At 67.7% G+C, this 55569-nt stretch carries 58 protein-coding genes, 1 tRNA gene and 3 pseudogenes; 25 read left to right on the forward strand and 37 right to left on the reverse strand.

From position 1 onward, the window contains the following. Window positions 1-478: 478 nt before the first annotated feature. From E3O28_RS11945 to dnaK, 5 genes are read right to left on the reverse strand one after another with little or no spacing between them, the layout of a single operon-like run. Window positions 479-1615, reverse strand: coding sequence for a methyltransferase (locus E3O28_RS11945; RefSeq protein ID WP_104099723.1), 1137 nt, complete (start codon window positions 1613-1615; stop codon window positions 479-481). A 26-nt stretch (window positions 1616-1641) separates the two neighbouring features. Then, the gene (locus E3O28_RS11950; protein WP_104099724.1) at window positions 1642-2076 is read right to left on the reverse strand and encodes a MerR family transcriptional regulator; all 435 of its coding nucleotides are present in this window, start codon (window positions 2074-2076) and stop codon (window positions 1642-1644) included. Window positions 2077-2078: 2 nt separating this feature from the next. Beyond that, window positions 2079-3086: a DnaJ C-terminal domain-containing protein gene (locus E3O28_RS11955; RefSeq protein ID WP_104099725.1), complete on the reverse strand. Its 1008-nt coding sequence runs from the start codon at window positions 3084-3086 to the stop codon at window positions 2079-2081. Beyond that, window positions 3079-3699 carry a nucleotide exchange factor GrpE gene (locus tag E3O28_RS11960; RefSeq protein WP_104099726.1) on the reverse strand — a complete coding sequence of 207 codons (621 nt, stop codon included), beginning with the start codon at window positions 3697-3699 and terminating at the stop codon, window positions 3079-3081. Before E3O28_RS11960 ends, E3O28_RS11955 begins: the two co-directional genes overlap by 8 nt. After that, complete coding sequence (dnaK, locus tag E3O28_RS11965) at window positions 3699-5567, reverse strand: molecular chaperone DnaK (protein ID WP_104099727.1); 1869 nt, start codon at window positions 5565-5567, stop codon at window positions 3699-3701. Before dnaK ends, E3O28_RS11960 begins: the two co-directional genes overlap by 1 nt. Window positions 5568-5754: 187 nt before the next feature. Between dnaK and E3O28_RS11970 the strand changes: the two genes are divergently transcribed. Further along, entirely contained in the window at window positions 5755-7083 is a 1329-nt protein-coding gene (locus E3O28_RS11970) for an MFS transporter (RefSeq protein WP_134416162.1), read from the forward strand. On the opposite strand, the gene E3O28_RS11975 is transcribed toward E3O28_RS11970, so the two are convergent. Beyond that, window positions 7080-7601 carry a hypothetical protein gene (locus tag E3O28_RS11975; RefSeq protein WP_104169249.1) on the reverse strand — a complete coding sequence of 174 codons (522 nt, stop codon included), beginning with the start codon at window positions 7599-7601 and terminating at the stop codon, window positions 7080-7082. The two genes, E3O28_RS11970 and E3O28_RS11975, sit on opposite strands and share 4 nt — an antisense overlap. A 43-nt stretch (window positions 7602-7644) precedes the next feature. Continuing rightward, entirely contained in the window at window positions 7645-8256 is a 612-nt protein-coding gene (dcd, locus tag E3O28_RS11980; protein WP_104099730.1) for a dCTP deaminase, read from the reverse strand. 72 nt (window positions 8257-8328) lie between these two features. Here dcd and E3O28_RS11985 point away from each other — a divergent pair. The 5 genes and pseudogenes from E3O28_RS11985 to E3O28_RS12005 all read left to right on the forward strand — a co-directional run bounded on the left by E3O28_RS11985 (window position 8329) and on the right by E3O28_RS12005 (window position 12059). Further along, window positions 8329-8399 (forward strand) — tRNA-Gly (locus tag E3O28_RS11985). A gap of 89 nt (window positions 8400-8488) precedes the next feature. Further along, window positions 8489-9253 carry a hypothetical protein gene (locus E3O28_RS11990; RefSeq protein WP_134342701.1) on the forward strand — a complete coding sequence of 255 codons (765 nt, stop codon included), beginning with the start codon at window positions 8489-8491 and terminating at the stop codon, window positions 9251-9253. A gap of 243 nt (window positions 9254-9496) precedes the next feature. Then, on the forward strand, window positions 9497-10075 hold the full coding sequence (locus tag E3O28_RS11995; protein ID WP_134416164.1) for a hypothetical protein: 579 nt from the start codon (window positions 9497-9499) through the stop codon (window positions 10073-10075). Further along, window positions 10072-10752: pseudogene (locus E3O28_RS12000) on the forward strand (ATP-binding cassette domain-containing protein). The gene E3O28_RS11995 and the pseudogene E3O28_RS12000 overlap by 4 nt, the downstream one beginning before the upstream one ends. Window positions 10753-10760: 8 nt before the next feature. After that, window positions 10761-12059 carry an ABC transporter permease gene (locus E3O28_RS12005; RefSeq protein WP_166784812.1) on the forward strand — a complete coding sequence of 433 codons (1299 nt, stop codon included), beginning with the start codon at window positions 10761-10763 and terminating at the stop codon, window positions 12057-12059. A 25-nt stretch (window positions 12060-12084) separates the two neighbouring features. Here the strand turns inward: E3O28_RS12005 and E3O28_RS12010 are convergent, their stop codons facing one another. Further along, window positions 12085-12975 carry a LysR family transcriptional regulator gene (locus E3O28_RS12010; RefSeq protein WP_104099734.1) on the reverse strand — a complete coding sequence of 297 codons (891 nt, stop codon included), beginning with the start codon at window positions 12973-12975 and terminating at the stop codon, window positions 12085-12087. 118 nt (window positions 12976-13093) lie between these two features. Here E3O28_RS12010 and alsS point away from each other — a divergent pair, with 118 nt between their 5' ends. From alsS to E3O28_RS12025, 3 genes and pseudogenes are all read left to right on the forward strand, one after another. Further along, window positions 13094-14836 carry an acetolactate synthase AlsS gene (alsS, locus tag E3O28_RS12015; RefSeq protein WP_104099778.1) on the forward strand — a complete coding sequence of 581 codons (1743 nt, stop codon included), beginning with the start codon at window positions 13094-13096 and terminating at the stop codon, window positions 14834-14836. Continuing rightward, window positions 14833-15564, forward strand: coding sequence for an acetolactate decarboxylase (budA, locus tag E3O28_RS12020; RefSeq protein WP_104099735.1), 732 nt, complete (start codon window positions 14833-14835; stop codon window positions 15562-15564). The genes alsS and budA overlap by 4 nt, the downstream gene beginning before the upstream one ends. 404 nt (window positions 15565-15968) lie before the next feature. Further along, a pseudogene (locus tag E3O28_RS12025) lies at window positions 15969-16130 on the forward strand (PhnA domain-containing protein); the annotation flags it as partial. 8 nt (window positions 16131-16138) lie between these two features. Here the strand turns inward: E3O28_RS12025 and E3O28_RS12030 are convergent. Next, window positions 16139-16687: a hypothetical protein gene (locus E3O28_RS12030; protein ID WP_104099736.1), complete on the reverse strand. Its 549-nt coding sequence runs from the start codon at window positions 16685-16687 to the stop codon at window positions 16139-16141. Between the two features lie 46 nt (window positions 16688-16733). On the opposite strand from E3O28_RS12030, the pseudogene E3O28_RS12035 reads away from it, so the two are divergent. The 10 genes and pseudogenes from E3O28_RS12035 to E3O28_RS12075 all read left to right on the forward strand — a co-directional run bounded on the left by E3O28_RS12035 (window position 16734) and on the right by E3O28_RS12075 (window position 24325). Further along, window positions 16734-18074: pseudogene (locus tag E3O28_RS12035) on the forward strand (AMP-binding protein). A gap of 108 nt (window positions 18075-18182) precedes the next feature. Further along, entirely contained in the window at window positions 18183-18296 is a 114-nt protein-coding gene (locus E3O28_RS17350; protein ID WP_338145489.1) for a hypothetical protein, read from the forward strand. Between the two features lie 129 nt (window positions 18297-18425). Beyond that, complete coding sequence (locus E3O28_RS12040; protein ID WP_241973118.1) at window positions 18426-19109, forward strand: thiamine pyrophosphate-dependent enzyme; 684 nt, start codon at window positions 18426-18428, stop codon at window positions 19107-19109. 13 nt (window positions 19110-19122) lie between these two features. Next, complete coding sequence (locus tag E3O28_RS12045) at window positions 19123-19920, forward strand: transketolase C-terminal domain-containing protein (protein ID WP_134416168.1); 798 nt, start codon at window positions 19123-19125, stop codon at window positions 19918-19920. Further along, the gene (locus E3O28_RS12050) at window positions 19913-21046 is read left to right on the forward strand and encodes an E3 binding domain-containing protein (protein ID WP_134416170.1); all 1134 of its coding nucleotides are present in this window, start codon (window positions 19913-19915) and stop codon (window positions 21044-21046) included. Before E3O28_RS12045 ends, E3O28_RS12050 begins: the two co-directional genes overlap by 8 nt. Next, window positions 21043-21294, forward strand: a complete 252-nt coding sequence (locus E3O28_RS12055) for an acyl carrier protein (protein WP_104099739.1) — start codon at window positions 21043-21045, stop codon at window positions 21292-21294. The genes E3O28_RS12050 and E3O28_RS12055 overlap by 4 nt, the downstream gene beginning before the upstream one ends. 105 nt (window positions 21295-21399) lie before the next feature. Then, window positions 21400-22338, forward strand: a complete 939-nt coding sequence (locus tag E3O28_RS16605) for a sigma-70 family RNA polymerase sigma factor (RefSeq protein ID WP_104194766.1) — start codon at window positions 21400-21402, stop codon at window positions 22336-22338. Window positions 22339-22534: 196 nt separating this feature from the next. Next, window positions 22535-23428 (forward strand): D-hexose-6-phosphate mutarotase, encoded by an 894-nt coding sequence (locus E3O28_RS12065; protein WP_104099740.1) that lies wholly within the window; start codon window positions 22535-22537, stop codon window positions 23426-23428. A 114-nt stretch (window positions 23429-23542) separates the two neighbouring features. Next, entirely contained in the window at window positions 23543-23983 is a 441-nt protein-coding gene (locus E3O28_RS12070; RefSeq protein ID WP_104099741.1) for an Asp23/Gls24 family envelope stress response protein, read from the forward strand. Window positions 23984-24058: 75 nt separating this feature from the next. After that, window positions 24059-24325 (forward strand): GlsB/YeaQ/YmgE family stress response membrane protein, encoded by a 267-nt coding sequence (locus tag E3O28_RS12075; protein ID WP_104099742.1) that lies wholly within the window; start codon window positions 24059-24061, stop codon window positions 24323-24325. A gap of 129 nt (window positions 24326-24454) precedes the next feature. Here the strand turns inward: E3O28_RS12075 and E3O28_RS12080 are convergent, their stop codons facing one another. After that, window positions 24455-24976, reverse strand: a complete 522-nt coding sequence (locus tag E3O28_RS12080) for a DinB family protein (RefSeq protein ID WP_104099743.1) — start codon at window positions 24974-24976, stop codon at window positions 24455-24457. A 118-nt stretch (window positions 24977-25094) separates the two neighbouring features. On the opposite strand from E3O28_RS12080, the gene E3O28_RS12085 reads away from it, so the two are divergent. Both E3O28_RS12085 and E3O28_RS12090 read left to right on the forward strand, forming a co-directional pair. After that, window positions 25095-25505 carry a DUF4383 domain-containing protein gene (locus tag E3O28_RS12085; protein ID WP_104099744.1) on the forward strand — a complete coding sequence of 137 codons (411 nt, stop codon included), beginning with the start codon at window positions 25095-25097 and terminating at the stop codon, window positions 25503-25505. A 36-nt stretch (window positions 25506-25541) separates the two neighbouring features. Then, a complete protein-coding gene (locus tag E3O28_RS12090; RefSeq protein WP_104099745.1) occupies window positions 25542-26123 on the forward strand; it encodes a hypothetical protein in 582 nt (193 codons plus the stop codon). A gap of 52 nt (window positions 26124-26175) precedes the next feature. Here the strand turns inward: E3O28_RS12090 and E3O28_RS12095 are convergent, their stop codons facing one another. After that, entirely contained in the window at window positions 26176-27525 is a 1350-nt protein-coding gene (locus E3O28_RS12095) for a serine hydrolase domain-containing protein (protein ID WP_166784813.1), read from the reverse strand. Between the two features lie 286 nt (window positions 27526-27811). Beyond that, on the reverse strand, window positions 27812-29125 hold the full coding sequence (locus tag E3O28_RS12105) for an AAA family ATPase (protein ID WP_134342711.1): 1314 nt from the start codon (window positions 29123-29125) through the stop codon (window positions 27812-27814). A 111-nt stretch (window positions 29126-29236) separates the two neighbouring features. On the opposite strand from E3O28_RS12105, the gene E3O28_RS12110 reads away from it, so the two are divergent. After that, complete coding sequence (locus E3O28_RS12110) at window positions 29237-30280, forward strand: hypothetical protein (RefSeq protein ID WP_134416172.1); 1044 nt, start codon at window positions 29237-29239, stop codon at window positions 30278-30280. Window positions 30281-30313: 33 nt separating this feature from the next. On the opposite strand, the gene E3O28_RS12115 is transcribed toward E3O28_RS12110, so the two are convergent. The 14 genes from E3O28_RS12115 to E3O28_RS12180 all read right to left on the reverse strand — a co-directional run bounded on the left by E3O28_RS12115 (window position 30314) and on the right by E3O28_RS12180 (window position 42756). Further along, on the reverse strand, window positions 30314-32320 hold the full coding sequence (locus E3O28_RS12115) for a cytochrome c oxidase assembly protein (RefSeq protein ID WP_174721902.1): 2007 nt from the start codon (window positions 32318-32320) through the stop codon (window positions 30314-30316). Between the two features lie 118 nt (window positions 32321-32438). Next, window positions 32439-32726 carry an HU family DNA-binding protein gene (locus E3O28_RS12120; protein WP_104099750.1) on the reverse strand — a complete coding sequence of 96 codons (288 nt, stop codon included), beginning with the start codon at window positions 32724-32726 and terminating at the stop codon, window positions 32439-32441. A gap of 272 nt (window positions 32727-32998) precedes the next feature. Continuing rightward, window positions 32999-33304 (reverse strand): 30S ribosomal protein S14, encoded by a 306-nt coding sequence (rpsN, locus tag E3O28_RS12125; RefSeq protein ID WP_104099751.1) that lies wholly within the window; start codon window positions 33302-33304, stop codon window positions 32999-33001. 2 nt (window positions 33305-33306) lie between these two features. Continuing rightward, entirely contained in the window at window positions 33307-33474 is a 168-nt protein-coding gene (gene rpmG / locus E3O28_RS12130; protein WP_104099752.1) for a 50S ribosomal protein L33, read from the reverse strand. Continuing rightward, window positions 33474-33710 carry a 50S ribosomal protein L28 gene (gene rpmB, locus E3O28_RS12135; protein WP_104099753.1) on the reverse strand — a complete coding sequence of 79 codons (237 nt, stop codon included), beginning with the start codon at window positions 33708-33710 and terminating at the stop codon, window positions 33474-33476. The genes rpmG and rpmB overlap by 1 nt, the downstream gene beginning before the upstream one ends. 281 nt (window positions 33711-33991) lie before the next feature. Next, complete coding sequence (locus E3O28_RS12140) at window positions 33992-34387, reverse strand: transcriptional repressor (RefSeq protein WP_134375333.1); 396 nt, start codon at window positions 34385-34387, stop codon at window positions 33992-33994. Continuing rightward, on the reverse strand, window positions 34384-35190 hold the full coding sequence (locus tag E3O28_RS12145) for a metal ABC transporter permease (RefSeq protein WP_134401303.1): 807 nt from the start codon (window positions 35188-35190) through the stop codon (window positions 34384-34386). Before E3O28_RS12145 ends, E3O28_RS12140 begins: the two co-directional genes overlap by 4 nt. Then, a complete protein-coding gene (locus E3O28_RS12150) occupies window positions 35190-36119 on the reverse strand; it encodes a metal ABC transporter permease (protein WP_134416174.1) in 930 nt (309 codons plus the stop codon). Before E3O28_RS12150 ends, E3O28_RS12145 begins: the two co-directional genes overlap by 1 nt. Window position 36120: 1 nt before the next feature. Continuing rightward, a complete protein-coding gene (locus E3O28_RS12155) occupies window positions 36121-36912 on the reverse strand; it encodes a metal ABC transporter ATP-binding protein (protein WP_104099757.1) in 792 nt (263 codons plus the stop codon). A 7-nt stretch (window positions 36913-36919) separates the two neighbouring features. After that, window positions 36920-37939 carry a metal ABC transporter substrate-binding protein gene (locus E3O28_RS12160; RefSeq protein WP_198411573.1) on the reverse strand — a complete coding sequence of 340 codons (1020 nt, stop codon included), beginning with the start codon at window positions 37937-37939 and terminating at the stop codon, window positions 36920-36922. A 74-nt stretch (window positions 37940-38013) separates the two neighbouring features. Further along, a complete protein-coding gene (locus tag E3O28_RS12165) occupies window positions 38014-39390 on the reverse strand; it encodes a dihydrolipoamide acetyltransferase family protein (protein WP_104099758.1) in 1377 nt (458 codons plus the stop codon). A 51-nt stretch (window positions 39391-39441) separates the two neighbouring features. Next, window positions 39442-40401, reverse strand: a complete 960-nt coding sequence (locus E3O28_RS12170; RefSeq protein WP_233191201.1) for an alpha-ketoacid dehydrogenase subunit beta — start codon at window positions 40399-40401, stop codon at window positions 39442-39444. 119 nt (window positions 40402-40520) lie between these two features. Beyond that, complete coding sequence (locus tag E3O28_RS12175; RefSeq protein ID WP_134416192.1) at window positions 40521-41612, reverse strand: thiamine pyrophosphate-dependent dehydrogenase E1 component subunit alpha; 1092 nt, start codon at window positions 41610-41612, stop codon at window positions 40521-40523. Between the two features lie 40 nt (window positions 41613-41652). Further along, on the reverse strand, window positions 41653-42756 hold the full coding sequence (locus E3O28_RS12180) for a histidinol-phosphate transaminase (RefSeq protein WP_134375327.1): 1104 nt from the start codon (window positions 42754-42756) through the stop codon (window positions 41653-41655). Window positions 42757-42855: 99 nt separating this feature from the next. Here E3O28_RS12180 and E3O28_RS12185 point away from each other — a divergent pair, with 99 nt between their 5' ends. Then, window positions 42856-43248, forward strand: a complete 393-nt coding sequence (locus tag E3O28_RS12185; protein WP_104099761.1) for a phage holin family protein — start codon at window positions 42856-42858, stop codon at window positions 43246-43248. 18 nt (window positions 43249-43266) lie between these two features. Here the strand turns inward: E3O28_RS12185 and E3O28_RS12190 are convergent, their stop codons facing one another. Continuing rightward, window positions 43267-44769 (reverse strand): hypothetical protein, encoded by a 1503-nt coding sequence (locus E3O28_RS12190; protein WP_134416176.1) that lies wholly within the window; start codon window positions 44767-44769, stop codon window positions 43267-43269. Continuing rightward, window positions 44766-45092, reverse strand: coding sequence for a hypothetical protein (locus E3O28_RS12195; protein WP_134416178.1), 327 nt, complete (start codon window positions 45090-45092; stop codon window positions 44766-44768). The genes E3O28_RS12190 and E3O28_RS12195 overlap by 4 nt, the downstream gene beginning before the upstream one ends. 181 nt (window positions 45093-45273) lie before the next feature. On the opposite strand from E3O28_RS12195, the gene E3O28_RS12200 reads away from it, so the two are divergent. Together E3O28_RS12200 and purB are read left to right on the forward strand one after the other, a co-directional pair. Beyond that, window positions 45274-45801, forward strand: coding sequence for a low molecular weight protein-tyrosine-phosphatase (locus E3O28_RS12200; RefSeq protein ID WP_104099783.1), 528 nt, complete (start codon window positions 45274-45276; stop codon window positions 45799-45801). Then, window positions 45798-47180, forward strand: coding sequence for an adenylosuccinate lyase (gene purB / locus E3O28_RS12205; RefSeq protein WP_134416180.1), 1383 nt, complete (start codon window positions 45798-45800; stop codon window positions 47178-47180). The genes E3O28_RS12200 and purB overlap by 4 nt, the downstream gene beginning before the upstream one ends. A 112-nt stretch (window positions 47181-47292) precedes the next feature. Here purB and E3O28_RS12210 read toward each other — a convergent pair whose 3' ends face one another. The 9 genes from E3O28_RS12210 to E3O28_RS12250 all read right to left on the reverse strand — a co-directional run bounded on the left by E3O28_RS12210 (window position 47293) and on the right by E3O28_RS12250 (window position 54498). After that, complete coding sequence (locus E3O28_RS12210) at window positions 47293-47547, reverse strand: hypothetical protein (protein ID WP_104099765.1); 255 nt, start codon at window positions 47545-47547, stop codon at window positions 47293-47295. Beyond that, complete coding sequence (locus E3O28_RS12215; RefSeq protein ID WP_104099766.1) at window positions 47544-48143, reverse strand: DUF308 domain-containing protein; 600 nt, start codon at window positions 48141-48143, stop codon at window positions 47544-47546. The genes E3O28_RS12210 and E3O28_RS12215 overlap by 4 nt, the downstream gene beginning before the upstream one ends. Before the next feature lie 87 nt (window positions 48144-48230). Further along, on the reverse strand, window positions 48231-49445 hold the full coding sequence (locus tag E3O28_RS12220; protein WP_241973119.1) for a Dyp-type peroxidase: 1215 nt from the start codon (window positions 49443-49445) through the stop codon (window positions 48231-48233). 44 nt (window positions 49446-49489) lie between these two features. Next, window positions 49490-50035, reverse strand: coding sequence for a copper chaperone PCu(A)C (locus E3O28_RS12225; RefSeq protein ID WP_104099767.1), 546 nt, complete (start codon window positions 50033-50035; stop codon window positions 49490-49492). A gap of 88 nt (window positions 50036-50123) precedes the next feature. Beyond that, window positions 50124-50717: a copper resistance protein CopC gene (locus E3O28_RS12230; protein ID WP_134342719.1), complete on the reverse strand. Its 594-nt coding sequence runs from the start codon at window positions 50715-50717 to the stop codon at window positions 50124-50126. A gap of 215 nt (window positions 50718-50932) precedes the next feature. Then, window positions 50933-51544, reverse strand: a complete 612-nt coding sequence (locus E3O28_RS12235) for a hypothetical protein (protein ID WP_134416182.1) — start codon at window positions 51542-51544, stop codon at window positions 50933-50935. A 103-nt stretch (window positions 51545-51647) separates the two neighbouring features. Next, on the reverse strand, window positions 51648-53021 hold the full coding sequence (locus tag E3O28_RS12240; RefSeq protein WP_134416184.1) for an NAD(P)(+) transhydrogenase (Re/Si-specific) subunit beta: 1374 nt from the start codon (window positions 53019-53021) through the stop codon (window positions 51648-51650). Then, the gene (locus E3O28_RS12245) at window positions 53018-53341 is read right to left on the reverse strand and encodes an NAD(P) transhydrogenase subunit alpha (RefSeq protein ID WP_104099771.1); all 324 of its coding nucleotides are present in this window, start codon (window positions 53339-53341) and stop codon (window positions 53018-53020) included. Before E3O28_RS12245 ends, E3O28_RS12240 begins: the two co-directional genes overlap by 4 nt. Further along, window positions 53341-54498 (reverse strand): NAD(P) transhydrogenase subunit alpha, encoded by a 1158-nt coding sequence (locus tag E3O28_RS12250; protein WP_104099785.1) that lies wholly within the window; start codon window positions 54496-54498, stop codon window positions 53341-53343. Before E3O28_RS12250 ends, E3O28_RS12245 begins: the two co-directional genes overlap by 1 nt. Between the last annotated feature and the right edge of the window lie 1071 nt (window positions 54499-55569).

Here is a 55569-nt window from a genome sequence, read left to right on the forward strand (position 1 = left end):
CCCCCTAGAAAGGAGCCCTACGGCCGAGGTTTTTGGCATTTGACATTGTGCACGCTGTTGAGTTCTCAAGGATCGGACGCACTCGACTTCAAACCCCACCAAGGGCTGTCGCTTCGAGGCAACCTGTAAAACTTACCCACCCGACTAATCTCTGTCAAATCACGGAAAGCAGCCGATTCTGAGTGCGCCAGAGCGACTCGAAATCATCTACATACGCGACCTGACGACCAGCCGAAGAGAGATATTATTTTGGTTTAAACCCGAACACTCCCTAGTAGGGAGGATATTCGAGAGAAAACTAAATCTTCGTCCCACTTGAGGCCGGGAAGCTCTGCGGCTTTCCGCACCTGTGGGGTGACTAGAGAGACATTACGGTGAATTTTGGGGGTGCGCAACTCCCTCCCGCATCCCGGGCGTGTCGGCTCCGGCGCCCTGGCGGAAGCCCCCAGGTGCGGGCCTCACGGCGGTCCGGCGCGTCTCAGCGTCCGGTCGAGACCGTGACGGTGAACTTGGCGTTCCGACCGACCTGGTGTGTCGGCCCGACCAATCGCGTCAGCGCGGGGCGATAACCGAGGTGGGTGTTCCACACACTCCACAGTTCACCACCGGGCTGCAACACTCGTCCGGCATCCTCGAACAGTTTCAGGGCTATGCCGGCATGGACCGACGAGCCGATGTGAAAGGGCGGGTTCAGCACAATCAGTTCGGCCGAGGCATCCGGTTGGCTCTGGAGCGCGTCATCCCGCACGACCGTGACCCGGTCGGCGAGCGCATTGGCCACCATGGTGGCCCGCGCGGAGGCGACGGCCGCGGCCGACTGGTCGGTGGCGGTCACCCGCAGGGCGGGACGGCGTCGGGCGAGGGTGGCGGCGAGCACCCCGGTGCCGCAGCCGAGGTCGATGGCGCTCCGAGCATCCGTTTTCATCCGATCAAGGAACTCAAGCAGGTAGCGCGTTCCGATATCGACGGTCGCGCCGGCAAACGCAGCCCCGTGGGCGCAGATCGTGAGTCCCAGGTCGGCGTGCTCCACAGAATTCGGCCAGGTGGACACCGTCGGCTGAGTTGCGGAGGCAGTCGGAGCCGCTGCCCTGAGTACCCGCGACTTTTGCCGGGCCGACGAGACCTGCAGCTCGCCGAAGTGCCGGCGGAGCACCGCGTTCATGGTCGGCGTCATGTGCTTGATGCGTCCGCCGGCGATCACCACCACATCCGGTGCCGCGAAACGACGGATGGCGTCGGCGAACTCATCGAGCGCCGTCAGACTGCGCGGCAGCTGGATCAGTACCACCCGCGCGTTCGTCAGCAGTTCTTCGCCCAGGATGAGGGAGCGGTAGGAATCGGCGAGTCCGGCGTCGGCCGCATTCAGGGTGAGGGCCAACTCCCCAGAGAGGACATCCTGGTGCACCCGGATTCCCCGGGCCCCGGCCAGTGCGGCCGCGCCCAGGGTGAGAGCGCCATAGCGGTCCTCGATCACCACGACCTCGCCGGATCCTGCCTCGGCCAGCACGCCGGCCGCCTCGTCGAGGATCAGGCGGTCGCTCGCATCCACGGCGAAGAGATTGTCCGCTTCCACGTCGGGGAAACGCCTCAGGCGGTCAAAGGAAAAATCAGGCATTGCCTCAGGCTAGCCCGCAGGTGCGGCTACTTCTCGTCGCCGATCGGGCGGGAACCCAGGGGGCGCCAGATCACGATCTGGTTGGACCGGCGCGTGCGCGTACCGGCCCGCATCGAGATGACCTCACCGGCCGAGCCGGCCGCGAAGACGCGGCGGCCCGGACGGTTGAGCAGTTCATCGGCCAGCGCAGACTCCAATTCGCGCAGCCGCGATTCGAGCGTGCGCACGTGGTCCTCGAGGTCAATGATGCGACGGATCCCTTCCAGGCTCACACCCTCGGCACCGAGCTCCGCGATCTCGCGGAGCTTGGCCACATCCCGCATCGAGTACCGGCGAGACCGACCGGGGGTGCGGTCGGGACTCACCAGCCCCAGGCGATCGTATTGGCGCAGCGTTTGCGGGTGCATGCCCGCAAGCTCGGCGGCCATCGAGATTACGAAAACCCGGGTGTTCTCGTCCACCGTCAGTCTCTCGCCTTCGCGAGGAGTTCGTCGCGCGGATTCTCCTTCGGCAGTGCTTCCGCGAAGGCCGCGAGTTTCTCTTCGGCGTCCTTCGACAGATGAGACGGAACGGCAACCTGAACCTCCGCCAGCAGGTCCCCGGTGCCCTTGGGCGTCACGACGCCACGCCCCTTGACGCGCAGCACGCGCCCGCTCGGGGTGCCCGGGGCGATGCGCAGTTTGACCGGCGCTCCGCCCAACGTCGGCACCTCGATAGTGGCGCCGAGCGCGGCCTCGACGAACGTGACCGGAACGGAGACCCGCAGGTTCAGCCCATCGCGTTCGAAGACCGGGTGCTTGCGCACGTTCACCGTGAGTACGATGTCGCCGGACTCGCCGCCGTCAGGGCTGTGCTGCCCCTGGCCGCGGAGCTTGATCTTCTGCCCGTCGGCCACCCCGGCCGGGATCTTCACCTTGATGGCGCGGCCATCCTGCGTTTGCAGGGTGATCTGGTCACCGTGCGTGGCCGTGATGAAGTCGACCGTTGTCGACGCGATCACGTCGCGGCCGCGAGTCGGCCCGCCGTAGCCGCGGAACCCGCCGCTCGAGGTGCCGAAACCGCCGCCACCCTGACCGCGGCCGAACATGCCGCCGAGGAGGTCGTCGAAACCGCCCTGCTCATAGGAGTAGCCGGGCTGTTGTTGCCGCGCGCCCCCACCGAACATGCCTCCGAAGACATCATCGAAGCCTCCGGCCTGCCCGCCACCGGGGCGCGGGGCGGTGAAGCGGGCCCCACCGCCCATCGCGCGCACAGCATCGTATTCCTTGCGTTGGGCAGGGTCACCGATCACCGAGTGTGCCTCGCTGATCTCCTTGAACGTCGCCTCGGCCGCAGGGTTGCCCGGATTGGAGTCCGGGTGATACGTGCGGGCGAGCTTGCGATAGGCCTTCTTCAGCTCGGCCGGGGTGACGTCCTTTGACACACCCAGGACCTTGTAAAAGTCCTTATCGAACCAGTCCTGGCTAGCCATCGCTCGGTACCTGCACGACGACCTTGGCCACGCGCAGGAGCGACGAGCCGAGGAAGTAGCCGGTCTCGATCACGTCACCGACGGTCTCCGACTCGATGCCCGCGGTGGGCAGCTGGAAGATCGCCTCGTGGATGGTCGGATCGAACGGTTCGCCGACCGTGCCGAAGGACTTCACGCCCAGGCGCTCGACGCTCCCCCGCAGTTTCGCGGCGATCGTGCTGAACGCCGAGTCTTCGACCAGGTCGCCGTGCTTCTCAGCGCGGTCGAGATCGTCGAGCACGGGAATCAGGCCCTTTACGACATCCACGGTGACGCGCTCACGCTCGACCTCGCGGTTGGCCTCGGTGCGGCGACGGTAGTTGGCGTACTCCGCGGTGACCCGCTTGAGGTCGGCGAGGTGCTCGCTCGTGGGCTCGTCGACTTCCCGCGTGGCGGCGTCCAGGATGTCTTGGACCGTCAGCTCGTCCTCTTCGATACCCTCGGCGGACGCCTCGTCGATGTCCTCGACACTCACACCTTCGGCTTCCGCCTCGGCGTCGGTCCCGGGGGCACCCTCAGTGGATGCCCCCTCGTCAAACGGCTCGTCGCCAGGACGCTTGTTGTCGTCTGCCATTACTTCTTGGCCTCGTCTTCGTCGTCGACGACCTCGGCGTCAACCACGTCTTCGTCGGAGCCGGCCGCGTCGGCGGTCGGCTCGGAGTCGGTTGGGGCACCGGCCGCGGCATCCGCCTGGCTGGTCTTGTAGATGGCCTCGCCGAGCTTGCCCTGGCTCTCGTTGAGCTTGTCGAAGGCCGTCTTCACGGCCGCATCGTCGTCGCCGACGAGAGCGGCCTTGAGGGCGTCGACGTCGGCCTGAACCTCGGACTTCACGTCCTCGGGCAGCTTCTCGTCGTTCTCCTTGATCAGCTTCTCGATCGAGTAAGCGAGCTGCTCCGCCGTGTTGCGGGTCTCGGCTGCCTCGCGACGGCGCTTGTCCTCGGCGGCGTGCTCTTCGCCCTCGCGCACCATGCGCTCGATGTCTTCCTTCGCGAGCGAAGATCCGCCCGTGATGGTCATCGACTGTTCCTTGCCGGTGCCCTTGTCTTTGGCAGACACGTGCACGATGCCGTTGGCGTCGAGATCGAAGGTAACCTCAACCTGCGGGATGCCGCGCGGGGCCGGCGCGATGCCGGTCAGCTCGAACGTGCCGAGGTTCTTGTTGTCGCGGGTGAACTCGCGCTCGCCTTGGAAGACCTGGATCGCGACGGACGGCTGGTTGTCGTCGGCTGTGGTGAAGGTCTCGCTGCGCTTGGTCGGGATGGCCGTGTTGCGCTCGATCAGGCGCGTCATGATGCCGCCCTTGGTCTCGATGCCGAGGCTCAGCGGGGTGACGTCGATGAGCAGGACATCTTTGCGCTCACCCTTCAGCACGCCGGCCTGCAGTGCGGCGCCAACGGCGACGACCTCGTCCGGGTTGACGCCCTTGTTCGGGTCCTTGCCACCGGTCTCGGCCTTGACGAGCTCGTACACGGCGGGCATGCGGGTGGAGCCACCGACGAGAACGACGTGGGCGATATCTTCCACCTTGACCCCGGCTTCACGGATGACGTCCTGAAACGGCTTCTTCGTGCGGTCGAGCAGGTCTTCGGTCATCTTCTCGAACTGGGCGCGGGTGAGCGTCTCGTCGAGGTTGGCCGGGCCATTCTCGGTCAGGGAGAGGTACGGCAGCTGGATGCTCGTCGACATGCTGCTCGAGAGTTCCTTCTTGGCCTGCTCGGCGGCTTCCTTGAGGCGCTGCTTGGCGATCTTGTCCTTGGAGACGTCGACGCCGGTGGTTTCCTTGAACTTCTTGATCAGGTGATCGACGATGCGCTGATCCCAGTCGTCGCCGCCGAGGCGGTTGTCACCGGCAGTCGACCGCACCTGAATGGTGGAGAAGTCGTCGTCCTTGCCTACCTCGAGGAGGGAGACGTCGAAGGTTCCGCCGCCGAGGTCGAAGACCAGGATGAGCTCGTCTTCTTTGCCACGGTCGAGGCCGTAGGCGAGTGCGGCCGCGGTCGGCTCGTTGATAATACGCAGCACGTTAAGGCCGGAGATCTCGCCGGCCTCCTTGGTGGCCTGCCGCTCGGCATCATTGAAGTACGCGGGAACGGTGATGACGGCATCCGTCACCTTGTCGCCCAGGTACGCCTCGGCATCGCGCTTGAGCTTGGCCAGGATGCGGGCCGAAACTTCCTGCGGGGTGAACTTCTTGTCGTCGATGGCGACATTCCAGTCGGTGCCCATGTGGCGCTTGACCGACGCGATGGTGCGGTCGACGTTGGTGACGGCCTGGCGCTTGGCGGTCTCGCCGACCAGCACCTCGCCGTCTTTGGTGAAGGCGACGACGGACGGCGTGGTCCGGAAGCCTTCGGCGTTTGCGATGACGGTGGGTTCTCCACCTTCGAGGACGGCCACCACAGAGTTGGTGGTTCCGAGGTCGATGCCTACTGCACGGGCCATGTGTGCGTTCTCCTTTAAAGTATGTTCTCAGCTCGATTTCACAGAGTTGAGTGGTGCTGGCTCAAGTGTGCCAGTGTCCCAAATCGAAAGTCAAGCCACGCACCTGAGAGTTGAGCGTGAACGACTCAACTTTGAGATTTCGTGCAATCGATGGTCTCCGGCCACCCACATCCACTAGCCTCAGCGCATGACCGGGATCGCGGAGCAGGGCAGCACGGATGCCCGGGAGCTGCCAGACAAAACGAGCAGACGCCGCGTAGTGGCCTGGAGCTTCTGGGACTGGGGCTCTGCCGCGTTTAATGCGGTGGTCACCACCTTCGTCTTCACCGTCTACATCACGGGCAGCTCGTTCGGCGACAAAGACGTCATTTCCGCCCAGCTCGGTTGGGCCCTCGCCATCGCCGGCTTGCTGGTAGCGGTGCTGGCCCCGATCACCGGACAGCGCTCGGACACCTCCGGGCGGCGCAAGCTGTGGCTCGGCGTCAACACGTTCATCGTGGTGGGCCTCACCGCGGCGATGTTCTTCGTGGAGGCGTCACCGAGCTTCCTGCTGCTCGGCCTCGTTCTGGTGGCCGCCGGCAACGTCTTCTTCGAGTTCGCCAGCGTCAACTACAACGCCATGTTGTCCCAGGTCTCGACCGCGCGCACCATCGGCAGGGTCAGCGGTTTCGGTTGGGGCATGGGCTACATCGGCGGCATCGTGCTGCTGCTCATCGTGTACTTCGGTTTCATCAGCCCCGACGTGGGTCTGTTCGGGGTGACCAGCGAGAACGGTTTCTCGGTGCGGGTCACGATGCTCATCGCGGCCGCCTGGTTCGGCCTGTTCGCCCTGCCGGTGCTGTTCTCGGTTCCCGAATACCGTTCTCCCGTTGCGGTGCGCCGGCCCCGGGTGAGCTTCCTCCGTTCCTACGTCGTGCTCGGGCAGGACATCATTCGGCTCTGGAAGACCAGCCGCCAGACGGTGTACTTCCTGATCGCGAGCGCGATCTTCCGCGACGGCCTGGCCGGGGTTTTCACCTTCGGCGGGGTGCTCGCGGCATCCGTCTTCGGATTCTCACCCGGCGAGGTGATCATCTTCGCTATCGCCGCCAATGTCGTGGCGGGCGTGGCCACCATCATCGCCGGCGCGCTTGACGACCGGGTCGGCGCAAAGCCGATCATCGTGACCGCTCTGATCGGCCTGATCGTGTTCGGCAGCATCGTATTCCTGCTGCACGACGGCGGTCAGATCGTGTTCTGGACCGCCGGCCTCGCCTTGACGCTCTTCGTCGGGCCGGCCCAGTCGGCCAGCCGCACCTTCCTGGCACGCCTGATCCCGGCCGGCCGGGAGGGTGAGGTCTTCGGGCTCTACGCCACGACGGGCCGCGCGGTGAGCTTTCTGGCGCCGACCATGTTCGCCCTGACGGTGACGATCTTCGGCGAAACCTATTGGGGCATCCTCGGACTTATGTTGGTTTTGCTCGTGGGGCTGCTTCTCCTGCTTCCGGTGAAGGCCCGCCAGGACCAGATTGGCTAACGGATGCGGGTGGCCTCGTTGTGCTCGACCAGCACCCAGGTGGAACCCTCGTCGTTGGAGACCCAGCCCTCCCAGGCGTAGGCGTCAGGTGTGATCGAGACGAAGTTCCAGCGGATCGGGCGGCCGTCGGTGCCCGTGCCGTCCTGGCGCAGGCCGTTGCGGTGGGGGGTCGCCACGAGGTGGCAGTACTCGCCGGATGCCGGGGCGAAATAGCTGACCCGCCACACGCCGGCGTAGGAATCATAGACTCGCACGGCCGTGGCGACGGTCTCGAAGCCGGTCGGGTGCGAGTCGCTCACGACGACCTCGACGTCTTGCACCGCACGCCCGTCGAGCACGAAGTCGACGATCCAGGTGAATTCGCGCCCGGTCCATTCGCCGGTCGTCTCGTCGAGGCGGGACCCGGTGGCGGCCCAGGCGCCGACCAGCTGGCCGAAGCGGCGCATCCGCCCCGGGTAGTCGGGTGTCGGTCCCGGCGCGACGAGCGCCTCGGCAAAGCTGGGCACGGATGTGGTCATGGGCCGATTTTACCGGGCGCGTGTTGCATGCGTGTGAACCGGGCTACTCGGCTCCGGTGGTCGATCCCATCGAGGCCTCCCGCACATCCGTGCAGTGGAAGTTCTGGAACGACCGCGACGCGGTCGGCCCGCGCTGGCCCTGGTAGCGGGAGCTGTATTCGCTTGAGCCGTAGGGACGTTCGGCGGGCGAACTCAGCCGGAAGAAGCAGAGCTGACCGATCTTCATGCCGGGCCACAGCTTGATCGGCAGGGTGGCGACGTTGCTCAACTCGAGCGTCACGTGGCCGGTGAAACCGGGATCGATGAAGCCGGCGGTCGAGTGGGTGAGCAGGCCGAGCCGGCCGAGCGAGCTCTTGCCCTCCAGCCGCGCGGCGACGTCGTCGGGCAGGGTGACCTTCTCGTAGGTGGACCCGAGTACGAACTCACCGGGGTGCAGGATGAACGGTTCGCCCGCGGCGGTCTCGATCAACCGGGTCAGATCGGGCTGGTCTTCGGCCGGATCGATATAGGGGTACTTGTGGTTGTCGAAGAGGCGGAAGAAGCCGTCGAGTCGCACGTCGATACTCGACGGCTGGATCATGTCGGCCTGGTACGGCTCCAGACGGATTCGTTCCGCGTTGATTTCAGCCTTGATTTCGCGATCCGAGAGCAGCACGGTTCCAGCCTAACGGCGCGGACTTGATATGCTGGCACGGTTCCGTTCCGGGCTTGCCTGCGCGACGGACACGCGGATGTAGTTCAATGGTAGAACTTCAGCTTCCCAAGCTGATAGCGCGGGTTCGATTCCCGTCATCCGCTCACTTGTCATATTTCCCGGTCCTGTGATGCGGCTCGGTGATGCGGCTCTGTGCTGCCCCACGTCGGCGGCCTCCGGTATCGTCGAGACTATGACCGACCCGACACTGCGTATGCCGAACACCGTGCTGCGGGTGGTGCTCGACCTCGGCGTGCTGCCCCTGGACATCCCCCCGCTGCCCCCGCGTTTCCGGCACCCGGAATTCGACGCGGACTGGGACGACGAGGAGCAGGTCGCCGGCATCTTCCTCGGCTTCGACGACGGAGAGTTCCACCTGGACATCCTGGAAGAAGGAGTCGAGTACCACTTCCACAACGCGGACGGGTCTTCGAGCGATGACAGTCCGTGGCCGGCCGCCGACACCCAGGCCCTCGTCGACTGGGCGACCGGCTTCGTGCTGCACGTTGCACCGCGCCTCCCGGATCTGCTGGAAGACTCGGATGAGGCCGCCGAATGGCACCATGTGGGGCTGCCGGTGTACTCCCGCGATTACGGGCCGGTCCCGCTCGAAATCATCGACGTGGAGTTGGAGGGCGAGCAGCTGATGCTCCCCTGGCTCGGGTCCGGCCACATCGCCGACGATCACCTCGACGGATCTGACCACCCGATCGCGCTCCTCTGGAATCCGGAGCACGAAGATCCGGATATCCCGATCGCACGGGTGTGGCTGAACCCGAAGACCGGGGAACCGACGGCGCGCGCGGAAGCAGGGGTGGACTGGTCGGCCGTGGGGCTCACCAAAGCGGAAGTCCTGTCATGGGCGGAGAGCCTGTACCTGAACAATCACGTGATCGGCGATCCGGCCCAGATGATCATGCGAGCCGCACTGGAACGCATGGCAGGGCTCGACCGCTAGCTGAGTGAGTCCCAACCCGTTGGGTTGCATGACTCCCGATAGCTCCGATCCGACAGCCCCCGTGGACTTTGTTCCTCAGCGGCGGAGCGCCGGGTCCGTCGCCGCACCAATTCGACGGAGATTCTCGTATATGGGACCATTTTTTCGGGTTTCCGGGCCGTTTCGGGCAAAAACTCCGTCGAATTCGTTCGGGCCGGCGTTGCCGGCAGCGAGCGCGCCCTCGCCACGGCGAACGAGGCCACCATGCCCTATCTGCCGGCATGCGAAATCCTGTACCTGCCGGGTCTCCCCCGCCGGGTCGACGAGGTCACCGTATCCCGCGGCACCTCGATCACGGGCTCCGTGATGCGCGTCTCCGGTGCCACGATCCAGATCAGCGCCTCCGCCTCGGCGAGCGATGCCAAACTCATGAAGGTCGGCAACGCCGCCGTGCTCTCGATGCAGGACGATTCCGAGCACGGCGCCACCGTGACATCCGTCGCCGTGGCCGAGGCTAAAGAGGGAACGGATGCGGCGAGCGGACGCTTCACCATCCTGCTCACGCCCGACGACCTCACACCCGGGCAGCTCCAGAGCATCCAGGGCAGCAACCTGCGGGTCACCATCCCGGTCAGCTCCACCGACGGGGAGGTGCTCGCTGTGCCGTTGGCCGCGCTTACCGCCGGCCCGGGTGGGGAATCCCGGGTCGAGGTGTCGACCGGATACGGAAAAAAGACCGTGCTGGTCGAGGTGAGCGCCGGGCTCGTGGCTGACGGTTACGTCGAGGTGCAGGCGGTCGACGGTTCCCTCGAGGAAGGGGACCTCGTCGTGGCCGGGCGATGAGCCGACCGGCCGTCGTGGAGCTCATCGACGTCACCCGCTCCTTCCCCGGCCCGCCCGAGGTCCAGGCGCTCACATCAATCAACCTGCGGGTAGAGAAGCAGGACTACCTCTCGATCCTCGGGCCGAGCGGGTCGGGCAAGTCGACCATGCTCAACATCCTCGGCCTGCTCGACCGACCGAGCGTCGGCGAGTACTACCTCGACGGAGCGCTCACGGGTCTGGCCGGCGAGGCGGAACGCGCGGCGCTGCGGGGCGGCAAGATCGGCTTCGTGTTCCAGGCCTTCCACCTCATGCCGCACCGCTCGGTGTGCGACAATGAGCTGCTGGCCACGATCTACAGCAAAGTTCCGCGCGCCGACCGCGAATGACGGGCCCGCGCCGCCCTGCACCGGGTGCACCTGGACCACCGGATCGACTTCCTGCCCGGCACTCTCTCCGGCGGCGAGCGCCAGCGGGTCGCGGTCGCGCGGGCCGTGGTGGCCTCGCCCCAGCTGCTGTTGGCCGACGAGCCGACCGGCAACCTCGACGCCTCCACCTCCAGGGAGGTCATGGACCTGTTAGAGGAGCTGAACGCCGGCGGCCTCACGCTCATCGTCATCACCCACGACCGGGCCGTGGCGGATCGCGCCGGGCGCACCATCAGCATCACCGACGGCCGCGTGAGCGAAACAACATGAAATTGCGGATGCCGAACCGCCGTCGAGCGACCAACGCTCCGGCCCCGGTAAGCGACGGTGACCGCGGGGCCGCGCCGGCCATCACCCGCGCCGACCGGTTCTCGGTGCAGGACCTCATCGTCGAGGCGGGCTATGGCATCGGGGCGCGCCCCACCCGCCTGATCATGACCACGCTCGGGACCACGATCGGAATCGCCTCCCTAGTGGTGACAATCGGATTCGCCCAGACGGCAGCCGGCCAGATCGCCCGCCAATTCGACGCGGTCGCGGCCACCCAGGTCGTGATCGAGCCGGGGAGCACCGACGGGATGAACGGCTCGGAGCGCGCGACCGGGCGACTGCCTTGGGATGCCCCGGACCGGGTCAGCCGCCTGGGCGGGGTGGAGCTGGCCGGCCTCGTCAGCGAGGTCCCCCTCGATGCCGTGACCATTACCGCGGTGCCGGTAAACGACCCGTCGGAACCGGCAACCCTGGGCCCATCGCTGATGGCCACCTTTCCCGGACTGCTCGACGCGGTTCGCGGCAACATCGTGACCGGCCGGTACTTGGACACCGGCCACGATGCCAGGGCCGATCGGGTGGCGGTGCTCGGTTCGCGCGCGGCTGAGCGCCTGGGCATCAACCGCGTCGACAGCCAGCCCTCCATCTTCATCGGCGACTCCTCATATACCGTGATCGGCATCATCGATGGGATGGAGCGACGCTCCGACCTGCTCGACGCGGTGGTCGTGCCGATGGGCACCGCGCGCGCCGACTTCGGCCTGACCGGCCCGGATGAACTGCAGATCCGGATCGCTCTCGGCGCCGGCAAAGTGGTCGCGGAACAGGCTCCGCTCGCCCTGGACCCCAACGCTGCGCAGAACTTCGAGGTACAGGCCCCGTCGGCTAGGTCCGCCCTGCGCGAGAACGTGCAGGCCGACGTGAACGTCATCTCCCTGATTCTCGGCGTGCTCGCACTCGTCGCGGGCGGACTGGGGATCGCGAACGTCACTCTGCTGTCGGTGATGGAAAGGGTGGGCGAGATCGGGCTGCGCCGGGCCTTGGGCGCCACCAAGCGCAACATCTCGAGCCAGTTCATGGTCGAATCCGTGGTCATCGGCCTACTCGGCGGCCTGATCGGAGCCGCACTCGGGGTCTTCGCGGTGGTGATCGTGTCGCCTATTCAGCAGTGGGCGCCGGTCGTCGACCCCTGGCTCGCAGCCGGGTCGGCGCTGCTCGGGGCCGTCGTCGGCCTTGCCGCCGGGGTCTACCCCGCCCTGAAGCCGTCGAATATCGAGCCGATCGTCGCCCTGCGCGGGGGCAACTGACGCACCCTGTCGGCCCCGCCTCGCATCAGCCGCGCGCCTCGTCGGCGACGAGCGCGAGCTCCACGAACGCGCGCACGGCAGCCGACGCGCGCCGCTTGCGCGAGGCCGCCAGGTACACCGTGAAATCGGGCAGATTCGCCACGGGAAGCCGGTGCACGTCGAGCGCGTCGTGGGCGGTGAATTCGGGCAACAGGGCCACTCCGAGGCCGTTGGTCACGTATTCGGCGGCCGTTCCGATATCGGAGACCTCGATCATCACCCGCCGCTCGAGGCCGGCAGCGGTGAAGGCATCGTCCACGATCTGACGGCTGGCGTAGCCGGGCGGCAGATCGATGAACTCCTCCGGCACGAGGTCGCCCAGGCCCACGGCCGACGCGGAGGCGAGCCGGTGGCCTTTCGGCACCACCAGCACCATCGGCGACGAAGCGATCGGCACGGCTGAGAGCGCCGTCGGCGCCGGGCCGCTGAGGGCGAGGAAGGCCAGGTCGAGTTCGCCCGAGACGAGCTCGTCGACCAGCCCGGCCGACCCCCGCCGGGCCGCGCGCAGCCGCACGCCGACGCCCGGATGGCCGGCGCGGAAGAGACCGAGCAGCCGAGGCACATTGACGAGCGTGACCGAGGTCATCAGCCCGATCACGATGGACCCGGTGATGGCGCGGGTGGTGTCCTGGGCGGCGTCGCGCACCTCGTTCACGGCGTCGAGGGCGTCGCGCACCTTCGGAAGCAGCAGTTCGCCAGTCGTAGTGAGCCTGATCTGGCGGCGGCTGCGATCGAACAGTTCGACGCCCAATTCGCTTTCGAGCGATCGAATGCCGGCCGAGACGGCTGACTGGGCGATGGTGAGCCGGTCCCCAGCGCGCGTGAAGCTCAACTCACCGGCGACGGCGCTGAAGAATTCGAGCTGTCTCAATTCCATGGGCCTAAGCATCTCATTTTCAGATCGTTTGCATCGCTACTCGGCGTTGCTTGTTATTGAATGTGCAGCGACGATGGAGGGGAGGCCGATTCAGAACGGCGATCCGGGAGGCATCACAATGACCACTACTTCACCGCTCCAGAGCGACGACGACACAACCGAGACCACGCTCGTGCGCTCTGACGCCGGCACCCCCGCTCCGTCCACCCGCTCCGCCGAACGCGTGGTGGAATGCCTGAAGGCATACGGCGTGCAGTGGGTCTTCGGCGTTCCCGGCGCCAAGATCGACCCGGTCTATGACGCTCTCATCGACGACGGACCCGAGGTGATCGTGGTGCGTCACGAGCAGAATGCGGCCTTCATGGCCGCGGCCGTCGGGCGTCTGAGCGGCCAGCCGGGCGTCGTCCTGGTGACGAGCGGCCCAGGCACCTCCAACCTCGCGACGGGCCTGCTGACGGCGACGACCGAAGGCGACCCGGTGGTCGCCCTCTGCGGCGCGGTTCCGCGCGCAGACCGGTTGAAGCGTACCCACCAGACAATGGATGCCGTGGGCATGCTGTCCGCCGTGACCAAGTCCGCCGGCGAGGTGAGTGTCGCCGACAACGTGCCGGAAGCAATCGCGAACGCGTTCCGCGAGGCAACCCAGGAGCCCAAGGGCGCCGCCGCGGTTGTTCTCCCCTACGACGTGCTCACGGACTCGACGACCGTGTCGATGACGCATCCGCACTGGGTGCCGCAGCTGGGCGCCGCACCCTCCAAGAGCGTGCAGCGCGCTGCCGCCCTGCTGAAGGATGCGCAGTTCCCGGTCATCCTCGCCGGCGCGCGGTCCGGCTCGGACCAGGCCGTCGCGGCGCTGCACCGCCTGCTGGGCGTCGCCGGACTGCCCGTCGTTGAGACGTTCCAGGCCGCGGGAGTCATCTCGCACGAGCTCGAAGAGCATTACCTCGGACGCGTGGGCCTGTTCCGCAACCAGCCCGGGGACATCCTTCTGCACAAGGCCGACGTGATCCTGACCGTTGGCTACGACTTCGTCGAGTACGAACCGTCGAAGTGGAACAAAGACCACCTGCGCGTGATCATCCACCTGGACGAACTCTCCGCCGACCTCGACGACTACTACCGCCCCACGCTCGAACTGCGCGGCGACGTCGCCGAGACCCTCGACGCCCTCGCCCGCCAGATCAACGGGCTGTCGATGCCGGTCGCCGCCGCGGCCGAGGTAGCCGAGCAGCGCGCCCGCCTCGCGCACGCCGACCAGCCCACCGGTCGCCGGGACGAGTCCGAGGGCGTGCACCCGGCCGACCTCACCCTGATGATGCGCGAACTGCTCCCGGATGACACGACGGTGCTCTGCGACGTGGGCTCCCACTACATCTACATGGCCCGGCACTTCCGCACCTACCACCCGCGCACCCTGCTGTTCTCGAACGGCCAGCAGACCCTGGGCGTGGCCCTGCCCTGGGCGATCGCCGCGACCCTGGTGCGCCCGGGCACACCAGTCGTGTCCGTGTCGGGCGACGGCGGTTTTCTCTACTCCGCCATGGAGCTGGAGACGGCCGTGCGGCTCGGCTCGACGTTCACCCACATCATTTTCAACGACGGCACCTACGACATGGTGGCGTTCCAGCAGATGGGCAAATACGGGCGCACCTCCGGCGTGCAGCTGGGCGATTACGACGCCGTCGCCTATGCCGAATCATTCGGCGCCCACGGCCACCGGGTAACGCACCTCGACGACTTCGCCGGCATCCTGGCGCAGGCCCTTGCCGAACCCGGCCCGAGCATCATCGACGTGCACGTCGACTACCGCAACAATAGAGATGACCTGATGGCCGATCTGGAAAGCGATGTGCTGCAATGAGCAAATTCACTGTCACCCGACACGAAATTTTCCAGACGAGCCTGATGAGCGCGCTGCTCGACGGCGTCTACGAAGACGAGATGACCGTGCGCGACCTGCTCGGCCGGGGCAGTTTCGGACTCGGCACGTTCAACGGACTGGACGGTGAAATGCTGATCATCGACGGCATCTGCTACCAGCTGCGGGCCGACGGCGGGGTGTCGAAGGCCGACCTGGGCGCGCACACGCCCTACGCCGTCGTCACGAATTTCGTGCCTCATATCGAGAGCCAATTGCCGAAGAACATCGTGCGCGCGGAGGCGTCGACGTTCATCGACAAGCTGACGGCGTCGCAGAACTACATGTACGCCCTGCGCATCGACGGCGACTTCGAGTGGATCCGGATGCGCACGGTCGTCAAGCAGGAGAAGCCCTACCGCCCCATGGTGGAGGCAACCGACGAGGACGCGATCATTGAGTTGCACGACGTCTCGGGCGTCGTGGCGGGCTTCCGCACCCCGCTCTACGAGCAGGGGATCGGCGTGCCCGGCTGCCACACGCATTTCCTGACCGACGACCGCACGGCCGGCGGCCACGTGCTCGACTTCAAGCTGCGCTCCGGCACCGCTGCCCTGTGCCTCGGCACCGACCTGCGCTTGCAGCTGCCGCTGACGGATGCCTTCAAGAACGCCAACCTGTCCCCCGACGACCTCGAGTGGCAGATCCAGAAGACCGAAATGCACCGGTAGCCGAGCGATCCGAATCGGTTGGTTGTGTCGCTCTCGAAAGATCACAGCTCAGCGCACCGAGTGAATGCTGCTCATCACAGGTGACTCCCTGCCCGGCGTCCAGCCAATTCGACGGAGATTCTGGTGCAAATCGGCTTCTTCTCAGGATTTACGGCCATTTTTGGGCAAAATCTCGGCTCTCCGTCGAATTCGTCCGGGGTACGGGGTGGAGCGGCTGATGGAGGTGCGAAGCGCGCACGCGCTGCCGCTCATCCGGCGCGCGTTGTGGCCAATTCAGGAGATCCGTCCGGCCGGGCCGAACATCCGCCCCGGTTCCGCACTGGTCCGTGGCGGCCGATGGACTTGGCTGGCGGATGTCCTGAGTTGGCCACAGGTGTCGGCTCGGCCAGGCCTAACCCACGCATGAGGGCAGCGCGACCGCCATCACGGTGAGCGCGAAGGTGCGGGGTATCCGTCTGCTGGATGGCGTGGGCGACCACGACATCGACTGCAAGCTGGACGGATTCGGCTCAATGCGGCTGAAGTCCAGCGTGGTGAAGAAGGTCCAGCCCCGAACCGCCCGCTAAGGGGACCGTCAGCGTCCGGAATCCAGCCCTGCCCGACGGTTCGACATCAGCGCCGCCAGATCGGTGTTCACCAGAACCCGCACCCGTTCCGCCCGCCGCTGCGCGTAGTCGGGCTCCCGGCGGTCGACAACCTGTTCGACCAGCCGGGCGGCGAGCGCGGCGCCGATTTCCTCGCTGGCGTCCGTGCGGGCCCGCTTAAGCAGGTCGGCGACCTGCTCGTCGTCGGCGGCCACGGCCCGTAGGGCACCGGCGAGCTTCAGGTGCACACTCCGTCGCAAGGCCAGCTGGCGCACGTGGAGCCTGTCATCGTCGGTGATCTCGAATGCGCTCCGCTGCCGGCCCAGGACTTTCCGCTGCCGGCCGACACGCTCGGCATCTTCCTCGTTCTGCGTCGCCAGCCGGACCAATTCGGAGCGGACGGCCGCGGTGTAATCGGCATCGGCGAAGTCGCGGTGCTCACGCAGCGCCCCCACGATGATGTGGTTCTTCACGGCCATGCGCGCCGCGGAGAGCCCGATGAGAACGCCCTCGTCGACAATCCGCTCAAAGGAGGCCATGGCGATACCCTACGCCCCACGCGCCCACGGGGGTCTCATGGGCTGCATGACGGCAGGAACCGAAGCCTCGACACGCTGGCCCACCATCCCCAAGAATGTTCGCGCCCTCACGGTGCCGCCCAACCTCGTCAACTATGACGAGACCTGCGCTGCCTTCACCTGGGACGAGGCCCGCCACGCTCTTTCGGGGCTGCCCGGCGATCGGGGGCTCAACATCGCCTACGAGGCGGTTGACCGGCATGCCGCCGGTGCCAGGGCCGCTCACGAGGCCCTGTGCTTCGTGCGCGGCGACGGCACGACCCACTCCCTGAGCTATGCAGAGCTCGCCGAGCAGACCGGCCGCTTCGCCAGCGTGCTGCGGGGCCTAGGCATCGGGCGGGGCGACCGGGTCTTCTCCCTCCTCGGTCGCGTTCCCGCGCTCTACGTCGCGGTGCTCGGCACGTTCAAGAATGCCAGTGTCTTCTGCCCGCTGTTCTCCGCCTTCGGGCCGGAGCCGGTACGCCGACGGCTCCAGCTCGGCGGCGGCCGGGCCCTGGTCACAACGCGGGCGCTGTACCGCAAGAAGGTGGCGCCGATCCGGGTCCAGCTGCCGGACCCGCGACACGTGTTGCTGGTCGACGCCGACGGCCATCCGGACCCGGGCACGCTCGATCTGGCGGCCCTGCTGCGGGAGACCCCGCCCTACATCGAGATCGCCGCCACCCAGAGCTAGGACATGGCTCTGCTGCACTTCACGAGCGGCACCACCAGCACCCCGAAGGGTGCCATCCACGTTCACGACGCCGTGACCGCGCACTACGCGACCGGCCGGTTCGCCCTCGACCTGCACCCCGGTGATGTCTACTGGTGTACCGCCGACCCCGACTGGGTCACGGGCACCTCCCACGGCATCATCGCTCCGCTGGTGCACGGCGTGACCGCCATCGTCGACGAGGAGGAGCTGGACGCGGACCGGTGGTTCCGGGTGCTCGCCGAGCAGCGCGTGACCGTCTGGTACACGGCGCCGACCGCCCTGCGAATGCTTCTGAAAGCCGGCTCAGACCGGGCCGCCGGCCACGACCTGTCCACGCTGAGGTTCGTGGCCAGCGTGGGTGAGCCGCTCAACCCGGAGGTCGTGGTGTGGGGCCAGGAGACGTTCGGGCAACCCGTGCACGACAACTGGTGGCAGACCGAGACCGGCGGGATCATGATCGCGAACTACGCGGCCACGCCCATCCGCCCCGGCTCGATGGGGCGGCCTTTGCCCGGCGTCGAGGCAGCGCTGGTCGTGCTGGTGACCGAACTGGATGCCCTGGGCGAGCTGGCACTGCGGCCCGGCTGGCCGTCGATGTTCCGCGGGTATCTGGGTGAGGAGGAACGTTACCGACGAACTTTCGCCGGCGGCTAGTACCTCACCGGCGACCTCGCCCGACGGGATTCCGACGAGTACTTTTGGTTTGTCGGCCGCTGAGACGACCTCATCAAGTCGTCCGGGCACCTGATCGGGCCCTTCGAGATGGAGAGCTCGCTGATGGAGCACGAGGCGGTGGCGGAGGCCGGCGTGATCGGCATCCCGGATCCGGTTGACGGCGAGGTGGTCAAGGCCTTCGTGGAACTAAAGACAGGGTGAGAGCCCAGCGAGGCCCTTTAGCTGAACATTATCGGCTTCGCCCGCGGCCTGCTGCACCAGATGCTGCGGGTGCGGCGGTTCGAGGAGAAGTGCGCCGAGCTGTACAGCGCCGCATAGATCCGCGGGTTCATGCACGTCTGCATCGGCGAAGAGGCGGTGGCAGCCGGCGTTCTGGTGACGCTCGAACCGGAGGACGCCGTCGTGGCGACCAACCGCGAACACGGCCACGCGCTGCTGCGAGGGGTCGCCGCCGGCGCAATTCTGGCCGAGATGTACGGATTCGAACAGGGATGCTGCCGGGGCCGCAGCGGGTCCATGCACCTTTTCGACGCGGCCACCCGGTTCTTCGGGGGCAACGCCATCGTCGCCGGCGGTCTTCCTCTCGCCATCGGTCTGGCTCTGGCCGACAAGATGGCGGGCCGTTCCCGCGTCACCGCCTGCTTCTTCGGCGAGGGCGCCGTCGAGGAAGCCACTCGGCGCGCCGTCGCCGCCGTGAGAGCCGGCGCCGGACCGCACTTCCTCGAGCTCCGCACGTACCGCTTCCGGGCGCACTCGATGATCGACCCTGAGCGCTACCGCGAGAAGGCCGAGGTGGCCCAGTGGCTGGAGCGCGACCCGATCGACCTGCTGCGCGCCGCGCTGGAGGCCGCCGGCGAGCTCCCCGAGCGCATGTGGGCCGACCTGCAGGCATCCGTGGACACCGAGGTGCAGGCCGCCGTCGACTTCGCCGAGGCAGGCACCGCGGAATCGGTCGAAAACCTCACCCGCCACGTGTATACCGAGAGAGACGTCACCGAGCAGGAACGATCATGAAACGGATGCCGAGATGAAAACCACCTATCGCGAGGCCATGCGGGCGGCCATCCGGGAGGCGATGGCGCGCGATGACCGGGTGTTCATGATTGGGGAAGACGTCGGGGCCCACGGCGGATGCTTCGCGGTGAGCCTGGGTCTGCTCGAGGAATTCAGGCCCGAACGCATCCGGGACACCCCGCTTTCGGAAACCGGGTTCGTGGGGGCCGGGATCGACGCGGCCCTGGGCGGGATGCGCCCGATCGTCGAGATCATGACCGTCAACCCCAGTCTGCTCGCCCTCGGCCAGATCATGAACAACGCGGCGACCCTGTCCTACATGTCGGGCGGGCAGTCCAGTGTGCCCGTGGTGATCCGCATGACCACCGGCGCCGGGCGCCAGCTGGCCGCCCAACACTCGCACGGCCTCGAGGGCTGGTACGCACACATCCCGGGCCTGCGTATCCTCACCCCGTCGTCCCTGGCCGACGCCCACGGGGTGCTGTGGAGCGCCCTGCAAGACCCTGACCCGGTGCTGATCTTCGAGCATGGTTCGCTCTACAACACTGCCGGCGAGCTCGACGATGACGCCGGCGCGGTCGACATCGACACCGCGGTCGTGATCGACGAAGGTTGGCGCAGCGGCAGCATCTCGTCCGAGATCAGCGCACGCATCACCGAAACAGCCTTCTTCGACCTGGATTCTCCGGTCGGCCGGGTCTGCAGCGCCGAGGTGCCGCTGCCCTACGCCCGGCACCTGGAGCAGGCCGCCCCGCCGTCGACCGCACGCGTCATCGCCGCCGCCCGGGAGGCGGTGGGCACCCGTGGGTGAGTTCCGGATGCCGGCGCTCGGCGCGGACATGGAGCAGGGCAGGGTGGTGGAGTGGCTGGTCAAGCCGGGCGACTACGTGCATCGCGGCGACATGGTCGCCGTCGTCGACACCGAGAAGGCGGACATCGACGCGGAGTCGTTCGAGGAGGGCGTGGTCGCCGAGCTGCTCGTCGAGGTCGGCACGACCGTTCCGGTCGGCGCACTACTCGCCCGGATCATCCAGACCCCGGCGGCCGAGGTCGAGCCCACGGTGCCGACCACGTCCGCGCCGGCCCCGGCGCTCGCCCGGGCGGTCCCGGTGCCGGGCTTCGTGTCTCCCCCTATGCGCCAGCTTGCACACCGGCTCGGCGTCGACACCGACGCGTTGCACGGAACCGGGAAGCACGGCGCCCTCACCCGGGCCGACGTTGAGCAGGCCGCAGCCGCGCTGTCGACCGCCGAACAACCGTCTGCCCCGGCAGTAACCCCGCTGACGGTCCGCCGGGTGCGGTCCTCCCCGCTCGCGCGGCGCGTCGCCAAGAGTCTCGGCGTGGACCTGGCAGTCGTGCCGGGCACCGGCGCCGGGGGCGCCGTCACCGAGGCCGACGTGCGCAACGTCACCACCGCGCCACCCGTCGCAGAGCCGGCCGCCGCACCAGTGATCGCACCAACCGCCGGGCCAACCGCCGCTCCAACGGATGCCGCCGAGCGGGCCGCGGGCCTGCTCCGCGCCATCGGGTCGCTGATGGCGCGCTCGAAGAAGACCATCCCGCACTACTACCTGAGCACCACCCTGGATTTGCGGGCGGCACTGGCCTGGATGGAGCAGTACAACTCCGCCCGCCCGATCGCTGAGCGGCTCGTGCCGGCCGCCCTGCTCCCGAAGGCCTCCGCGCTGGCCGCCAGGGACGTCCCCGAGGTCAACGGCTTCTTCACCGAGGGTTCCTTCCAACCGAGCGCCGCAGTGCACCTGAGCGTAGCCGTGGCAGTGCGCCGGGGTGGCCTGGTTGCCCCCGCGCCGCACGACGCGGACACCCTGCCGCTGGAGGTGCTGATGAAACAGCTGCGGGACCTGGTGAGCCGGGCGCGCGGCGGGCGATTCCTCGCCCGGATCAACGAACTGTTGCAGAACCCGGAGGAGCTATGACCGAACAGACCGAACAGGAGGCCCGAGCGGCAGTGTATGCGGCCATCCGCCAGGTGGCGCCGGATGTCGACACCGACGATCTCGACGAGGGCGCGCGATTGCGCCAGGATCTGGAACTCGACTCGCTGGACTTCTTGCGGCTGATAAAGACGATCCACGAGGCGACAGGCGTTGACATCCCCGAGCGCGACTACGCGGTTGTCACAACGGTGCGAGTCCTGATCACCTATGTCGCCCTGCACGGTTGATTCAGTTCTCGAGCATTATTCGGTTTCTTCCCGGCCGAGTCAAGGCCCTCGACGCAGTCCCGCCCAGGATATGTACTGATGTTCCAGCCCGAACTGGAGGAACCCATGACCATTACCGCACATGCATCATCCGTTGCCACGTATAACCGTGCAGCGACGGACGCGTTCGGCGACTACCTGAGAAAAATTGGCAGCGTTTCGCTCCTCACCGCCGAGGACGAGGTCGACCTGGCCAGACGCATCGAAGTCGGCCTGTTCGCCGAGCAACGCAGCGAGCAGGGCGAAATTGAACCCTCTCTCCTCCGCGAGCTGGCCTGGCTTGCCCATGACGGCCGCCGCGCGAAGAACCACTTCATCGAAGCGAATCTGCGCCTGGTGGTCAGCATCGCCAAGCACTACTCCGGACGCGGAATGCCCATCATGGACCTCGTGCAGGACGGCAACATCGGCCTCGTCCGCGCCGTCGAAAAATACGACTTCATGACCGGCTACAAATTCTCCACCTACGCCACCTGGTGGATCCGCCAAGCCATCCACCGCGGCATGGCCGACAAATCCCGCATGATCCGCATCCCCGTGCACACCGCGGAGAAGCTCAACAAGATCAAGCGCATCCGCCGAGACCTCACCAGCACCCTCGACCGCGAACCCACCGTGGCGGAGCTCTCCGAGGCCTCGCAGATCCTGCCGGCCGATGTGATGCGCCTGCTGCGCTATGACAACGAGCCGATGTCCCTGCAGTCGCCGGTGGGCGATGGTCTCGGCGACATCTCCGAGCTGATCATCGACGACGACCTCCCCCAGCCCGAGGAGCATGCCGTGCTCACCATGCGGGCTTCGGACATCGTTTTCTACATGAGTGCCCTGCCGCCGCGGGAGCGGTCGATCCTGATGTCCCGGTTCGGTCTCGACGGGGGCGCGCCCCAGACGCTGGACCAGATCGCCGTCGTTCAGGGCGTGACCCGGGAACGGGTGCGCCAGATCGAGAAGCGCGCACTGGCCCTGCTGAAGGTGCCGTGCCTGGAACAGTACCTGCGCGATTGACCGCCTCTGGGCGGGGACCCGACCGGCTGACGCAGCGGCCGACGCGACTCGAGAAGTCACGTCAGCCGCTGTGGTCACTCCCCCTGCTCATCCATGGCGCCCAGTGGTTCCGGTCGAAGGCGATTTCACTGACCCGGCCCAGCGGCGCGTCGATCGGCATTAGGCGCTCGGTCGCGGGAAGCACGAAAATGGGCTCATGTCCTCCGTAAGCGCTGCACCCAGGTCTCTGCCCGCATCCGTTCGAATCGGAGAGGGCCGCGGTGGCCTCACCGTGGTGAGAGTGGTCGGTCGCGCCGGCTCCGCCGAAATCTACCTGCACGGCGCGCACGTCACCGACTTCACCCCGGCCGGCGGCCGGCCGGTGCTTTTCCTGAGCGACCTGAGCCGGTTCGAGGCCACCGCCGCGATCCGCGGCGGCGTGCCGATCTGCTTCCCCTGGTTCGGTGCGAATGCGCTCGATCCGGCCGCGCCGTCGCACGGTTTCGCCCGCCTGATCGAGTGGGAGCTCGTGGACGCCCACGAATCCGACGACGACGTCGTGCTCACCTTCAGCCTCACCGACACTCCCGCCACACGCACCTCGGCTTGGCCCCACCGTTTCGAGGCCCGCTACACGGTCACCGTCGGCGCCCGCCTGACCCTCGCCCTCCGGGTGACCAACCGGGAGACGGATGCGCTCAGCTACGAAGAAGCGCTGCACACCTATCTGCGAGTGAGCAATGTGCGCGGCACGACGGTCTCGGGGCTGCAGGGCACTGCGTTCCTGAACCAGCTGACCGCTCTGACCGAGCCCGCGGAGAACAATCCCCTGGGCTTCGGCACCGAGACGGACCGCCTCTATCTGGGCAGCCGCGGCAGCGCCACCGTCGCCGACCCGGACGGCCGCACCGTCACGATCGAATCCGACGGATCCGACAGCACCGTGGTCTGGAACCCCTGGGCCGACAAGGCCGCCCGGATGAGCGACTTCGGCGACGACGAGTGGCCCGGCATGGTCTGCGTGGAAACCGCGAACGTGCGCCGGGACCAGGTACGTCTGGACGCTGGCCAGAGCCACACGACGACCGTCGAGTTCGCGGTTTCGGCCTGAGAATCGACCTTCGGGACTGCCCCGCAAAAACTTTCTTTCGGCGCTAGCGTGACGAATTCCCGTCGACCCACGTCATACTAGTGTCGCCCGGCTCGTGCCACGCGCCGCGACAGATTGGAGCTTGCCATCGTTGTACAGACGACCTCCGCACGACCAGCCGTCCCCCCAACCGGACCAGGGACGACTGTCATCGCCGATGGCGTCGTCGCGAAGGTAGCCGGCATCGCCGCACGCGAGGTGCCGGGCGTTCACGCGCTCGGCGGAAGCGCGGCCCGGGCTCTCGGCGCCATCCGGGAAGCCCTCAGCGTCGCCGACCTCTCCCCCGGGGTGAGCGTCACCACCGAGGGCGCCGCGGCATCCATCGCGATCTCCATCGTCGTCGAGTACCCGCACGAACTGCAAAAGGTCGCGGGCGCAGTGCGCAACGCGGTCGAGACGGCGATCGAGACAATCGTCGGCATGCAGGTCACCTCGGTCGATGTGACCGTCAAGGACGTGCACCAGGCGTCAGATGACACGGTCGCGGACGTCGACGAGGCAGACACCCCGGACTAGTCCGGCTCTTTTCCCCACTTCACCAGAACTGACCTTCATCAGTTCGCAAACAACAGAGAGACGCAAGGACAAATTATGGGCTTCATCGGATTCCTTATTCTCGGACTCATCGCCGGCGCAATCGCCAAGGCAATCCTGCCGGGCAACCAGGGCGGCGGCTGGGTCATCACCCTCATCCTCGGCGTGCTCGGCGCGTTCCTCGGTGGTTTCCTCGGCTCGGTCATCTTCGGCACGGGTCTGGAGAACTTCTTCGACATCTCGACCTGGCTTCTCGCCATCGCCGGCTCCGTCATCGTTCTCGTGATCTACGGCGCACTCACGGGGCGTCGCCGCCGGGCCTAAGTCACGGCAGCGCGACAAGCGCGAACGAACGGGCGCACTATTAGGGGGTGCTCCGGTTCGTTCGCGCTTATTTTTTGTTGATTCGTGCCTGCTGGCGTCCGATTGCCGGCATTCTGCGTGCCGGTGGCGTCAGCCGCCGGCGACGTCGTGCAGGTGGTGCACCGGATCGTGCACAAAATATTGCCCCATCGTGGTGACGGTGAACCGGGCACCGTCGCTGCGGCGACCGGTTCGGCCGTGGTCTGCGGGCGAAACGGCGGCGAAAGAGCCGGCGACGGATGCCGCGGCTTCGGCGAGTTCGCGGGCCACGACCGCCGGCTCCTGCTCGTTATAGCGCTCCATCACCGCGGTGGCGTCCTGGTCCCAGTTCGGGAAAGCCGGGTCGTCCTCGGCGAGCATGAGGGTGAGACGCTCGTCGAAGATGCGGAACACGTCGCGAACATGGGCCGCGTATTCCAGGGCAGACCAGGTCTGCTCGTCGGGGCGCGACGCGACATCCGTTCGCTGCAGCACCGGCTGCCAGCGGGCCGCGTTCTCGCGCACCAGCCGCGGAATGTGCGCGAAATCGACGTCGGCGGCGGAGAAACCGCACTCCGGGCAGGGGCGCTCCAGCACCCAGGTCCAATCTTTTGTATCCGCGCTGATTCCCATCCGGTGATCCTATCCGGTGGTCACGGCTACGCACCGGTGTCCGGCCAAACCGAACCGTCGTTGATTCCGAACAATGGGCGAGCACGGATGCACCGTGACATCTACTGGAGGTCTTCTCATGCGTACATCCCCCAACCGCATCATTGCCACTGTTTTCGGTGCCGTCTACGTTCTGGTCGGCGTGCTCGGTTTCTTCGTGACCGGCGGCGTCGACTTCTTCGCCACCGATGGCGGCCTGCTTCTCGGCATCTTCGCGGTCAACCCTCTCCACAACACGGCCCACCTCCTGATCGGCGCAGCACTGTTGATCGCCGGCCTGGCCACGGCCCCCGCCGCAAAGGCCGTCAACACCACGGTCGGTGCGGTGTACCTGCTCCTCGGAATTGTCGGTTTCTTCATCGCCGACACCGCGCTCAACATCCTCGCCCTCAACACGGCCGACCACTTCCTACATCTGACCAGCGCCATCGTGCTGCTTGGAGCCGGTCTCGCAGCCGACAAGACGGTACCGCGCACGGTCACCGTCTAGCCCACGCGCGCCACCCACACCGCGGACAGGAATCCCATGACGCAGATCACGCGCCTCTGGATCGCTTTCGCCGCCCTCGGGGCAGGGATTATTCACCTGGCCGTGGGCGCCGGCGCTCCAGCCCTGCTCGCCGTCACCTTCGTCGGGCTCGGCGTCGCCGAGCTCTGCTGGGGTGTGGCGACGCTCGTGCGAGGAAGGCATCTTTGGCCGAACCAGGCCCTCGTCGCCGCCCTTCTCCCTGGCGTCATTTGGGCTGCAATGGTGGCGCTCCGCAGCACCTCGGCGGTGCCGGCCGACGCCACAGTGCTGCCGGTCTTCCCGATGACCATCGCCACCCTGTTCGGCGTGTTCGTGGCCGTCTCCCTTGCCCTCACCCGGCGGCGTGCCAGATGCCGGACGGCGGCATCCGACACCCCTGCCGGGGTGACCGGGGCGACCGAACCCGCACCGCAGGGCTGGCGTTTCCTGGCCGCGCTGACGCTCGGCGGCCTGCTGGTTTCCGGCCTGACCACTCCGGCCCTGGCCGCGACGGATGCCGGCACTCAGGCGGTCCCGCACGGGTCCCACGGTCACTCGGGCCCCGCCGTTCTGCCCGACGCACCGCACTCCCACCACTGACCGGCTGCGGGCCAAAGATAATTCCCGGGTCTCGCTGGACCCGGCAGCCCTTCTAGTCCGGCTGCTGCGATCCGCAGACGGCGACAGCCCGGATTTCGCCGGCGACTTGGTTTTCGGTCCAGGGCAGGTTCAGCTGGGGTGCCGGCACCTCTCCGGACGCGGGCGCAGCGCCGGCGACCGCGGCAAGTCGGCGGGCGACCGCCTCGGCGAACCCGCGGCCGGAGGTCGAATTATTGAAGGAGACCACTACCGTGAGTCCGCTGACCGGGTCGGCCATCGCCGCCGAAATGAAACCGGGGATCTCCCCGGACTGACCGAGCAGCGGGCCGAACCGCTCGACCCCGAGGCCGTGTTGATGCCAGGAGAGGGCTCCGGCACCCGGCAGAACCGGCGCCCACTGCGCATCCGTCGATGTTTTCGACAGGAGGGTCCCCGCGGCCAGCGCCTGCGCCCAGATCTTCAGGTCGTCGAGGTTCGAGACCGCCCCCGCCGCCACTCCGCCCACCGAGGGCGACAGCTGCGTTACATCGAGCACGCTCCCACAGCGGGCCCTGCCGACCGGATCAAGGGCCGCGGCATAGCCGCGGGGACTCGGCCCCGGGATCGCAAGCTCGCCCGGCGATGGCAGGCTGGTGTTCGTCATGCCCAGCGGTTCGAACACGTAGTGCCGGTAGAGCCACGGCCAGTCGCGTCGGGTTGCCTGCTGCAGGGCGAGACCGAGCAGCACGACCCCGGTATCCGACGCGGACCAGGTTCCGCCGGGCAGCGCCACCCGAGGTGCGCCCGTGCCGCTCGCGATGACTTCACGTGTCGACCATTTGCGACTGGGGTTGGCCATAATCTGCGGAGCCATCAGGGAGGCGTGATCGGCCAGGCCGGACGTGTTGCGGCAAAGCTGCCCGAGGGTGATTTTGTCCAGCCCCACCACCCGGGGCACGTAGTCGGACACCGGATCCTCCAAGCGCACCCGCCCCTCCTCGACGAGCCGGAGCAGCACCGTGCAGGTCAGCGCCGTCGTGTTGGTGCCGATCCGGAATCGCATCTCCGGGGTGAGGGCACCCGGTGTCGTCCTCGAGACGGACCCGGGCGACGCGACCCAGGTGCCGGCCCACGGCGCCCAGACACCGGCAATGGCCCCCGAGGAACCGGACAGGGTCTTCGCCTCGGCGAGCACGTCATCCAGCCGGGACGTGACCTCGGACGAGAACGGGGCCGCCGCCTGCGCGCGGGCCTCCGGGGACGCATCCGTCGCCGCGGTGCACGCCGTCAGCACGAGGGCGGCACTCACGACGAGAGCCGGCACGCGGTGGTGGCGTGTGTGGGGGCTCGCGTGACGAGGTGCGGAGCCGGCTGGTACAAGGCCGGCTGCGGCTTGGCTGATCGGTGCCTGTCCGAGCTTCATCGCCTGACCCCCGTCGCGTCGCGGCCCACACAGGAGCGCCCCTGCACGACGGAGTGTACCCACGCCGCCGTCCGGCCGCACCGTATTGCTGCCGGCGGCCCCTCGGCTCTCGCTCTTGCCCCTACTGCCGCCCTCGTCCCTAACAAATTCGACGGAGATTTTGGGCTAGAGACTCTAGTTTTGGGCTGTTCTGCACCGTTTTCGGCAAAATCTCCGTCGAATTGGTGCGTAGGCAGCGGCGAGAGAGGCAGCCGCGAGAAGGGCAGCCGCGGCGGTAAACACGGGGCTAGTCGGCGGGGGTGACCGGGCAGGGGGTCTCGGTAGCGCGCGGGCCGCGCATGAACCGCTGCACGTTCTCGTCCACGATCATGTCGCTCGGGCGCAGCGGACGGGTCAGATAAAGGCCGTCCAGGCTGGTCAGCCGGCTGAGGGCCACATAGGTCTGGCCGGGGCTGAACACGCGCGCGCCGAGGTCGACGACCGCGCGTTCATAGGTGGCGCCCTGCGATTTGTGGATGGTGACCGCCCACGCCAGCCGCAACGGGAACTGCGTGAACTCGGCGACGACGTCTTTGCGCAGCTTCTTCGTGGTCGGGTTGTAGGTGTACTTGAACTTCTCCCACACCGCCGGTTCGACCTCGTGCGTTTCGCCGTCGATGTCCACGTACACCGTCGAATCGACCCGAGTGACGGTGCCGATGCTGCCGTTCACCCAGCGCGGGCCGCCGTCCTGGTTGGAGTCGTTGCGCAGAAACATGACCTGCGCCCCGACCTTCAGCTCGAGCACCTCGTCGGCGGGGAATGTGCGCCCGCCGAAGTCGCCGGTGACGTCGGCCTTGGCGGTCAGCGCCTTGCCGGGGAGGCGTTTGAGAGCGGATGCGTTGATCCGGTTCACGGAATCGTTGCGGGTGGCCAGCGTGATCACGCCCTCCCTCGGCGGGGTGCGGGCGCCCGCGGCGTTGAGCGCGCCGCCGATCTCGGCCGTGACCTGCCCGTGCCGCACCGCGTTGAGCATGTGTTTGAAGTCGGCGTCGCGCTGCCGGTGCACCTCGGTGAGCTCGAAGATGCGCAGGTCGGCGACCTGCCAGACCTTCGCGTCGAAGAACCACATCGACCGGTAGGTGTCCGCGAAGTAGGCACGCTCGTCGGAATCCCCCGGCACCGGGGCCAGCTGGTACGGGTCGCCGAAGAGCACGATCTGCGCGCCGCCGAACGTGTCGTTCGGCCGTTGCCGCGCCTGACGCAGGCTGCGGTCGATCGCATCCATCAGGTCGGCGTTGACCATCGACACCTCGTCGATGACGACCGTGTCGATCGTGTTGAGCAGTTTGCGTACCTGGTCGGACTGGTCGATCGCGTTGTCGGCGATCACGCCGATCGGCAGGCGGAACAGGGAGTGGATGGTCTGGCCGCCCACGTTCAAGGCCGCCACCCCGGTGGGAGCGGCAATCACGATCTGCTTGCTCGTGTTCCAGGCGAGGTGATTGAGCAGCGTCGACTTGCCGGTGCCGGCGCGCCCGGTCACGAACACGTTCTGCCGGGTTCCCTCGATGGCCTCGAACACTTCGGCCTGCTCGCGCGACAGCGGAATCTCAGACACGGGGGCGCTTTCGATGGGGTGCGGACGGGACATACCACTGTATCCGGCCCGGCTGCACGAGTCGGCCCCGGTCTACGGGTTGGTGGAGAACCGGCCCCGTAGGATGTGGGGGTGAGCAACCGGGACGGCAGGCGCCGGCGTAACGAGCGGCGCGCCATCGTGGCCGTGGTCATCGTTGCCGCCCTCCTTGGCGCAGGCCTGGTCGCGACGATCGGGTCGCTCAACCGCGACCTCTACAGCGCCGGCAGCTTCGTGGGGCAGTATCTCGACGCCCTGGCCCGCAAAGACACCGCCAGTGCGCTGCTGCTTCCCGGGGTCAAACCCACGGCTGCGGAGCTCGAAGCGGCCGCGCTGCCGAAGGACCTGCCGGACACCCTGCTGCGGAACTCTGTGCTGGGGGAGCTCACCGACATCCGTCTGACCGCTGACGACGAGTCGGCCGACGGACGGCACACGGTCGACTACGAGTTCCGGCTGAACGGCACACCCGCGGCGATGACCTTCCAGGTGGAGAGCGCCGGCACGTTCTTCGGCGTTTTCGACAGCTGGCGCTTCACCACCAGCCCGCTGGCCGTGCTGCGAGTGAACGTGCTGCAGCAGGCCACGTTCTCGGTGAACAGGCTGACCCTCGACACGCGTGCGCACGCCGCCGATGGCGCGCCGGAAATGTTCTCGAACCAGGCGGCCTACCTGGCCTTCGCACCAGCCCTCTACTCGTTCGAGCACACCTCCACCCTGCTCGACGCGGCCTCGCAGACGGTGCCGGTCGTCGCGTCCGGGGTGACGGATGTCACGGTCGACGCCCAGCCCAACGCCCAATTCATCGGTCAGGTCCAGGCCGAGCTGGACCGTTTCCTCGACGATTGCACCACGCAACAGGTGTTGCAGCCCACGAACTGCCCATTCGGCATCGAGATCAACGACCGGGTGCGAGACGACCCGATCTGGTCGATCGCCCAGTATCCCCCAGTCACCCTCGTGGCCGGCGACTCCACCTTCGAGATGCCCGACACCGAGGGGCAGGCGCACATTGTGGTGGAGGTGCAGTCGCTTTTCGACGGCGATGTCGAGGTGCGGGATGAGGACGTGGCCTTTGCGGTCGCGATCAGCGTGACCGTGAACCCGGACGGGTCGCTCGCTCTCCAGCTGCGCTGACCGGCGGCGGCTGCCCTGCTGAACGCTTTCTTGCTACTCCGAGCGGTCGTGCGCGGCGAGGCGGGCCAGGCCAGCGTTGTACTGGAGCAGTTCGGCGTCGCCCGTGCGGGCGGCGTTTCGGTCCTTGCGGCGGGTTTCCTTCTCGTCGCTGCGGCTCCATTGGATGGCCACCGCAATGGCCAGGGCGATCGTTGGGATCTCGCCGACGCTCCAAGCGATGCCACCGCCCATCTGCTGGTCCTCGATGCCGCTGAGCCCCCAATCGCGCCCCATGGCCCCGTACCAGTCGGCGAGGAGCAGCCCGGTGCCCGTCATCATGGTGACACCGAAGAAGGCGTGGAAGGCCATCGTGCCCAGAAGAAGAAGCAGGCGGCCGGCGTAGGGCAGGCGGTAGGGCACCGGGTCGATGCCGATCAGCGACTGCACGAACAGGTAGCCGGTGATCAGGAAGTGCACGATCATCCACTCGTGGCCGATGTGGTCGGTCGTCGCCCAGCTGAATAGCGAGGAGTAATAGAACACCCAGAGTGAACCGGCGAAGAGCACGGCTGCGACCAGCGGATTGGCCAGGAACCCCGCGTACGCCGAGTGCACGGCCAACAGGATCCACTCGCGGGCGCCGCGGCTGCCATCCTGCCGCTTGCGGATGGCCCGGGCGGCGAGAGTGACCGGCGCCCCGGGCACCAGAAAGACGGGCACGAGCATGGTCAGGGCCATGTGCATGAGCATGTGGGAGGAGAAGAGGTACTTCGCGTAGAGGTTCGCGCCGCCGTTGGTGATGTAGAACAGGATCAGCATGCCGGTCACCCAGAGCACGGTGCGGAAGACGGGCCACTTATCGCCGCGGCGGGCCAGGCGGCGCACCCCGGCCACGTAGAAGAAGATGCCGAACGCGCAGAACAGCACCCAGGCCAGGTCGAAGTTCCACTCGGTGAAGTAGCGGCTGAAAGTGAGCGGCGGTGGCAGGAGCTCGCCGGTCAGGATCTGGGCGGGCGTCGAGGTGGGAATCTCGGTCGCCGTGATCTGCTCGACCGGCGTCGCGGTCTTGGCGAGGGCGGCGGCAGCCCCGGAGGCGAGCCCCATGAACGCCAGTTCCGTGACGATGAGCCACCAAAACCAGACGTTCCGGCGGGGTGCGGGGGTCTGGGCGTCTGCGGGGGTGCTCCGCAGCATCCGCCCGATCACGTACCGGCGTTGCAGCACGCCGAACACGCCGAGCACGGTGAGGGCGAAGACCTTGACCAGAACGAGGATGCCATAGGGCGAGAGCAGCCGGTCCCAGGCACCCAACCGCAGTTCGGCGCCGACGTAGCCGGACGCAGCGACGACGATGAAGGAAACGAGGGCGAGCGAGGAGTAGCGCGCGATGACCGGATCGAGGCGGCCGCCGGCCAACTGCTTGCGCAGCACGATGATGGTCAGCAGCCCGCCCAGCCAGACCGCGGCGAAGACCAGGTGCAGACCCAGGGCGGTGATGGCCACGTCGTGCCCCTCGGCGCCGGCCGCGTGCCCCTGTAGTGCAATCGGCACCAGGGCACCCACGGCGAGGACCGTGACGAAGACGAGCCCGGTCAGTGAACGCACCGCGAAACACAAGACGGTGACGAAGGCCGCGATCAGGGTGGTGATCAGCCAGGCCTGGCCGATCTCGATGTCGCTGAAGAACTGCCCGGCGGTGGCGCTGAACCGGTCATCGAAGCTGAGCGGAATGGTCGTCACCTGCAGGAAGGTGAAGAAACCGGTGAGGGCGGATGCCACGGTGAAGACGGCGGCGGACCCGGCGGCGAAATCGAGGGCCGCGTTGTATTCGGGTTCCCGAGGGCTCAGGGCGAAAAGGGTGAGCACGAGGGCGCCGATGGTGCCGGCGGCGCTGAGGTTGACGAGGAGCTTGGCCAGCGGGAGACCCCACCGCACGACTGGTCCCGGATCGGCCAGCAGTTGCGCCGAAGCGCCGCCACCGTAGGCTAGCGCGACGAGCGTCGCCAGCGTCGCGACCAGCAGAAGCACTGCCGGACCGGAGATACGCACGAGACGAGGCACTGACTCAGCCTAACCGTGCCCGGTGGACGCACGCTCCACGAGGCACGCTGACGTGTGACGTCACAGACGAAAGCAGGGCGCCGACCGAAGGCGACGCCCTGCTTTCTTGGTTCGCGACCTACTTGGCGGCAGCCTTGAGCTTGCTACCAGCGGTCAGCTTGACGCGGTGGCCCGCGGCGATGGCGATCTCTTCGCCGGTCTGCGGGTTGCGGCCGGTGCGCGCTGCGGTAGCGGTGCGCTCGACTCCGAGCCAGCCCGGGATCGTGACCTTGCCGTCGTTCGCGACGGTGTCGGCGAGAGTTGCAAAGAAAGCGTTCAGAACGCTGTCAACTGCAGCCTGGCTCTGGCCAGAGTCTGCGGCAACCTTGGCAACGAGCTCGGTCTTGTTCAGCGACTTGTCAGCCATTGAGTGTCCTCCTCGGACCTTTGTCTGTAAAAACAGGGATTCACGTATTGCGGGCGACGCTCCGAGGAGCGACTCCGTTTGGCCGGTTGGACCGGGTTGAATCTAGCAGACAACCGCGGAATTCCGCGGATTTGCGGCGTTTCCAGCCGGTTTGGCTGCCGTAACGGCTTCATTTTCGCTGTGGGCGAAAAAAGAGGATGCCGACCGGAGTCGACATCCTCTCGCTTCAGAACCGAGGTTCCGAATGACCGGCTAAGCGGCTTGGTGCGTTGTTACCAGCTGGACTTGGTGATGCCGGGCAGTTCGCCGCGGTGAGCCATGTCGCGGAAACGCACGCGCGAGATTCCGAACTTGCTGAGGTGTCCACGGGGACGACCGTCGACCGCGTCGCGGTTGCGCAGGCGAACCGGCGACGCGTTGCGGGGAAGCTTCTGCAGGCCGAGGCGAGCAGCTTCACGGGACTCATCGGTGCCGGCCGGGTTGACGAGGGCCTTCTTGAGCTCAAGGCGCTTCGCGGCGTAGCGCTCGACGATAACCTTGCGCTGGTTGTTCTTGGCAATCATGCTCTTCTTCGCCATTTTTAGCGCTCCTCACGGAAGTCAACGTGCTTGCGCACTACGGGGTCGTACTTCTTGAGCACGAGACGGTCGGGGTCGTTGCGACGGTTCTTCTTGGTCACGTAGGTGTAACCGGTGCCGGCCGTCGAACGGAGCTTGATGATCGGGCGGACGTCATGCTGCTTGGCCATTAGATTTTCTCCCCACGAGCGAGAAGGTCCTTGACGACCGATTCAATGCCACGAGCGTCGATCACCTTGATGCCCTTGACGGACAAGGTCAGCGTGACGTTGCGGCGAAGCGACGGTACGTAGTACTTCTTGGTCTGAACGTTCGGGTCGAAGCGACGCTTGGTGCGTCGGTGCGAGTGCGAAATGTTGTGTCCGAAGCCGGGAACGGCTCCGGTCACCTGGCAAGTAGCTGCCATGGTTCTCCTCCAATACCGAAGGGCGAATGCCCTTCCCAAGATCTCTTGTCGGCTGGCATGACTAGACTTCCGCGAAGCGGAAGCGGGCGAACCAGCAGTGCACGCACAGATATGCGCAGCAGCATGCAACATTACGCGGTGCTCTCCCCCAGCGCAAACTGAACCAATTCGACGGAGATTTTGCCGATTCAGGCCCTAAAACCGGCAAAACCGGGTTGTGGGGGCAGAATCTCCGTCGAATTCGTTCGGGGCGAGGACGAGTCCGGCGCGCGGCGGTGGGCCTAGTCCACGGATGCGGCGGAGCAGGCCGCGCAGAGACCGAACACGTCGACCACGTGGGCGGCCTGGCTGAAGCCGTGCTCGGCGGCCACGTTCTTGGCCCAGTTTTCCACGGCGTCCGCTTCGATCTCGACGGTGAGTCCGCAGTTGCGGCAGATCAGGTGGTGGTGGTGGTCGGTCGTGCTGCAGGCGCGGTAGAGCGCCTCACCGTCGGGCGACTGCAGCGAGTCGGCCTCGCCCTCGCCGGCCAGGTCGGCCAGGGCCCGGTACACCGTGGCCAGGCCGATGGGCGAACCGGTGGCGTGCAGGCTGGCGTGCAGACCCTGGGCGCTGACGAATCCCTCGGCGTCGCTGAGTGCGGTGCGCACGGCCTCGCGCTGCCAGGTGTTTCGCTTCATGCTTTCAACCGTAACCGCGCCCGGACCAGCCGGCGACCGCCCAGGGCCACCAGGAAGAAGACGGCCGCGGTGAGGGCGATCGCCGGCCCGGCGGCCACGTCGATCGCCCGGGACAGGAGCACTCCGACCAGGCCGGCGGCCGCGCCCAGCACCGGAGCGAGAACCAGGATCTGGGTGGCGGTGCGCGTGACCAGGCGCGCGGCGGCGGCCGGGGCCGCGATCAGCGCGATCGCGAGGATCGCCCCGACGGCCGGCATTGCGGTGACCACGGTGGCGGTGGTCAGGGCGAGGGTGAGCAGCTCGATCGGCCATTCCCGGAATCCGGCGGCGCGGAATCCGCTCGGGTCGAAGGTAGAGAACAGGATCTCCTTGCCCAGCAGCACCATCACGGCCACGGCCACCCCGAGCACGCCGACGGCCAGCCAGACGTCACCGGTCGTGACGGTGAGGATCGACCCGACCAAATAGGAGTCGACCTGCACCGGCAGCGACGGGTTGAGGGCCTGCAGAAGCACGCCGAGCGCGAAGCCCGCGGTGAGCAGGATGCCGGACGCCACCTGGGTGCCCTGCCGCTTCACCCGGCCGATCAGGGTCATGATGCCGACGATGAGGATGCTCGCCAGGGCCGCCCCGAGTGGGATGCTCACGCCGACGATCGTGGCGGTCACGGCGCCCGGGAAGGTGGCGTGGGTGAGGGCCTGGGCGAAGAAAGTGCGGCGGCGCAATATGACGAGGGATCCGACCAGCCCGCTGAGGGCGCCGATCACGGCGGCCGCGAGGAGTGCCTTCTCGAAGTAGCCCATCACGTCACCAGCTGTTCGTGCGGCGGCGGGGTGCGCGGCGGCGGGGTGCGCTGCAACCGCGGACGGGGCGAACCCAGCCGCCGAAGACCGTCGATGGACAGGCGCAACAGCAGCACCACGGCGTAGCCGGCGACCAGCACCAGCACCACGGTCGCGCCGCTGGGCAGGTCGAGACCGGCCTGCACGGATGCCTGGAAACCGAGCACGAGCCCAAGCCAGGCACCGAGGGCCGCGAAACAGGCCGCGATCGGGAACAGCAGCCAGAGCCGGTCAGTGATGAGCCGGGCCACGGCGCCGGGCACGATCAACACGGCCAGGACGAGGAGGTTGCCGACGGCGCTGGAGGCCGCGACGACCACGAGGGCGATGGCCACGTTGAGCACGAGGTCGAGCGCGAGCGTGCGGTAGCCGGCCGCGGCGAAGCCGACCCGGTCGAAGGCGCGGAACACCTCCTCCTTGAGCGTGAGCCCGATCAGGACCAGCGCCACGAGGCAGATGGCGACGGTCTGCACGACCTCATTCGGGCTGACCGTGAGGAGGCGGCCGAAGAGAAGCTGCTCCAGCTGGCCGACGTAGTTCGTCTCGCGGGAGACCAGGATGATGCCCACGCTGAACATGGCGGTGAAGACGATGGCGACCGCGGCATCCGAGGACACGGACTGGCGCACGATCAGGGTGAGGATGACCGCCGCGAACAGGGCGGCGACCATCGCGCCGGCGAACAGCCCCTCGCGCCCACCCCAGACGAAGCCGATCGCGATGCCGGGGAAGACCGCGTGGGTGAGACCGTCGCTGATGAACTCGAGGCCCCGCAGGTTGACCAGCACCCCGACGACGCCGGCTACCAGGCTGAGCGCACCCAGCACGAAGAGGGCCCGGGTCATGAACGGCAGGGCAAAGGCGTCGATCAGCGGGCTGAGGAAGTCCATCTCAGTGACCGGTGTGCCCGGGCACAACCACGGTGTGCTCGTCGATCTCCACGCCGACCTCTCGGAACGTGCGCTGCACGTTCTCCAGGATCAGCACCGACTCGCGCGGCCCGAACGCCACCTGGGCGCCATTGAGCAGCAACACCTGTTCGCAGACCTCGCGGGCGAGCTGGAGGTCGTGGGTGGAGACGACCACGGCCACCCCCTCCTCCTTCAAACGCTTGACGGTGCCCACGAGCGCGTCCCGATTCTGCTGGTCGAGGCCGTTGAACGGCTCGTCGAGCAGCAGCAGGCGGGGCCCCGCGGCCACGGCCCGTGCGAGCAGTCCGCGCTGCTGCTGGCCGCCGGAGAGTTCCCCGAAGCGGGTTTTCGCGCGATGCGCGAGGCCCACCGCGTCGAGTGCACGGGCCACGGCCTGACGGTCGCGCTTACCGGGCAGGCGCAGCCAGCCTAGCGAGCGGTAGCGCCCCATCATGACGACCTGCTCGAGCGTGACCGGGAACTGCTGGTCGATCTCGTCGGCCTGCGGCACGTAACCGATGGATCCGGCCGGGGCCGCTGCCGCTCCCAGCACCTCGACGGTACCGCTCACGCGCTGGATCAGGCCGAGGATGCCCTTGAGCAGCGTGGACTTGCCGGACCCGTTGGGCCCGATCAGCGCCACGGCCTCGCCGGCGTGCACCTCGAAGTCGATGTCGGCCAGGGCAGGGCTCTGGCCGTAGGAAAAGGACGCGCCCGCCACCTTGAGCGCGACAGGCGCGCTCGGCCGTACTTGAGAAGGGTTCTCGATCACTGACTAACTATCGCAGGTCTGCGGGCACCGCGGTGGGCTCGGCTCCCCAGGATTCGAGGATCAGGCCGACGTTGTGCAGCTGCGAACTGATGTAGGTGGCGCCGTCACTGTGCCGCGCACCGAGGGAGTCGCTGTAGAGCGCGTCCTCCCCCGAGTACACGCTGACGCCGGCCTCGCCGGCGATGGTGTCGGCGGCCTTCGGGCTGATCGAGGCCTCGGAGAAGACCGCCTTGACCCCGGTGGCCGTGATGGCGTCGACGAGTTCGTCGATCGCGGCGGCGCTGGGCTCGGCGTTGTCGTCGAAGCTCGGGATGATGGAGCCGACGTAGGTGATGCCGTAAGCCTCGGTGAAGTAGCCGAATGCGTCGTGGTTGCTCACGAGCAGGCGCTGCTCGGCGGGCACGGCGTCGATGTTGGTACGGATCCAGTCGTCGAGCTCGGCCAGCCGGCCGGTGTAGGCGGTCGCGTTGGCCTCGACGTCCGGGGCCAGGTCCGGCTGGGCATCACTGAGGCCCGTGGCGATGGTGACGGCCATGGTCTCGGCATTGGACACGTCGGTCCAGATGTGCGGGTTGCCGCCCTGGTGGGAGTGCTCGGCGTCATCCGTCGCGGCCTTGTCGTCGGCGTGGTCCTCTTCGCCGGCTGAGATGTCCTGGATCTCGATGCCCTCGTCGGAGTCGATCGTCACGCCGTCGAAACCGCTGGCGCTGATTGCGTCGTCGAGCCACTCCTCGAGGCCAACCCCATTGATCACGAGCACATCGGCCTCACCGAGGGCTGTCAAGTCGGCCACGGACGGGTCATAGCTGTGCGCGCTCTGGTTGGGCTGGATGAGCTGGGTCACTACTACGCCCGCGGTGTCGCCGACGACGTTGCGGGTGAGGTCCGCCACCTGGGTGGTCGTCGCGACCACCTTGAGGTCGCCGGCGCCGGCGCCATCCGCCGAACCGCCGGTCGGAGTGCAGCCGACCATGGTCAGCGCGGCAACGGCGGCCAGGGCGGTGAGGACGAGTCGATTGTTGGTCACAGGGCCGATGTTACGTCTAATGATAATGATTGTCAACACCAATAAGGGCCGCCGCCGGGATCTCCTCCGGGACCTTACTCGAGCAGCAGCGCGGGCTCCTCGATGATGCTCGCGACATCCGCCAGGAAGCGGCTCGCGACATCCCCATCGACCACGCGATGGTCGAAGCTCGCGCCGATGGTCGTCACCTGACGCACCCGCACCTCGCCGTCGACGACCCACGGTTTGGGCTTGATCGTTCCGAGGGCCACGATGCCGGCCTCGCCGGAGTTGAGGATGGGCGTGCCGGTATCCATGCCGAAGACACCGATATTGGTGATCGTGATCGTGCCGTTCGACATCTCCGCCGGCGAGGTCTTGCCGTCCCGCGCGGTGAGCGTGAGCTTCTCAAGGGCGCGGGCCAGTTCAAGCAGGCTCATGTCCTGCGCTTCCTTCACATTGGGCACGATGAGCCCACGGGGGGTGGCCGCGGCGATGCCCAGGTTCACGTAGTGCTTGATCACGATTTCCTCGTCGGTGAAAACCGAGTTGACCGTGGGGTTGCGCCGCACGGCCCAGATCATGGCTTTGGCCATGATCAGCATCGGGGACACGCGCACGCCCGCGAAGTCGGTGGACGCCTTGAGCCGCTTGACGAACTCCATGGTGCGGGTGGCGTCCACGTCGACGAAGAGGCTCACGTGCGGTGCGGTGAAGGCGCTGGAGGCCATGGCCTGGGCGATGGCCTTGCGCACGCCTTTGACCGGGACGCGCTCCTCACGGTCGCTGGGCCATTCCGGCGTCTGGATGTTGCGGAACACGCTGGCCTGGGTGGCCTCCCGCAGCACGTCCTCGCGGGTGACGTCGCCGACCGGGCCGGTCGCCTCGACCAGGGACAAGTCCACACCGAGGTCCTTGGCCAGCTTGCGGATCGGCGGCTTGGCGACGACGGGGCCCGCGGATGCCGCGCGCGGCAGCTGCGGGAGCTGCGAAGTGGCCGGGCGCGTGGGGTGCACGGGCGGCGGCGCGATCGACTCGTGGGCGACGGGGGTGACCCCGTGACGCTTGCGCCGGGTGGGCATGGTCGCCGCGGCGCCGCGCCCGACCAGGACCGCGCCCGGCGTCTCGGCCGGCTCGTCCGTGATGGTGGAGCCGGCATCCGCTGCCGCGCTGGCCAGCTCGCCCGCGCCGTTCGCGATCGCACTGCTCGACGCAGACGCGACGGCGACGGTCTCGGCCACGATGGTGATGATGACCGTTCCGACGTCGACGGTCGTGCCGGGTTTCACCAGGATCTCCCCGACCACGCCGACGTACGGCGACGGCAGCTCGACGAGCGACTTCGCGGTCTCGATCTCGACCAGCACCTGGTTGATCGACACGGTGTCGCCGGGCGCCACCTTCCACTCCACGATTTCGGCCTCGGTGAGACCCTCGCCGACGTCGGGCAGTGTGAATTTCGACACGCTCATCGAGTACGCTCCTTGCGATTGGTGAGGCGAGAAGCCCTGGTGCGACTCATATCAGTAGGAGAGGGCGCGGTCGACGGCCTCGAGCACGCGGTCCGGGCTGGGCAGGAAGTGCGTCTCGACGGCGGCCGGCGGGAACGGGGTGTCGAAACCGGAGACGCGCAGCACGGGAGCCTCGAGCAGGTAGAAGGCCTTCTCCATGACGGTCGCGGCGATCTCCGATCCGACGCTGACGAAGCCGTGGGCCTCCTGGGCGACGACCAGATGCCCGGTCTTCTCGACCGACGCGAGGATGGGACCGTAGTCGATCGGCGAGATTGAACGCAGGTCGATGACCTCGACGCTGGTTCCCTCCGCCGCCGCGAGATCCGCCGCCTGCAGCAGGACGCTGACCATGGCGCCGTGGCCGACGACCGTCGCATCCGTGCCGCTGCGTACCACGCGGCTGGCGTGCAGGGGCGTGCCGCTCTCGGCAAGGTTCACCTCACCCTTGGGCCAGTAGCGGCTCTTGGGCTCGAAGAAGATGACCGGGTCGTCGGAGGCGATGGCCTCCTGCAACATCCAGTAGGCGTCGTGCGGGTTCGACGGGCTGACCACGCGCAGGCCCGGCGTGTGCGCGAAGTACGTCTCCGGGCTCTCCTGGTGGTGCTCGATCGACCCGATGTGGCCGCCGTAGGGGATGCGGATCACGACGGGCATGGAGACCTCACCCTCGTGCCGGTTGCGCATCCGCGCCAGCTGGCTGGTGATCTGGTCAAAGCCGGGGAAGACGAACCCGTCGAACTGGATCTCGCAGACCGGGCGGTAGCCGCGCAGGGCCAGGCCGATGGCCGTACCGATGATGCCGGACTCGGCCAGCGGGGTGTCGAGCACGCGCTTGTCGCCGAATTCGGCGATCAGACCCTCGGTGACGCGGAAGACCCCGCCCAGCGGGCCGATGTCCTCGCCCATCATCAGCACCCGGGGGTTGTCGCGCATGGCCTGGCGCAGGCCCGCGTTGAGGGCCTTCGTCATGGGCAGGTTCGCCGTTCCGGTGCCGGGAATGGCCCGCTTGGCGGCAGCCGGGTGTCCCGGGGTCGGCATCGCGGTGGTCGGTGTGGCGAGGCCGGTGGTGCTCGTCACGATCGTGTCGCTCACGCGTCGCCTCCTTCGAAGGATGCCTCGTAGTGGTCGAGCCAGGCCTTCTGTTCCTGGATCAGCGGGTGGGGTTCGGCGTAGACGTTGTCGAAGATGACAGCCTTCTCCGGGGAGTGGATGTCGAGGGCCCGGCGGCGCACATCCGCGGCGTAGTCGTCGGCCTCCACGTCGACGGCGTCGAGGAACTCCTGCTCGACGCCCAGGCCCTGCAGGTAGCTGCGGAAGCGCACGATCGGGTCGCGGGCCACCCAGTAGGCCAGCTGCTCCGGGTCGCGGTACTTGGTGGGGTCGTCGGCCGTGGTGTGGGCACCGACTCGGTAGGTCAGGGCCTCGATCAGGGCGGGGCCGTGGCCGGCGCGGGCGTCGTCGAGGTGCTTGGCCGTCACCGCGAAACTGGCGAGCACGTCGTTGCCGTCGATCTGGGTGCCGGGCATGCCGAAGCCGGCGGCACGCAGGTAGAGCGGAGTGCGGGACTGCCGGGTCACGGGCACTGAGATGGCCCAGTGGTTGTTCTGCAGGAAGAAGACCTGCGGGGTCTGGTAGCTGGCGGCGAAGACGAGCGCCTCGTTGGCGTCGCCCTGCGACGAAGCTCCATCGCCGTAGTACACGATGACGGCCTGGTCGGTCTCGGGATTGCCGGTCGCGGTCGCGCCGTCGAGCTGCATGCCCATCGCGTAGCCCGTGGCGTGCAGGGTCTGCGAGGCCAGCACCAGGGTGTACAGGTGGAAGTTGCCGTGGTCCTCGGGGGTCCAGCCGCCGAGGGTGACACCGCGCAGCATCCGCAGGATATCGACGGGGTCGAGTCCGCGGATCATGCCGACGACGTGCTCGCGATAGGACGGGAACACGTGGTCCTGCGGCCGGGTTGCGTAGGCGGAGCCGACCTGGGCGGCCTCCTGGCCGTGGCTGGGCACCCAGAGGGCCAGCTGGCCCTGCCGCTGCAGGTTCGCGGCCTCGGTGTCGAACCGGCGCACCACCACCATGTCGCGGTAGAACCGCCGATGGTCGGCCTCAGTCAGTCGATCGAGGTAGGGCAGGAACTCGGCCGCGGAATCGCTCGGGGCGAAGACACCCTCCGGGGAGAGCATTCGCACCGTGGGAGAGGCACTCGGGGTCGCTGACACCGTACTAACCTAGCCCTCGGGCAGGGTGCCCCGTTGGTAGATCGTCAACAATGTCGGCGCAAATACCCAGGAGCTTCTCCACGGATTCTTCCTCACCGATCGAAATTCGGATGCCCTCGGGGAACGGGCGCACGATCAGGCCGACGGCCGACAGGACATCGGCGATGTCGGCGGTGTCCTCGGCGGTGGGCAGCCAGATGAAGTTTCCCTGAGGCACCGGAATGTTCCAGCCCTGCTCGCTCAGCAGGCGCCAGACCCGGTCGCGCCGCTCGGTCAGGGCACGCACCCGCCGCAGCAGCTGGTCGGCGGCGTCGAGAGAGGCGATCGCGGCCGCGCCGGCAACACCTGTGACCGAGAGCGGGATCGCGGTGGACCTCGCCGCATCGAGCACGGCGACGGGACCGAGGGCGTAGCCGACGCGCAGGCCGGCCAGGCCGTAGGCCTTGGAGAAGGTGCGCAGCACGACCAGGTTCGGGAACCGGGACAGCAGTGGCAGACCGGTGACCGCTTCGGGGTCGGTGACGAACTCGCAGTAGGCCTCATCGAGGATGACGAGGAGGTCCGGCGGGACGACGGCCATGAACGATTCGAACTCGTCGCCCGTGACGGCGGTCCCGGTCGGATTGTTCGGGCTGCAGATGATGACGACGCGGGTATGGTCCGTGATGCGGGTGGCCATCTCGGGCAGGTCGTGGCCATGGTCGGCCCGGTTCGGAACCTGCACGCTCGTGGCACCGGCGACGGTGACCAGACCGGGGTAGGCCTCGAAGGAGCGCCACGAGTAGAGCACCTCGTCACCCGGTCCCGCGGCGGCGAGGATGAGCTGGGCTAGGAGGGCCACGGAGCCGGCACCGATGTGCACCTCGTCGACGCTCAGGCCGAACTGCGTGGCCAGCCGTTCGCGCAGGGCCAGCGCCGAGGCATCCGGGTACCGGTTGTACGCGGTCTCGGCGTTCACGGCGGCGATGACGCCGGGCAGCGGATCGAAGGGGTTCTCGTTGCTCGAGAGTTTGAACGCACTGGCTGCGGCAGCTTGACCCTGCCGATAGGCCGGGAGGGCGACAATCTCGGGGCGCAGGCGGACCGAGGGCGGGTCTGATGGGCTCACTCGGCGATTCTACGCCGCGGCATATTCACGTGGCCGCATGGTTAGGCCCCGGGCTGTCCCATCCGTGCGACCAGTCACCGGCGATGCCATAGTGGAGTCATGGCCAGATTCCTGATCAAGCTGATCCTCAACTCCGTCGCCCTGTGGCTCACGACCCTGCTCGTCAGCGGGGTGCGGGTCGATCCGTTCGCCGAGGGCACGACCGCCCTGATCGCCACCTATCTGTTGGTCGCGCTGGTCTTCGGCCTCGTCAACAGTGTGATCGGGGGCTTCGTGCGGGTTGTCGCGTTCCCGGTCTACATCCTCACGCTCGGCCTGATTTCCTTGATCGTGAATGGTTTCCTGCTGATGATCGTGGCCTGGTTCTCGGGCCTGGTCGGCTTCGGGCTCGTGGTGGACGATTTCTGGTGGGGTGTGCTCGGCGCACTCGTGCTGGGCATCATCAGCTGGATTCTCGGCGTGCTGATCCGACCGGTCACCCCCCGCTCGTAGCGATCTCCAGTCGTCGGGTCAGCCGTCGGCCAGGCGGAAGCCCCGCCACCGGGAGGACTCGCCAGCTTCCGTGCCGAGGATCTTCCCGAGGGTCTCCCGGAACTCCTGTAATCGTGGTTCCTCGGAGCCGTCCATGAGCCGCCCGGTCTCCCGGTAGGCGGTGAGGGCGTGAGCCGGCAGCGGCCGGTCGACCGGCACCTCCGTCTCAGCGAACACCTCGCGGCGCACCACCAGGCGCTCATCGTCGCCGGTGGCCGTTCCCCCCAGGGCAGGGATAAGGTCGTCGGTGTGCTCGACCATGACGGCCTCCACGTCTGCGGGCAGGGCCACTTGGGCGGTGAGTCCCCCAAAGGTCGCCACCGCGACGGTGTTGAAGTCCCCGGACGCCGCGAGCTGCGCCGCGACCAACCCGCCCTGCGAGTGACCCACCGGAACCACCGGGTCGCCCGGCGCCACCCCGGCCTCCCGCAGGGCATCGACGACCGCCCGATAGGAGCCGGAGCCCTGGTCGGCGAGGGCGACGAGGTTGGAGGTGAGGTCCCACGGTTGTTCACCGGCGACCGGACTCCACGCCGCGGTGCCGCCGATGTAGACCACCCAGGATGCGTCGTCCGGACCGCCATAACGCTCGATGCGCACCTGCGGGGCGTCCTCCGACACCGAGGGGATGCGGGCAGCCAGGTCCTCGAAGCCGGCCGGCGGAGCGACGGGTCGGCCGGGGAGAGCGGCGCCGGGCCGCGCGGCACCCGCAGGCGGCGGGCCGAGGGGGCGGGTCCCACCGTCGAGCCGCTCCACCGACACGGGAGTCTCGCGCAGCAGGCCGAGGGGGCGGGCGAGCCCGACCAAGCCCGCCGCGGTCGTCGTGACACCGAGCAGGCCGAGGCCCTCGTCGCCGAGGGCCAGTGACACCGGGAACGGCACCCCGGCACGACCGGTGGCCGCGTCGTCGGCCGAGGAGACGATCACCCGCACCGCCTCGACCAGGACCGGGTTGGTCAGGGCCCGCGGATGCGCGTGGACCCAGGCGCCGATCTCGGCGGGCGCGTCTCCCGGGCGCCGGCTGGTGAGCAGACCGCCGAGCACCAACCCCACCACGCCGACCGTGAGGCCGGGCACGGCCGCCAGGGCCAGAAGAGGTGCCAGCAGCCCGAGGGTGGAGCCCAGCCAGGCCCCGGAGAGGCTTGCTCCCCAGTCCCGCAGGCGCTCGGCCCTGCCGTAGCCCTCCGCCGCCGCGATGAGAGCGTCGGCGAGGGTCTGGCTGCGCTCCGCGACTCGCTCCAGGGCGGAGCGGGCCGCGAACACGTTCATCCCGGCGTTGGGCAGGCTCATCACCGGACCGAGGGGCTGGTCGGAATCCAGTGCCTGGATGCGCGCCACCCGCACCAGCCAGTCCTCGGCGTCACCCTGAAGCAGCCGCAGCCGCGCCGCCTCGGCCAGCAGCGTGTCGGTGGCGACGAGCGTGCTCCCGCCGCCGGACACGATCAGGGTGTCGCCGGGGCCGCCAGGCTGCTCCCCCGTCATCGCACCGCCCGGGCTGGAGCCGGGCCGGGTGCCAGGATCGGGACCGGCGCCCGGGCCTCGGCCAGAGCAGCCCCGCCCTGATCGATCGCGGCCACCACCTCGGTGAGGGCGGCGTCGAGGAGCCCGGCGGCTCGGCGGAGTTCGCCGGCGAGGTCGCTGCGCTGACGGTCGTAGTTCCGCTGGGCCTCTGAGCGCCACGAGCCGGTCAGGTCGCCGGCCGTGAGCCGGCCCGCCGCCATGTCGACGTCGTCGCGCAGCAGGCGCAGCAGCATCCGTCGCTGCCGAAGTTCGTCGAGGCGCGCCTCCAGCGCGTAATGAGTCACGATCGTGCAAGTCGAGCTGGTGCCGCCCGGAATCTCCATCTCCGCCCTTCTGCGCGCTGCGGATTCGCTGCCAGTGAGCGTGCCACCCCCCGGCAGACGTGGTCGCTATGAATCCGAGAGTTCACGGAACATGCCGCACGACGGCGGCTGGGGAGGGGGCCGGGTGCAACACAATGGGGAGATGGACATTGTGTCGATCACACCCGATGAGTCGACACCGTTCCGCATTATTTTCGTCTGCACCGGGAACATCTGCCGTTCGCCGATGGCCGAAGTCATGCTTCGCGATCTGATCACGCGCTCCGGCCTGGGTCGTTTGATCACCACCAGCTCCGCCGGCACCGGCGACTGGCATGTCGGCGAGCAGGCGGATCAGCGCACGATCGCCGCCCTGGCCACCCGCGGCTACGACGGCAGGCATCATCGGGCCCGCCAGTTCGACCCCGAGTGGTTTGCCGACCTCGACCTCGTCGTGGTGCTCGACCGCGCGCAGGAACGCATCCTGCGCAATTGGGCCACGACCGAGCGTGACCGCAGCAAGGTGCGCCTGCTGCTCAGTTTCGATGCGGCCCAGGCTGCCCTGCTGGACGTTCCCGACCCCTACTATTCCGACGATGCTTTCTTTGACACGGTTCTTGGCATGATTGAAAGCGCAAATGAAGCGCTCTTCGCGCAACTTGCACCCGCAATCCGACAGGGAGTCCGATGAGTCCGTTACCGCCCCAGGTCCTCAGCCCACTCGATGGCCGCTACCGCGCCGCCGTCACCGAACTGGGCGAGTACCTATCCGAGGCAGGCCTTAATCGGGCCCGGGTGCAGGTCGAGGTGGAGTGGCTGATCACCCTCACCGACCACAGCCTCTTCGGCTCCGTACCGCTGAACGCGGAGCAAAAGCTCGGCCTGCGCGCTCTGGTCACCGACTTCGGCCAGACCGAGATCGACGAGTTGGCCGTGCTGGAAGCCACCACCCGGCACGACGTGAAAGCCGTCGAGTACCTCGTGCGCCGCCGCCTGAGCACGCTGGGCCTCGACCACATCAGCGAGCTCACCCACTTCGCCGCCACCAGCGAGGACATAAACAACCTGTCCTACGCGCTGACCGTGAGCGACGCTGTGCGCGAGGTCTGGCTGCCCAAATTCCGCGCCGTCATCGGCGCCCTGCGCCTGCGCGCCCTCGAATACCGCGCCGACTCCATGCTGGCCCGCACACACGGCCAGCCGGCGACACCCACCACGGTCGGCAAGGAGCTCGCGGTCTTCGTCTACCGGCTCGAGCGCCTGGCCCAGCAGGTCGAGGACAGCGAGTACCTGGGCAAATTCAGCGGTGCCACCGGCACCTTCGCCGCCCACGTCGCGGCCGATCCCGCCGTCGACTGGCCGGCCGTGTCGCGCGGCTTCGTCGAGGGCCTCGGGCTCACCTGGAACCCGCTGACCACCCAGATCGAGCCCCACGACTGGCAGGCCGAGCTCTACTCGCGCGTCTCCCATGCGAACCGGGTGCTGCACAACCTGGCGACGGATGTCTGGACCTACATCTCGCTCGGCTACTTCCGCCAGATCCCGCAGGTCGGGGCCACCGGCTCATCGACCATGCCGCACAAGATCAACCCCATCCGCTTCGAGAACGCGGAGGCCAACCTCGAGCTGTCCAGCGCGATCCTCGACTCGCTCGCGGCGACACTGGTGACCTCGCGGCTGCAGCGCGACCTGACCGACTCCACCACGCAGCGCAACATCGGCGTGGGCTTCGGACACTCCCTGCTCGCCCTCGACAACATCCTGCGCGGCCTCGGCGAAATCGACATCGACCGCGCCATGCTCGCCCGCGACCTCGACGCCAACTGGGAGATCCTCGGCGAGGCGATCCAGACCGTGATCCGCGCCGAGGTGTCGGCGGGGCGCTCTACGATCGAGGACCCCTACGCCCTGCTCAAGGAACTCACCCGGGGCAAGCGGATCAACCGGCACGATCTGGTGGCCTTCGTCACCGAACTGGAGATCGGCGACGCCGCCAAGGCGCGGCTGCTCGATCTGACCCCGGGCAGCTACGTGGGTCTCGCGGACCCGCTTCTCGACTACCTGACCTAGCGGCTGCGCGGGTGCTGCGCCATTCCGCTGGTGGCGTGCCACGTGCGCAGCGGCGCACCCCACGCGCGGCGTCAGAATGCTCGTGGCGTCGGAGTACGCACGGCGCCTCCGTTCAGAGGCCGCGGTCCTGCTCGTCGAGGTCGGACCTCTCGGCCGGGTTCGGCTTCATGCCGAGCACGAGCATCGCGATCACGACGAGCACGAGGATGAACGTGCCGCCGAAGCCGATCAACGCCAGCACCACGTCCCGGGTGCTCATCAGCACGACCAGGCCGAGGAACACGGCCATCACGGCCGAGAAGCCGACGAGTTCGATCGGCTTGAGCTTCTCGGAACGGCTGGGCGTGCGCGGGGTGTTCTGGGTCACAGGGTGTCCGAATCGTTGGGTGAGGCCGTGAGGGCGCGGGCGGCATCCGTGCCGGACCACTTGAGGGAGAACCCGGCGATGGCGAGGTAAACGCCGAGCATCACGAGGTAGGCGCCGAACAGGCCGACCGACACCACTGCGTTGGGCGGCAGCAGCAGGAAGATCACGGCCAGCAGGGCGGTGACGGCGCCGACCAGCAGCCAGTCACGGTCGGCCGGGTCGCGCCGACGCGCACGGATGCCGCTGTACAGCTCGAGAAAACCGGTCACCGCCGCCCAGACCGAGACCAGGAGGAGGAAGAAACCGAGCCCGCCCGCGTGGAAGAGCAGCGCGAGGAGGCCGGCGGCGACACCAACGGCGCCCTGCACCACAAAGAGGGACCGCTCCCGCGGATCGGCCAGCGTGCGCCGGCTGAGCAGACCCACCGTGAGGCCGCTGAGAAGCGCGAAGACGCCGAACACGAGAAGGCCGAATTCCGCCGAATGATCGGCGTTGAAGGTAATCGCGGCCGCCGGCACAAGGGTGAGGGCGGCCCGCAGCACCGGCACCGGCCAGTACCGGCCGGTGGTGGAGTGTGGAGCCTGGGCGTTCGCCACGCGACGACCTCTTTCATTGCGGGTTGAGACGGATACAGTCTACGCGGGCGGTCCTGGCCGCCCGCTGGGCCCCGGTGCGCAGATCGGTCAGAACAGGGTGTCGCCGATGTAGCCGTCCGTTGCGCATCCCGGCGGAATCGCGAACACCGCGGAACCGATCGGGGTGGTCCACTGGTTGAGCAGGTCGAGGGTGTCGAGGCGCTGCTGGATGGGCACGAACTGCGCGTCGACATCCGCCTGGAAAGACGCGAACAGCAGTCCGGAGTTGGAGACGCCGGAACCCTGAGGCGCGTCGTCATAGTTGTAGCCGCGGCGGTGGATGCGCTGGGACCGGTCCTCCGACCGGGCGCGACGCAGGTGGGAGTACTCGGGGATGACCGGGAACCCGTGCGCGTTCGTCGCCGTGAAGTCGGGCTCGTCGCGCTCCTTCGTGCCCGTGAGCGGCGCCCCGACGGCGAGAGTGCGTCCGACCGCGGACTCGCGGCCCGAGCGGTCGAGCCCGTCCCACCTGTCGAGGTTCATGCTGATCCGGCGCAGGACGAGGCTGGTTCCACCCACCAGCCAGCCGGGACCGGAGGCCGTGCCCCAGACCAGGGCATTGAAGTCGGCCGTTCCGGCGGCCGGGTTCGCGGTGCCATCCACCTGGCCGAACAGGTTGCGCATGGTGGTGCCGGGCTTCTCCGAACCGGCTGCTCGGCGGAAGCCGGACTGAACCCACCGCACCGACGCGAAGGAGCGCAGGTCCTTCAGAAGCATCCGGGTAGCATGGGCGACCGTCATCGGGTCGTCGGCGGCGATCTGCAGCAGCAGGTCACCGTCGTTCCACTCCGGCTGGAGCCGGTCGATCGTGAACGCGGGCAGGGGCCTCAGCCAGCCGGGAGCCTCTCCCCCGGCGACGGCGACGAGGCCAGGCCCGAAGCCGAAGGTGACCGTCAGCCGGGCCGGCACGACGGCCAGCTCGGGTTCCGAGTCGGCCAGGGCGCCCTCGCCCTGGGTGAGCCGGGCGGCATCGTCGGTCAGGATGCGCATCATCCGCCGCAGCGCGGCCCGGTCGATCTGCGCGGGCAGGTTGAGCGCCACGAACGTGACCCGGGCCTGCGGGTCGGTGTCCACCCCGGCCTGGTGCACCCCGAAGAAGGGAACGGCGTCGGTGCCGCGAAAGAGCGGTACCGATGGAGCCGCAGAGCCGCCGATCCCGGCCTTGGCCACGAGGTCGATGCCCATGGCTCCGGCCGCACCGATCCCGGCGGCGGCACCATCCAGAAGAAGGTGGCGCCGGCTGAGCCGGCGGCCCGACTTCACGGACGATTCGGGCGGTCCACTCCGTTCATTCTCTGTGAGGGAACTCACTGGCTGTCGGTATCCATGTCCATTTCGGTGTCGCCCTCGTATGTTTCGTTGGCCCCGGTGTAGTCCTTCACCGGGGCCGAGAAGTCCAGGCTCGACCCGTCGGCGAGGTCGAGGGTGAAAGCGGCCGCATCGCCGGCGGCGAGCGGGCCGGTGAGCCCCATCAGCATGATGTGGCGGCCGCCAGGGATGAGTTCGATGGAGCCGCCGGCCGGCACCACGAAGCCATCCGGATTCTCCTGCATGACCATGTCGCCGGCGTCGTTGGCCACGGTTTCGTGAAGTTCGATCATCGAGGCTGCGGATGTCTCGGCTGAGACGACCGTGATGTCGTCGGGTCCGGAGTTCTCGAGCAGGCCGAAGGCGCCGGTCATGCCGGACTCGCTCGCCTTGACCCAGGCATCCGTCATGGCCAGGGTGTCGGCCGAGGTGGCGCTGTCGGTCGTCGCCGCGGGTGCCTCGGTCGCGCCGGCGCAGCCCGAGAGGGCCAGCATCAGAGCGGCGGCGGCAACGACGAATCGGGTGGGAACGGTGTTGAGCTTCATGAGGGGTTCTCCTGGTGTGGTGCGTTGGGTGCTCGGGAAACGATGCGGCGTGTCAGGTGCTTCAGGTGCTTCAGGTGCTTCAGGTTTTTCACGGGTTGCCAGGGCGCCTGGCTCGCCAGGCAATGAACAGGGCGACGGCGGCCAGTCCACCGAGGGCACCGAGGAGACCCACCGCGACCACCGCGAGTCCCGTTCCGTCGGCGGTCTCTTCCGAGGCGGCGGATGTCGCGTCGCCGGACGGGTCCGGCGCCGCGGTTGCACCCGCAGTCGACTGTGATCGAGGCTGGGCCGCGGCGCCCACGGTGAAGGCGAAGGCGCCAGAGACCGGGTGACCGTCGGCGGACACGACCCGCCAGCGCACGTCGTAGGCACCGTCGGGCAGGTCGGCCGCCACCGGCTGGGTGGCCTGCGGCCCGTCGAGCCGCATGTCGCCCTCTGCCCAGTTCTTCTCCTCGGTATCGACAACCATGACGATGGCGCCGACCTCGAGGATGTCCTGCGTGAACGTGATGGCGATCTCGGCGGGAGCGAGGTCGACGTTCACACCGTCGGCCGGCACGGTCAACGCCACCTGGTCGTGGGCGTCGGCCGCCGGAGCCACCGGGCTGAATATGGACAGAGCGATCACGGCCAGGGTCAGGAAAACGGCGGCTGCCGGGCGTCGCGGTTGGGCAGAAATCATTGAAATCTCCGATTCGTGGAGGGAAGAGATGGGGCGGTGCGACGGCAGATTCACCGGGCACAGACGTGCCGGTGGCCGGGTGCGCAGACGCCGGCGACCTCACCGAGGTCGAACGGAATCACTCGGGCCAGGTGTCAGCGGGTCAGCGGGTCAGCGGGTCGCGCGCAGGGTGCAGCGCATCGGGATCCGAGCGCACGAGTGAGAAGGTCAGAGCCTCACGGTGCCAGGGTGCGCGGGGGCGGACCGCGGCGGAGCGCACTGGAGAGCAGTACGCCGAGATCGGCAGGAACGAAGACCCGGCGGAAAGCAGGGTGCAGCGTCGCCGCATTCGTTCCGATCTGCGCCGGAGCGAGGCGTTCGATCAGGACCGCGATGAGACGGATCGTCGTCTCCTCGAGCAGCGCCCAGAACGTCTTCTCGCCGCGGTACAGGGCGGCGATGGTGACGAGGGCGGCCAAGGCGTGTGCCACCCACATCCAGCCACCAGGCAGGGCGCCGACCGCGTGCATCAGGTGGGGGGTCGCGTCCGCCAGGGTGACGGCTCCGTGATGGGAGGTGCTCGTCATCGTCGTGCTCGAGGCCCCGCCGAGGCCGAACAGAACGTGCAGCAGAAGCTGGCTGACCCCGACGGAGAGGGAGAGACGCAATAGCGACAAGCTTGTGCCGGCCAACAGTACGGACGCTATCCCCGCGAAGGCGAGGGCCAGACCCACGCTGAGCCAGCCGGGAGCGTTGCCGCCGCCGGCGATGTGCGAGAGGGCGGCGACGAAGACGGCGACGGATGCGGTCAGCCATCCGCGACCGAATCGCGCCCACCTGCTCGTCATGGCCCTCCCTCGCACCGGAACCGTCCCGATCGGGATCAGGGTCGGATCCCTGACGCAACCCTACCGCCCTGACCTGTGCGCCGGGGCCGGGCGGGCACCGAACTCAGAGCGCGTTGACCGCGCCGAGCACCTTCGTCAGAGAGTCCTTGGCGTCGCCGAACAGCAGCGTCGTCTTCGGGTCGTAGAGCAGCTCGTTCTCGATGCCGGCGAAACCGGGACGCGTCGACCGTTTGAGGAACACCACCTGCCGGGCATCACCGACGTCGAGGATCGGCATGCCGTAGATCGGCGAGCCGGGCGACGTCTTCGCGGCCGGGTTGACCACGTCGTTGGCGCCGACGACGAGGGCGACATCCGTGTTCTTGAACTCGGGGTTGACCTCGGCCATCTCCTTGAGCGCCTCATAGGGCACATTCGCCTCGGCGAGAAGCACGTTCATGTGCCCGGGCATGCGCCCGGCCACCGGGTGGATGGCGAAGACGACCTCGATGCCGCGCGCCTCGAGGGTGGTGGCGAGTTCGGCGATGGTGTGCTGGCCCTGCGCCACGGCGAGGCCATAGCCGGGCACGATGACCACGCGCTGGGCGTAGTTGAGCAGCACCGCGACGTCTTCCGCATTGGAGCTGCGCACGGGCCGGTCGCTCTGGGCGGTCGACCCGGCGGTGGAACCGCCCTTGAACGCCCCGAACAGGATTCCGTTCACGCCGCGACCCATGGCGGATGCCATCGCCCGGGTCAGGATCGTGCCGCTGGCGCCCACGAGGGTGCCGGCCACCACAAGGAGCAGGTTGCCGAGAACGATGCCGGAGGCCGCGACGGCCAGTCCGGTGAAGGCGTTGAGCAGGGAAATCACGATCGGCACGTCGGCCCCACCGACGGGGAGCACGAGCAGTGCCCCGACGAGCAGTCCCAGCACGAGCAGACCGATAGCCCAACCGGCCGCACCGGTGGCGACGACAAAGCCTCCGGCCACAAGGGCGGCCAGCACGATGCCGCCCATCACGATCGCGAGGCCCGGGAAGATGAGAGGCCTGGAGCTGATCAGACCCTGCAGCTTGCCGACGGTGACCGCGGAGCCGGAGAACGAGACGGCGCCGATGAGCATCGTGAAGACCACGGCCACCTTGCTCCACGGGCTGTCAGTGCTGCCGAGCTCCAGCATGGCGACCAGTGCCGCGGCACCGCCGCCGACGCCGTTGAACAGCGCGACGAGCTGGGGCATCTGCGTCATCTCCACGCGCCGCGAGATGGGGGCGGCGATCGCCGACCCCACCGCGATGGCGATGAGGATGGCCGGGATGTTCTCGATCCGGGCGGAGAGGAAGACGGTGATCACGGCCAGCAGCGCGCCGGCGGCCCCGATCAGGTTGCCGCGGCGGGCGGTCTTCGGCGAGGAGAGCCCGCGCAGGGCCAAGATGAAACAGACCGCGGCGATCAGGTAGAGCAGGCTGGTCCACTCGGGGCTGAGCAGGCTCATTTCGTCGCGTCCTTCGGATCGGTCTTCGGGCCGGCGCCGGCCGGTTTGCGGGGGGCGAACATTTTGAGCATCCGGTCGGTCACGACGAAGCCACCGACGAGGTTCGCGGTGGCCATCACCACGGCGAGCAGGGCGACCGCGAGCAGCCACGGCTCCAGGGTCTGCCCGGCGACGATGATGGCTCCGATCAGGATGATGCCGTGGATGGCGTTCGCCCCGCTCATCAGTGGGGTGTGCAGGGTGCTCGAGACCTTCGAGACGACCTCGAAGCCGACGAAGACCGCCAGCACGACGACGGTCAGCAGGGTGATTGGATCCATCAGTGTTCTCCTGTCGCGGCGGCGGCCACGGCGGCGGCCGTGGGTTCGTGCCGGATGGTGCCGTCATGCGTCAGGCAGGCCCCGGCGACGACCTCGTCCGTGAAGTCGGGCGTCACCGTGCCGTCGACGGTCATCAAAGCGAGCAGGTTGGCCACGTTCTTGGCGAAAAGCCGCGAGGCGTCCGCCGGCATCGTGGAGGGGGCGTCCTTCATGCCCACGAGCGTGACGGAGCCGTCACCGACCTGGGTGGGCACCAGGGTGTCCACACCGGCGAGAACACCCTCGACGTTCCCGCCGGTCTCGGCGGCCAGGTCGATCACGACCGAGCCTGGACGCATCGCGGCCACCATCTCGTGCGTGACGAGAAGCGGGGCCGCGCGACCGGGGATGGCCGCCGTGGTGATCATGACGTCGGCTGCGGCCACGTAGGGTGCAAGCAGTTCGCGCTGGCGCACGGCACGGTCTACGCTCAGCTCCCGGGCGTAGCCACCCGTACCCTCGACGGCGTCCAGGTCGAGGTCGACGAAGGTGCCACCCATGGAGGTGACCTCATCGGCCGAGGCCGGGCGCACGTCGTAGGCCGAGACCCGGGCACCAAGGCGCTTGGCCGTGGCGATTGCCTGCAGTCCGGCCACGCCGGCCCCGAGCACGAGCACTCGAGCCGGCGGAATCGTACCGGCCGCGGTCATGTAGAGCGGGAAGAAGCGGGGGAATCGGATGGCCGCCTCGAGCACCACGCGATAGCCGGAGACCAGCGATTGGCTAGTGAGCGCGTCCATCGACTGGGCGCGCGAGATGCGCGGAACCAGTTCGAGGGCAAAGGCCGTCGCGCCGGCCGCGGCCAGGGCGGCGACCGTGGCCAGCTCGGAGGCCGGCGACGCCAGGCCGACCGTAATCGTGCCGGGGCGGAGAGCAGCCGCGAACTCCGGGGCGAGGGGGCGCACGTGGCAGTAGACATCGAGGTCGCCCGGGGTGAGGTGCGGCACAACGGCGGCACCGGCATCCGTGTAGGCGGCGTCGCCGTGACCGGAAGGGGCGCCCGCACCAGACTCAACCAGGACCTCGAGTCCAAGGGTTGTGAGCTGGGTCACTGTCTCGGGGGTCGCCGCGACGCGGCGCTCACCCTGCAGGCGTTCTCGTCCGATGCCGACTCTCACGCGCGTCTCCTTCGTGGCGAACGGCCACGAGCGAGAACGGACCGATCCGAACGCTTGCACGGCACTTTCGTCCCCGTTCGTAGCGTAGTGGGATTCGCGTGCCGCCCGGAGAATATGACCGCGTTGCGGCGGGTGTGTAGGTTCCTGACTCAGTTGTCATTGGCTACTGCCGAAATCACGGCGAATTCTGTGCACCTGTCACCGCGCCAATCCCCGTCTTCCTGTCACTATCCTCGACCGTGTCTCAACCTTGTCCTGCAGGTGGTCAAGGGGTGAGATCACCCGGCAATACCCTTATGGCATGTGAGCAGTTGAGGAAATTCCGAGCATCGTGGCTTCAATCACAGCCGCCGTCGCGATAGGCGTCTCAGTCGGTGGCGCCTTCATGCCGAACGTCGGTCTAGGTCGAATTGAACGACTCACGTCTGCGATTGAGAAGCTCTCTGGTCCAGACCAAGCGCCCTCAGCGAAGTGAGATCGCAGCTGATCAGAAACTATGTCAAAGCATCTTCTTCATGGACATTAACTGCTGACCGGATTCAAGTTGGCGTGCTAACGGCCGGTGGAACTCTGATGTTCGTTTCGCTGGGCGCGAGCTTCATCGCGGCTGCGTCAACTTCACCGGGATCGGAGGACCGGTCGAGCGCCTGGTGGATCCCTGGCTATGTCATTGGCCTGGGCACGGTGGTTGTCAACTCAATCATCTTGTTGTGTCGGAGAGCTCGCGCCAAGAAGGATCCGGAAGGACACACAACTCGATCCATCGTGACCGTTCCACAGCCGCCAGTCGGCACACCGACTAATGCAACATCCACTGCAGCAGAAACTTGTAAGAAGCTAGACCCGCTGCATCGTTAGCGCTTGGACGCTCCATGCCTGCTACGAAATGCGTCGTCTCTCGATGCCAGAATCGAGAGTGGGGCGTGTCACGACCAACTTTTCGGCGGAAGGCGAGTCCACCCGTGAGTCCGAAGCACGAAGTTGAACTGGTATGAGCCTCGCGCCGCCTCTTGGACGCGTTTGGATGCCTTCCCGACGGAGTCTACGGAGGACAGCACTCGGGCTCATCCC

Source organism: Cryobacterium sp. TMT2-14 (assembly GCF_004402465.1).
Taxonomy (GTDB): Bacteria; Actinomycetota; Actinomycetes; order Actinomycetales; family Microbacteriaceae; genus Cryobacterium; species Cryobacterium sandaracinum.

Bases quoted from the DNA above. Each gene is read 5' to 3' on its own strand.
- E3O28_RS11945 (WP_104099723.1), bottom strand. From the start codon at position 1,615: ATGCCTGATTTTTCCTTTGACCGCCTGAGGCGTTTCCCCGACGTGGAA.
- E3O28_RS11955 (WP_104099725.1), bottom strand. From the start codon at position 3,086: ATGGCTAGCCAGGACTGGTTCGATAAGGACTTTTACAAGGTCCTGGGT.
- E3O28_RS11960 (WP_104099726.1), bottom strand. From the start codon at position 3,699: ATGGCAGACGACAACAAGCGTCCTGGCGACGAGCCGTTTGACGAGGGG.
- dnaK (WP_104099727.1), bottom strand. From the start codon at position 5,567: ATGGCCCGTGCAGTAGGCATCGACCTCGGAACCACCAACTCTGTGGTG.
- E3O28_RS11970 (WP_134416162.1), top strand. From the start codon at position 5,755: ATGACCGGGATCGCGGAGCAGGGCAGCACGGATGCCCGGGAGCTGCCA.
- E3O28_RS11975 (WP_104169249.1), bottom strand. From the start codon at position 7,601: ATGACCACATCCGTGCCCAGCTTTGCCGAGGCGCTCGTCGCGCCGGGA.
- E3O28_RS11990 (WP_134342701.1), top strand. From the start codon at position 8,489: ATGACCGACCCGACACTGCGTATGCCGAACACCGTGCTGCGGGTGGTG.
- E3O28_RS11995 (WP_134416164.1), top strand. From the start codon at position 9,497: ATGCCCTATCTGCCGGCATGCGAAATCCTGTACCTGCCGGGTCTCCCC.
- E3O28_RS12005 (WP_166784812.1), top strand. From the start codon at position 10,761: ATGCCGAACCGCCGTCGAGCGACCAACGCTCCGGCCCCGGTAAGCGAC.
- E3O28_RS12010 (WP_104099734.1), bottom strand. From the start codon at position 12,975: ATGGAATTGAGACAGCTCGAATTCTTCAGCGCCGTCGCCGGTGAGTTG.
- alsS (WP_104099778.1), top strand. From the start codon at position 13,094: ATGACCACTACTTCACCGCTCCAGAGCGACGACGACACAACCGAGACC.
- budA (WP_104099735.1), top strand. From the start codon at position 14,833: ATGAGCAAATTCACTGTCACCCGACACGAAATTTTCCAGACGAGCCTG.
- E3O28_RS12030 (WP_104099736.1), bottom strand. From the start codon at position 16,687: ATGGCCTCCTTTGAGCGGATTGTCGACGAGGGCGTTCTCATCGGGCTC.
- E3O28_RS17350 (WP_338145489.1), top strand. From the start codon at position 18,183: ATGGAGAGCTCGCTGATGGAGCACGAGGCGGTGGCGGAGGCCGGCGTG.
- E3O28_RS12040 (WP_241973118.1), top strand. From the start codon at position 18,426: ATGCACGTCTGCATCGGCGAAGAGGCGGTGGCAGCCGGCGTTCTGGTG.
- E3O28_RS12045 (WP_134416168.1), top strand. From the start codon at position 19,123: ATGAAAACCACCTATCGCGAGGCCATGCGGGCGGCCATCCGGGAGGCG.
- E3O28_RS12055 (WP_104099739.1), top strand. From the start codon at position 21,043: ATGACCGAACAGACCGAACAGGAGGCCCGAGCGGCAGTGTATGCGGCC.
- E3O28_RS16605 (WP_104194766.1), top strand. From the start codon at position 21,400: ATGACCATTACCGCACATGCATCATCCGTTGCCACGTATAACCGTGCA.
- E3O28_RS12065 (WP_104099740.1), top strand. From the start codon at position 22,535: ATGTCCTCCGTAAGCGCTGCACCCAGGTCTCTGCCCGCATCCGTTCGA.
- E3O28_RS12075 (WP_104099742.1), top strand. From the start codon at position 24,059: ATGGGCTTCATCGGATTCCTTATTCTCGGACTCATCGCCGGCGCAATC.
- E3O28_RS12080 (WP_104099743.1), bottom strand. From the start codon at position 24,976: ATGGGAATCAGCGCGGATACAAAAGATTGGACCTGGGTGCTGGAGCGC.
- E3O28_RS12085 (WP_104099744.1), top strand. From the start codon at position 25,095: ATGCGTACATCCCCCAACCGCATCATTGCCACTGTTTTCGGTGCCGTC.
- E3O28_RS12090 (WP_104099745.1), top strand. From the start codon at position 25,542: ATGACGCAGATCACGCGCCTCTGGATCGCTTTCGCCGCCCTCGGGGCA.
- E3O28_RS12095 (WP_166784813.1), bottom strand. From the start codon at position 27,525: ATGAAGCTCGGACAGGCACCGATCAGCCAAGCCGCAGCCGGCCTTGTA.
- E3O28_RS12120 (WP_104099750.1), bottom strand. From the start codon at position 32,726: ATGGCTGACAAGTCGCTGAACAAGACCGAGCTCGTTGCCAAGGTTGCC.
- rpsN (WP_104099751.1), bottom strand. From the start codon at position 33,304: ATGGCGAAGAAGAGCATGATTGCCAAGAACAACCAGCGCAAGGTTATC.
- rpmG (WP_104099752.1), bottom strand. From the start codon at position 33,474: ATGGCCAAGCAGCATGACGTCCGCCCGATCATCAAGCTCCGTTCGACG.
- rpmB (WP_104099753.1), bottom strand. From the start codon at position 33,710: ATGGCAGCTACTTGCCAGGTGACCGGAGCCGTTCCCGGCTTCGGACAC.
- E3O28_RS12140 (WP_134375333.1), bottom strand. From the start codon at position 34,387: ATGAAGCGAAACACCTGGCAGCGCGAGGCCGTGCGCACCGCACTCAGC.
- E3O28_RS12145 (WP_134401303.1), bottom strand. From the start codon at position 35,190: ATGGGCTACTTCGAGAAGGCACTCCTCGCGGCCGCCGTGATCGGCGCC.
- E3O28_RS12150 (WP_134416174.1), bottom strand. From the start codon at position 36,119: ATGGACTTCCTCAGCCCGCTGATCGACGCCTTTGCCCTGCCGTTCATG.
- E3O28_RS12165 (WP_104099758.1), bottom strand. From the start codon at position 39,390: ATGAGCGTGTCGAAATTCACACTGCCCGACGTCGGCGAGGGTCTCACC.
- E3O28_RS12170 (WP_233191201.1), bottom strand. From the start codon at position 40,401: ATGACGAAGGCCCTCAACGCGGGCCTGCGCCAGGCCATGCGCGACAAC.
- E3O28_RS12175 (WP_134416192.1), bottom strand. From the start codon at position 41,612: ATGCTCTCCCCGGAGGGTGTCTTCGCCCCGAGCGATTCCGCGGCCGAG.
- E3O28_RS12185 (WP_104099761.1), top strand. From the start codon at position 42,856: ATGGCCAGATTCCTGATCAAGCTGATCCTCAACTCCGTCGCCCTGTGG.
- E3O28_RS12190 (WP_134416176.1), bottom strand. From the start codon at position 44,769: ATGACGGGGGAGCAGCCTGGCGGCCCCGGCGACACCCTGATCGTGTCC.
- E3O28_RS12200 (WP_104099783.1), top strand. From the start codon at position 45,274: ATGGACATTGTGTCGATCACACCCGATGAGTCGACACCGTTCCGCATT.
- purB (WP_134416180.1), top strand. From the start codon at position 45,798: ATGAGTCCGTTACCGCCCCAGGTCCTCAGCCCACTCGATGGCCGCTAC.
- E3O28_RS12225 (WP_104099767.1), bottom strand. From the start codon at position 50,035: ATGAAGCTCAACACCGTTCCCACCCGATTCGTCGTTGCCGCCGCCGCT.
- E3O28_RS12230 (WP_134342719.1), bottom strand. From the start codon at position 50,717: ATGATTTCTGCCCAACCGCGACGCCCGGCAGCCGCCGTTTTCCTGACC.
- E3O28_RS12235 (WP_134416182.1), bottom strand. From the start codon at position 51,544: ATGACGAGCAGGTGGGCGCGATTCGGTCGCGGATGGCTGACCGCATCC.
- E3O28_RS12240 (WP_134416184.1), bottom strand. From the start codon at position 53,021: ATGAGCCTGCTCAGCCCCGAGTGGACCAGCCTGCTCTACCTGATCGCC.
- E3O28_RS12245 (WP_104099771.1), bottom strand. From the start codon at position 53,341: ATGGATCCAATCACCCTGCTGACCGTCGTCGTGCTGGCGGTCTTCGTC.